The 56673-nt window shown below is 64.3% G+C and carries 52 protein-coding genes, 1 tRNA gene and 1 pseudogene (2 of these 54 cut by a window edge); 24 read left to right on the forward strand and 30 right to left on the reverse strand.

The window, feature by feature from the left end:
• The 4 genes from J5474_RS05855 to J5474_RS05870 form a co-directional block, all read left to right on the forward strand.
• Positions 1–603 carry the 3' end of an aminotransferase-like domain-containing protein gene (locus J5474_RS05855; RefSeq protein ID WP_209359858.1) on the forward strand. Its footprint begins 798 nt before the window's first position, so only the last 603 of its 1401 coding nucleotides appear in the window; the start codon falls outside the window, past its left edge; it ends in the stop codon at positions 601–603.
• Between the two features lie 204 nt (positions 604–807).
• Positions 808–1266, forward strand: coding sequence for a 50S ribosomal protein L13 (rplM, locus tag J5474_RS05860; RefSeq protein ID WP_209359859.1), 459 nt, complete (start codon positions 808–810; stop codon positions 1264–1266).
• A 2-nt stretch (positions 1267–1268) separates the two neighbouring features.
• On the forward strand, positions 1269–1763 hold the full coding sequence (gene rpsI / locus J5474_RS05865; protein WP_209359860.1) for a 30S ribosomal protein S9: 495 nt from the start codon (positions 1269–1271) through the stop codon (positions 1761–1763).
• A gap of 109 nt (positions 1764–1872) precedes the next feature.
• Complete coding sequence (locus J5474_RS05870) at positions 1873–2910, forward strand: glycosyltransferase family 2 protein (protein ID WP_209359861.1); 1038 nt, start codon at positions 1873–1875, stop codon at positions 2908–2910.
• Here J5474_RS05870 and J5474_RS05875 read toward each other — a convergent pair.
• The 3 genes from J5474_RS05875 to ppk2 all read right to left on the reverse strand — a co-directional run bounded on the left by J5474_RS05875 (position 2897) and on the right by ppk2 (position 5442).
• Positions 2897–3754, reverse strand: a complete 858-nt coding sequence (locus J5474_RS05875) for a sulfotransferase family protein (RefSeq protein ID WP_209359862.1) — start codon at positions 3752–3754, stop codon at positions 2897–2899. The genes J5474_RS05870 and J5474_RS05875 overlap by 14 nt on opposite strands.
• A 142-nt stretch (positions 3755–3896) precedes the next feature.
• Positions 3897–4514, reverse strand: coding sequence for a TetR/AcrR family transcriptional regulator (locus tag J5474_RS05880; protein ID WP_209359863.1), 618 nt, complete (start codon positions 4512–4514; stop codon positions 3897–3899).
• Between the two features lie 52 nt (positions 4515–4566).
• Positions 4567–5442: a polyphosphate kinase 2 gene (ppk2, locus tag J5474_RS05885; protein WP_209359864.1), complete on the reverse strand. Its 876-nt coding sequence runs from the start codon at positions 5440–5442 to the stop codon at positions 4567–4569.
• A gap of 226 nt (positions 5443–5668) precedes the next feature.
• Here ppk2 and J5474_RS05890 point away from each other — a divergent pair, with 226 nt between their 5' ends.
• The gene (locus J5474_RS05890) at positions 5669–6490 is read left to right on the forward strand and encodes a L,D-transpeptidase (protein WP_209359865.1); all 822 of its coding nucleotides are present in this window, start codon (positions 5669–5671) and stop codon (positions 6488–6490) included.
• Here J5474_RS05890 and J5474_RS05895 read toward each other — a convergent pair.
• Both J5474_RS05895 and J5474_RS05900 read right to left on the reverse strand, forming a co-directional pair.
• Complete coding sequence (locus J5474_RS05895) at positions 6476–7420, reverse strand: alpha/beta fold hydrolase (protein ID WP_209359866.1); 945 nt, start codon at positions 7418–7420, stop codon at positions 6476–6478. The genes J5474_RS05890 and J5474_RS05895 overlap by 15 nt on opposite strands.
• Before the next feature lie 10 nt (positions 7421–7430).
• Positions 7431–8357, reverse strand: coding sequence for a homoserine O-succinyltransferase (locus J5474_RS05900; protein WP_209359867.1), 927 nt, complete (start codon positions 8355–8357; stop codon positions 7431–7433).
• Between the two features lie 144 nt (positions 8358–8501).
• Between J5474_RS05900 and J5474_RS05905 the strand changes: the two genes are divergently transcribed.
• Positions 8502–9101 carry a hypothetical protein gene (locus J5474_RS05905; protein ID WP_209359868.1) on the forward strand — a complete coding sequence of 200 codons (600 nt, stop codon included), beginning with the start codon at positions 8502–8504 and terminating at the stop codon, positions 9099–9101.
• Between the two features lie 185 nt (positions 9102–9286).
• On the opposite strand, the gene J5474_RS05910 is transcribed toward J5474_RS05905, so the two are convergent.
• The 6 genes from J5474_RS05910 to J5474_RS05935 all read right to left on the reverse strand — a co-directional run bounded on the left by J5474_RS05910 (position 9287) and on the right by J5474_RS05935 (position 17720).
• Positions 9287–11617, reverse strand: coding sequence for an ATP-binding protein (locus J5474_RS05910; protein WP_209359869.1), 2331 nt, complete (start codon positions 11615–11617; stop codon positions 9287–9289).
• Between the two features lie 216 nt (positions 11618–11833).
• Complete coding sequence (locus J5474_RS05915) at positions 11834–12694, reverse strand: ATPase (RefSeq protein ID WP_209359870.1); 861 nt, start codon at positions 12692–12694, stop codon at positions 11834–11836.
• A gap of 126 nt (positions 12695–12820) precedes the next feature.
• Entirely contained in the window at positions 12821–14122 is a 1302-nt protein-coding gene (locus J5474_RS05920; protein WP_209359871.1) for an OmpP1/FadL family transporter, read from the reverse strand.
• Positions 14123–14301: 179 nt separating this feature from the next.
• Positions 14302–15174 carry a DMT family transporter gene (locus J5474_RS05925; protein ID WP_209359872.1) on the reverse strand — a complete coding sequence of 291 codons (873 nt, stop codon included), beginning with the start codon at positions 15172–15174 and terminating at the stop codon, positions 14302–14304.
• 127 nt (positions 15175–15301) lie between these two features.
• Positions 15302–17167, reverse strand: a complete 1866-nt coding sequence (locus tag J5474_RS05930) for a phosphatidylglycerol lysyltransferase domain-containing protein (protein ID WP_209359873.1) — start codon at positions 17165–17167, stop codon at positions 15302–15304.
• A gap of 235 nt (positions 17168–17402) precedes the next feature.
• A complete protein-coding gene (locus J5474_RS05935) occupies positions 17403–17720 on the reverse strand; it encodes a DUF1476 domain-containing protein (protein ID WP_209359874.1) in 318 nt (105 codons plus the stop codon).
• Between the two features lie 217 nt (positions 17721–17937).
• Between J5474_RS05935 and purC the strand changes: the two genes are divergently transcribed.
• Positions 17938–18699 (forward strand): phosphoribosylaminoimidazolesuccinocarboxamide synthase, encoded by a 762-nt coding sequence (gene purC / locus J5474_RS05940; protein ID WP_209359875.1) that lies wholly within the window; start codon positions 17938–17940, stop codon positions 18697–18699.
• Between the two features lie 162 nt (positions 18700–18861).
• On the opposite strand, the gene trpE is transcribed toward purC, so the two are convergent.
• The 5 genes from trpE to fabI all read right to left on the reverse strand — a co-directional run bounded on the left by trpE (position 18862) and on the right by fabI (position 25140).
• Positions 18862–20376, reverse strand: a complete 1515-nt coding sequence (trpE, locus tag J5474_RS05945) for an anthranilate synthase component I (protein WP_209359876.1) — start codon at positions 20374–20376, stop codon at positions 18862–18864.
• 9 nt (positions 20377–20385) lie between these two features.
• Positions 20386–22227, reverse strand: a complete 1842-nt coding sequence (locus tag J5474_RS05950) for a peptidyl-prolyl cis-trans isomerase (RefSeq protein WP_209359877.1) — start codon at positions 22225–22227, stop codon at positions 20386–20388.
• Between the two features lie 45 nt (positions 22228–22272).
• Entirely contained in the window at positions 22273–23457 is a 1185-nt protein-coding gene (locus tag J5474_RS05955) for an aminotransferase (RefSeq protein WP_209359878.1), read from the reverse strand.
• Between the two features lie 221 nt (positions 23458–23678).
• The gene (gene gpt, locus J5474_RS05960; protein WP_209359879.1) at positions 23679–24185 is read right to left on the reverse strand and encodes a xanthine phosphoribosyltransferase; all 507 of its coding nucleotides are present in this window, start codon (positions 24183–24185) and stop codon (positions 23679–23681) included.
• Between the two features lie 148 nt (positions 24186–24333).
• Positions 24334–25140, reverse strand: a complete 807-nt coding sequence (fabI, locus tag J5474_RS05965) for an enoyl-ACP reductase FabI (protein ID WP_209359880.1) — start codon at positions 25138–25140, stop codon at positions 24334–24336.
• A 164-nt stretch (positions 25141–25304) separates the two neighbouring features.
• On the opposite strand from fabI, the gene pdxH reads away from it, so the two are divergent.
• The 5 genes from pdxH (at position 25305) to J5474_RS05990 (ending at position 31777) form a co-directional block, all read left to right on the forward strand.
• Positions 25305–25916 carry a pyridoxamine 5'-phosphate oxidase gene (pdxH, locus tag J5474_RS05970; protein WP_209359881.1) on the forward strand — a complete coding sequence of 204 codons (612 nt, stop codon included), beginning with the start codon at positions 25305–25307 and terminating at the stop codon, positions 25914–25916.
• 171 nt (positions 25917–26087) lie between these two features.
• Positions 26088–26630 (forward strand): cold-shock protein, encoded by a 543-nt coding sequence (locus J5474_RS05975; RefSeq protein WP_209359882.1) that lies wholly within the window; start codon positions 26088–26090, stop codon positions 26628–26630.
• A 143-nt stretch (positions 26631–26773) separates the two neighbouring features.
• Positions 26774–27235 (forward strand): DUF192 domain-containing protein, encoded by a 462-nt coding sequence (locus tag J5474_RS05980; RefSeq protein WP_209359883.1) that lies wholly within the window; start codon positions 26774–26776, stop codon positions 27233–27235.
• 86 nt (positions 27236–27321) lie between these two features.
• Positions 27322–27398, forward strand: a tRNA-Pro gene (locus J5474_RS05985).
• Positions 27399–28093: 695 nt separating this feature from the next.
• Entirely contained in the window at positions 28094–31777 is a 3684-nt protein-coding gene (locus J5474_RS05990; protein ID WP_209359884.1) for a vitamin B12-dependent ribonucleotide reductase, read from the forward strand.
• 770 nt (positions 31778–32547) lie between these two features.
• On the opposite strand, the gene J5474_RS05995 is transcribed toward J5474_RS05990, so the two are convergent.
• A complete protein-coding gene (locus J5474_RS05995; RefSeq protein ID WP_209359885.1) occupies positions 32548–33174 on the reverse strand; it encodes a YitT family protein in 627 nt (208 codons plus the stop codon).
• A gap of 180 nt (positions 33175–33354) precedes the next feature.
• Between J5474_RS05995 and J5474_RS06000 the strand changes: the two genes are divergently transcribed.
• On the forward strand, positions 33355–34221 hold the full coding sequence (locus tag J5474_RS06000; RefSeq protein WP_209359886.1) for a glycosyltransferase family 2 protein: 867 nt from the start codon (positions 33355–33357) through the stop codon (positions 34219–34221).
• A gap of 314 nt (positions 34222–34535) precedes the next feature.
• Here J5474_RS06000 and J5474_RS06005 read toward each other — a convergent pair whose 3' ends face one another.
• The gene (locus J5474_RS06005) at positions 34536–35750 is read right to left on the reverse strand and encodes an NADP-dependent isocitrate dehydrogenase (protein WP_209359887.1); all 1215 of its coding nucleotides are present in this window, start codon (positions 35748–35750) and stop codon (positions 34536–34538) included.
• A 203-nt stretch (positions 35751–35953) separates the two neighbouring features.
• Between J5474_RS06005 and J5474_RS06010 the strand changes: the two genes are divergently transcribed.
• A complete protein-coding gene (locus tag J5474_RS06010) occupies positions 35954–36283 on the forward strand; it encodes a hypothetical protein (protein WP_209359888.1) in 330 nt (109 codons plus the stop codon).
• 4 nt (positions 36284–36287) lie between these two features.
• On the opposite strand, the gene J5474_RS06015 is transcribed toward J5474_RS06010, so the two are convergent.
• From J5474_RS06015 to J5474_RS06025, 3 genes are all read right to left on the reverse strand, one after another.
• Positions 36288–37553, reverse strand: a complete 1266-nt coding sequence (locus J5474_RS06015; RefSeq protein WP_209359889.1) for a multidrug effflux MFS transporter — start codon at positions 37551–37553, stop codon at positions 36288–36290.
• Between the two features lie 158 nt (positions 37554–37711).
• The gene (locus J5474_RS06020; protein ID WP_209359890.1) at positions 37712–38362 is read right to left on the reverse strand and encodes a DsbA family oxidoreductase; all 651 of its coding nucleotides are present in this window, start codon (positions 38360–38362) and stop codon (positions 37712–37714) included.
• Between the two features lie 159 nt (positions 38363–38521).
• Entirely contained in the window at positions 38522–40027 is a 1506-nt protein-coding gene (locus tag J5474_RS06025; RefSeq protein WP_209359891.1) for a class I adenylate-forming enzyme family protein, read from the reverse strand.
• A gap of 111 nt (positions 40028–40138) precedes the next feature.
• On the opposite strand from J5474_RS06025, the gene J5474_RS06030 reads away from it, so the two are divergent.
• The 4 genes and pseudogenes from J5474_RS06030 to J5474_RS23230 form a co-directional block, all read left to right on the forward strand.
• A complete protein-coding gene (locus tag J5474_RS06030; RefSeq protein ID WP_209359892.1) occupies positions 40139–40759 on the forward strand; it encodes a helix-turn-helix domain-containing protein in 621 nt (206 codons plus the stop codon).
• 98 nt (positions 40760–40857) lie between these two features.
• A complete protein-coding gene (locus tag J5474_RS06035; RefSeq protein WP_209359893.1) occupies positions 40858–41631 on the forward strand; it encodes a ZIP family metal transporter in 774 nt (257 codons plus the stop codon).
• Between the two features lie 161 nt (positions 41632–41792).
• On the forward strand, positions 41793–42668 hold the full coding sequence (locus J5474_RS06040) for a DMT family transporter (RefSeq protein ID WP_245216257.1): 876 nt from the start codon (positions 41793–41795) through the stop codon (positions 42666–42668).
• A gap of 204 nt (positions 42669–42872) precedes the next feature.
• Positions 42873–42987: pseudogene (locus J5474_RS23230) on the forward strand (IS3 family transposase); the annotation flags it as partial.
• 620 nt (positions 42988–43607) lie between these two features.
• Here J5474_RS23230 and J5474_RS06045 read toward each other — a convergent pair.
• The 8 genes from J5474_RS06045 to J5474_RS06080 form a co-directional block, all read right to left on the reverse strand.
• Entirely contained in the window at positions 43608–44900 is a 1293-nt protein-coding gene (locus tag J5474_RS06045) for a branched-chain amino acid ABC transporter permease (protein WP_209359894.1), read from the reverse strand.
• Positions 44897–45907: a branched-chain amino acid ABC transporter permease gene (locus J5474_RS06050; protein WP_209359895.1), complete on the reverse strand. Its 1011-nt coding sequence runs from the start codon at positions 45905–45907 to the stop codon at positions 44897–44899. Before J5474_RS06050 ends, J5474_RS06045 begins: the two co-directional genes overlap by 4 nt.
• Positions 45908–45971: 64 nt before the next feature.
• On the reverse strand, positions 45972–46448 hold the full coding sequence (locus tag J5474_RS06055) for a hypothetical protein (RefSeq protein ID WP_209359896.1): 477 nt from the start codon (positions 46446–46448) through the stop codon (positions 45972–45974).
• A gap of 4 nt (positions 46449–46452) precedes the next feature.
• Positions 46453–47283, reverse strand: coding sequence for an ABC transporter ATP-binding protein (locus J5474_RS06060; protein ID WP_209359897.1), 831 nt, complete (start codon positions 47281–47283; stop codon positions 46453–46455).
• 24 nt (positions 47284–47307) lie between these two features.
• A complete protein-coding gene (locus J5474_RS06065; RefSeq protein WP_209359898.1) occupies positions 47308–47556 on the reverse strand; it encodes a hypothetical protein in 249 nt (82 codons plus the stop codon).
• Positions 47553–48332 carry an ABC transporter ATP-binding protein gene (locus tag J5474_RS06070; RefSeq protein ID WP_209359899.1) on the reverse strand — a complete coding sequence of 260 codons (780 nt, stop codon included), beginning with the start codon at positions 48330–48332 and terminating at the stop codon, positions 47553–47555. The genes J5474_RS06065 and J5474_RS06070 overlap by 4 nt, the downstream gene beginning before the upstream one ends.
• A 102-nt stretch (positions 48333–48434) precedes the next feature.
• Complete coding sequence (locus tag J5474_RS06075) at positions 48435–49604, reverse strand: ABC transporter substrate-binding protein (RefSeq protein WP_209359900.1); 1170 nt, start codon at positions 49602–49604, stop codon at positions 48435–48437.
• Positions 49605–49865: 261 nt separating this feature from the next.
• Entirely contained in the window at positions 49866–50876 is a 1011-nt protein-coding gene (locus tag J5474_RS06080; protein ID WP_209359901.1) for a GlxA family transcriptional regulator, read from the reverse strand.
• A 197-nt stretch (positions 50877–51073) separates the two neighbouring features.
• On the opposite strand from J5474_RS06080, the gene J5474_RS06085 reads away from it, so the two are divergent.
• Positions 51074–52444 (forward strand): class II 3-deoxy-7-phosphoheptulonate synthase, encoded by a 1371-nt coding sequence (locus tag J5474_RS06085; RefSeq protein ID WP_209359902.1) that lies wholly within the window; start codon positions 51074–51076, stop codon positions 52442–52444.
• Positions 52445–52695: 251 nt separating this feature from the next.
• Positions 52696–52983 carry a hypothetical protein gene (locus J5474_RS06090; RefSeq protein ID WP_209359903.1) on the forward strand — a complete coding sequence of 96 codons (288 nt, stop codon included), beginning with the start codon at positions 52696–52698 and terminating at the stop codon, positions 52981–52983.
• A gap of 113 nt (positions 52984–53096) precedes the next feature.
• Here J5474_RS06090 and J5474_RS06095 read toward each other — a convergent pair whose 3' ends face one another.
• Positions 53097–53828, reverse strand: coding sequence for a PAS domain-containing protein (locus J5474_RS06095; protein WP_245216258.1), 732 nt, complete (start codon positions 53826–53828; stop codon positions 53097–53099).
• Between the two features lie 260 nt (positions 53829–54088).
• On the opposite strand from J5474_RS06095, the gene J5474_RS06100 reads away from it, so the two are divergent.
• From J5474_RS06100 to J5474_RS06115, 4 genes are all read left to right on the forward strand, one after another.
• Positions 54089–54979 (forward strand): YicC/YloC family endoribonuclease, encoded by an 891-nt coding sequence (locus tag J5474_RS06100; protein ID WP_245216260.1) that lies wholly within the window; start codon positions 54089–54091, stop codon positions 54977–54979.
• A gap of 4 nt (positions 54980–54983) precedes the next feature.
• Complete coding sequence (gene gmk, locus J5474_RS06105) at positions 54984–55637, forward strand: guanylate kinase (RefSeq protein WP_209359904.1); 654 nt, start codon at positions 54984–54986, stop codon at positions 55635–55637.
• Positions 55634–56155, forward strand: a complete 522-nt coding sequence (locus tag J5474_RS06110) for a gamma carbonic anhydrase family protein (RefSeq protein ID WP_209359905.1) — start codon at positions 55634–55636, stop codon at positions 56153–56155. Before gmk ends, J5474_RS06110 begins: the two co-directional genes overlap by 4 nt.
• Positions 56156–56327: 172 nt before the next feature.
• On the forward strand, positions 56328–56673 hold the 5' end (the start) of the coding sequence (locus tag J5474_RS06115) for a sensor histidine kinase (RefSeq protein WP_209359906.1). The gene runs 692 nt beyond the window's last position; 346 of the gene's 1038 nt are visible here — the first part of the coding sequence; it begins with the start codon at positions 56328–56330; its stop codon lies off the right edge, out of view.

Below are 56673 nucleotides of genomic sequence, written 5' to 3' on the forward strand. Positions count from 1 at the left end.
ATCGCAGCGCGGCGTGGGTTAGCGGTGCTGGAGGACGATTGCTACCGCCTTGCGCCATCGCGCGCGCCGACGTACCGCGCCTTGCTGCCCGAACTGGGCTGGTACGTCTCCTCGGTGTCGAAATCTCTCGCCCCATCGCTGCGCGTGGGTTTCGTGGTGGCGCCGCGCAGGCACGCGGCGGCGCTGCGCCGCACGGCGGAGCACGGGTTCTTTGGGCTCGCGGTGCCGCTCGCCTGGCTGATCGCTGACCTGCTGGCCCGTCCGGAGACCTGGGAGGCGGTAGACCGACTGCGGGCGGCGACCGCCCGATACGTCCGTGCGGCGGTCAACCTGCTTGGCGGTTACGACGTGACCTACAGCGAGGATGTGCCCTTTCTCTGGCTGCGCCTGCCGGAGGGCTGGCGCGTCGGGGCCTTTGTACAGGCGGCCGAGGCGGCCGGGATTACCCTGCGCGGTGCGGAGCATTTCGTGCCGCGCGACGGGATCGTGCCGCAGGCGGTGCGCATCTCGATCAACGCCCATATGGCGCTGGACGCCTTCGAGGCAGCGATCACCAAGTTGCGCGACCTGCTGGACGCGCCGCCAGAGCGGCTGGCGGTATAAAGCGGGCCTCGGCCACTGCGACTCAGGTTCTTACATGGGGTATTTTAATACCGTAATTTTAAGACATTGATTTTGCTGTAATAAATTGAACTTATGGCGCTTGACTGGCGCGAGGCCCCGTATATAACCCCGCCATCGGATTTCGGGCCGGGGGATACCTCGGCCCTTCTCTATCGAAACGGCCAAAGATACTGGACTGTACTCATGAAAACCTTCTCTGCTACACCGGCGGATATTGAGAAGAAGTGGATCGTGGTCGATGCTGAAGGCATCGTCCTGGGTCGCCTCGCCTCGATCATCGCCATGCGCCTGCGCGGCAAGCACAAGCCGTCCTTCACCCCCCACATGGACATGGGCGACAACGTGATCGTTGTGAACGCCGACAAGATCCAGCTGACGGGCAAGAAGCGCCAGGAAAACTTCTACTGGCACACCGGCCACCCGGGCGGCATCAAATCCCGCACGAAGGAACAGATCCTCGAGGGCGCACACCCCGAGCGCGTCGTGTTCCAGGCGGTCAAGCGCATGCTGCCGGGCAACAAGCTGTCCCGCCAGCAGCTGACCAACCTGCGCGTCTATGCAAGCGCAGAGCATCCGCACGAAGCCCAGAACCCCGAGGTTCTGGACGTCGCATCCAAGAACTCCAAGAACACGCGGGTGTAATCATGGCCGATCAGATCTCTTCGCTCGACGAACTTGCCCAGGCCGTGACCGACAACATCGGCGGCGTACAGGCAGAAGCAGACGAACCGCGCGAGCCGGTTCGTGACGACCTTGGCCGCTCCTACGCGACCGGCAAGCGGAAGGACGCGGTCGCCCGTGTCTGGATCAAGCCGGGCTCCGGCAAGGTCATCGTGAACGGCAAGGACCAGGACAAGTACTTTGCCCGTCCGGTTCTGCAGCTGATCCTGCGTCAGCCGATGCAGGTTGCCGGTGTCGAAGGCGAATTCGACGTAATGGCGACTGTCAAGGGCGGCGGCCTGACCGGTCAGGCGGGCGCAGTGAAGCACGGCATCTCCAAGGCCCTGCAGCTGTACAACCCGGAACTGCGCGCAGCCCTGAAGGCCGCCGGTTTCCTGACCCGCGACAGCCGCGTTGTGGAACGGAAGAAGTTCGGCAAGCGCAAGGCGCGCCGCTCCTTCCAGTTCTCGAAGCGCTAATGGTCGGTGGGTCGCAGGCCCACCTTACCGGACAAACGCAAAGGGCGGCCTCTTGGGTCGCCCTTTTTGCTGCTTTCAGCGGCCCGCTCTCTGCGGTAATGCGTCGGTCATGTTGCAGGTGACGATACAGGACGCTGGGCGCCTCGCCCGGATCGTGCACGGTACGGTCGATCCGTCCCGGCTGACGCTGTTTTCCACCATGAAGGACGAGATGAACTTCCTGCCAGCGTGGCTGGATCATCATCGGAGCATCGGTTTCGAACAGTTCCTGATCTGGGACGATCAGTCGGGGGACGGCAGTTACGACTACCTCTGCCGGCAGTCGGACGTGGTGGTGATGCGCTCCGAACTCTCCTTTGGCATGGAACTGCGCTACACCGATCCCGATGGGCAAGAGAGCGTGGAGCGCATGGGGACCTACATGAAGATCGCCCTGCCTCATTTGTTCTTTGACGGAGCTTATGTCGCCTACGTGGACGCGGATGAATTCCTGATCCTGCCGCCGGACATTGCATCGATGCAGGCGGTGGTGGACCGGCTTCGGGCCGAGGGCGCGCCCTCGGCTGTGGCTTCGGTGGTGGAGTTCTTTCCCCGCGATGTCGCGGGGCTGTCCGACGCGTTGCCGCAAAGCTTCGCAGGGTTGATCGCGGCCTATCCGTGGTTCCAGGACGAGCCCCTGGTGGATCTGGTCCCTGGCGCCCAGCCGCGCCTATTGGGCAAATCAAAGACCGCGCGGCTCTTCGCCCGCTACGGGGTGGAGCCAAAACTGGAACGGCGTGGCTGGCACCGGCTGTGGATGCCGTCCAGGGCGAAGAAGGCGCAGCGTTTCCAGAAGTCGCCGCGCCACAAGACGCCACTGGTGCTGCGCGACGCGCAGAGCCGCCTGACAGGATCGCATTACGCGAACTGCGCGCCGTCGGCGGAGGTGCTGCTGACGGTGGCTCATTTCGTTTTTACCGCGCAGTTCGCCGACAAGATCCGGCGCGCGACCGAATGGGGTGCGCACGCCAATGGCGCGTCCAAGTATCGTTATTATGCCGAATTGCTCGACCGCATGGCGGGCGTGCCGGACGGATTTCTAGACGAGGCCAGTATGCGTTACGAAGGCCCGGAAAGCCTCGCACGTGCGGGCCTCATGCGCTGGTAAGCACGTATTTTGCCGAAGGCCAGAGCGTTGTGACCTGCGGGAAACGCTCGGCCACGGCGCGGTAGACCGGGGCATAGTGAGTGGCGATCTCGGCCACGAGGTCCTCGGGAAGGCCGGAGCCTTTTTCCCGAGCGTTCACCATCACTGCGCCCGCGTCGGCATCGACCGGAACCTCGGCGAATTGCGCCAGCGCCACAATGCCCGTGGGACGAAAGAGGCTCTCGAACAGCGCGAGGTGCACGTCGGCTGGATCAAAGACAGCGTCCAGCGCCTGAAGGGTCCGGTCGTAGCGGGTGCGGGCTGTGGCCTCATCAGAGGCGTAGAAGGCACGCAGGGGAATGGCATTGTCATCTGACGGGGTGAGGCGGCCCTTCGCCATTTCCATCCGCATGTGGGATCGGATGCGGTCGACGGGGTCGCGCATGGAGAAGATCGCCCGCACCGCGATGCCGCGCGTCTCGAACCCCTGTTTTATCAGGGTCAGGGTCTCGGGTGGAAGGGCCGCGTACGACGGGGAGATGTCGCCGGTGCGCTCGATTTCCGGCTGCGCCAGCAGGTCCGCGAAATAGTCGAAATAGGCGTCCGGCGAGGATTGCAGCCGCCAACGCAGATGCTGGGCGGGCTCAGAGGCGCCGAAGGTACGCTTCGCCTCGGCCCGCAGGCGTTCGACCGGCGAGGGGGCGGGTACCTCGTACCGGGCAAAGACGCCGCCCAGCCTGTGTTCCCAGATCTGGTATTCGCCCAGGCGTCCGAAGTCGGAACCATGCTGGCGGTGCAGGTATTCGCGGATCCAGGTTGAGCCGCATTTCTGGCCGCCGAGGCCGAGGTAGAAGGTCTGGGTCATGGTGTCCGGTTGTTGCATCGGGGCGGGGTTTGACCGGGGGGCGTGACCCGGGGGGCCGGCCCCCGGACCCCCGGGAGTATTTGGACCAAGAAGAAGCAGGGGCGTTGTGACCGGTTCGGGGCTTGGGGTCAATCGGACCGGGTCAGGAGTCGGGAGGGATCAGGCCGAGGCCGCGAAGGTACACGCCGATGCCGGTTTCCAGCAGGTCTTCCGGCGGGAAGGGGGATTGCGTCCCCGGTGAATTCCTCGCGAAGAGTTCGACGACGCCGTGCGACATGGCCCAGATATGGGCGGAGAACATCGCGGCGGGCGGGCGCTGGCCTTCGGGAATGTGCTGGGACAGTTGGTTGGCGGCCTTTTCCAGCACGCCGCGCGCACGCGCGGAGGCCTGAGCCAGTTCCGGCGAGCGGTTCACCGACACGCCGCTTTCGAACATGGCGATGTAGTGGCCGGGATACTTGCGGGCAAAGGCGAGGTAGGCGCGCCCGGTTGCCTCGAAAGAGGCAAGCGCCGACGGCTGCCCCTTGTCATAGGCGTATTGCATGACATCGCCAAAGATCTCGTAACCCTGGCGCGCGGCTTCGGCGATCAGATCCTCGCGACCGTCAAAATGCCGGTAGACGGCGGCGGGGGTGACGCCAGCCTGCTTTGCGGCCTCCGAGAGGGTAAAGCCGGTCGGGCCCTTTTCCTCGATCAACTGCAAGGCGGCATCGACCAGCGCCTGGCGCAGGTTGCCGTGGTGATAGCCGCGTTTTGACATGGGGGCCTCCTTCCAGAGACTTAACCACTCGGGGTCGCGTCTGGAAGGGGGATCAGGCGCCCCAGATTTCCGGCCCGCCGGTAATGGCGGGGTCGGGGGCACCCACGGCCTCGCGGTCCTTGCGCGGGTAATCAAGATGGCTCAGCACGTGGCGAATGGCCGAGAGGCGGGCACGTTTCTTGTCGTCGGAGCGGATCACCGTCCAGGGCGCCATCGCGCTGTGCGATCGGGTCAGGGTCTCCTGAATGGCAGCGGAGTAGGCATCCCAGTGTTTCAGCCCCTCGACATCGATCCAGCTCAGTTTCCACTGTTTCAGCGGATCGGCCTCGCGTTTCAGAAAGCGCCGAAGCTGCTCGGCGCGACCAACGTTCAGCCAGAATTTGAAAAGGTGGATGCCTTCGTCCACCAGCATCCGCTCGAAGTCCGGCACCTGTGCAAAGAAATGTTCGCGTTGCTCGTTGCTGCAAAAGCCGAAGACCTGCTCCACCACGCCGCGATTGTACCACGAGCGGTCATAAAAGACGATTTCCCCTGCGGCGGGCAGGTGGTCGATGTAGCGCTGGAAGTACCACTGCGTGGCTTCGCGATCCGTGGGCTTGGGCAGGGCCACCACGCGGGCGCCGCGCGGGTTGAGGTTCATGCGGAATCGCGCGATTGTTCCACCCTTGCCGGCGGCGTCGCGGCCTTCGAAGACCATGGCGACGCGGTGGCCGCTTTCCCTGGCCCAGGCCTGCATCTTTACCAGTTCGATCTGTAGGGCTTTCATCTCGCGGTCGTAGGCCTTGCGCGACATCTGCTCGCGGTAGGGGTATCCGGGGTCGAGGATGTCGTCCTTCTCCACATGGGCGATGCTTTCGCGTACCTCCTGCGGGGCCTCGGTGCGGGCGTAGTCGGTTATGGCACCGTCGAACGGCAGATCCTGTGGCATGGGGGGTCCTCCTGGCGTCGGATGAGTATGGCGTCGGCACGGGGGCTTGGCAAACGGGCAAAGGTGTTATCCGGCTTGCGCGACGGGTTCGTCCGGGCAAGGGTGCCGTGGCGGAAGAATTCGCGGGAACAATCCCGCCGGATCAATCGTTTGCCCTGCGAAACGGCTGCGCGGGCAGGGCTTGTGTTCGTTGCAGCGCCGCTGACAGACATCCGGAAGGGCATTCATGACACGTACACCGCTTCTCGCGCTCGCCATGCTTGGCCTGCTCGCCGCCTGTGGAGAGCCGGTTTCCCCCGTCGGGCAGGCTCCCGCCGCGGCGCTGCTCGATTCCGAGGTCTCAGAAGCTTCGGTCGAGCGCAATGAGCAGGGCTATCTCGAAGAGGTGTACCACCTGCCGCCCGAGCCGCCGCGCAGCGAGCCGTTGAGGGCGTCGACGCTGGCAATGTATACTTCGACACAGGACGGCGATGTCACCGTCCCGGCCGTCCCGGAGCACCTTTTGAGCGAGGCGAAGAAGCGCAAGGAAGTGCCGTATTATGCGCCTTACAAGGCTGGCACCATCGTCGTCGATCCCGGCGCGCGCAAGCTGTATCATCTGCTGGGCGACGACCGCGCCATGTCCTACACCGTCGCTGTCGGCGCGGCGGGGAAGGCCTTTTCCGGTGAGGCGAAGATCGCGTTCAAGCGGGAGTGGCCGACATGGACCCCGACGCAAAACATGATCCGCCGCGAGCCAGAGGTTTACAAGCAGTTCGCGGGCGGCATGGACGGCGGACTGGACAATCCGCTGGGCGCGCGGGCGCTGTATCTTTATCGCAACGGCAAGGACACGCTCTATCGCATTCACGGGACCCGCAGTCCGGCCTCCATCGGACACGCGGTGTCCTCGGGCTGTATTCGGCTGTTCAATCAGGACATCATCGACCTCGCGGCGCAAGTGGAGAACGGCACACGCGTCGTGGTCCTGAACGAAAGCCAGTCGGGCCGCTACACGACGTCGCCCGCCACGATGGTCTCTGAGGCGGATATCTCAGACGCCGGATGACGCCCGAGCATGGGCGCGGTTGATCGCCTCGATGACCGCGCCCTGCCGAACGTGATGCGGCATGTGACCGATGCCCTCCAGCACCGTCAGATGCGCGTGGGGCAGGCGATCGGCCAGCCGTGCCGAGTGGATGTCGATGAAGACCGTGTCGTCCGCCGTGCCATGTACCATCTCGATCGGCATGGCTAGATCGGCATATCGCGGTTCCAGCTCCCGGATCTGATCCAGCAGACCCCACCGGTGCAGCGCATTGGCGCGCAGCGCCCTCCGACGGACGGTCAGAGCGGCGCCGATATGGTCGGCGTAACCGTCCGGCATCATCTGCGGGGCAAAGACGCTGGCCGTGGCCCGCCGTACAAAGGCCCGCGTCACCCAGGCCGCCTCGAACGGGATGGCCAGCGGGCCCCAAAGTGGGTGCGAATTGACCCGGTAAAGCCGCGACATGCCGCCGTCCCAAGGGTGCGAGGGGCTGGCCGTCAGCACGAGCGCAGACAACGTTTCCGGGAATGCCACGGCCCAGGCCAGCGCGACCGATCCGCCGTAGCTCTGGCCCATGACCACGGGTCGCTCCAGCCCCAGCCTGCGGGCGGCGGAAGACAGCAGGGCGGCCTGCTCCACCAGCGTTTCCCCCGCGTCGTGCAAGCGGTCGGTATAGCCCATGCCGGGCCGGTCGAAAGCGGTGACGCGGTAGCGTTCCGCCAGACGGTCGACGAACTGGAAAGTCATATCGCGCAGGTTGCCGGACATGCCGTGGATCAGCACCACATCCGGGCCGCTGCCGCGCTGCACGTAGTGCACGCGGCTGCCGCTCACAGTGACAAAATCGCCCTCCGGCGGAAAATCCCGCTCTGCCCGGCGTTCGCGCGCGGTGGCGACAAGATGGCTCAGCCCCCAGCCGAGGGCGGGAACCGCGAGGAGGGATTCCCACATGGCTTTGGCCTTACCCGGCGCTGCCGATGTCGGACAACGCATAGGGCGTCGTCTGATAAATCTGGTTCACCCAATTGCCATAAAGCAGGTGCGCGTGACTGCGCCAACGATTCTGCGGCGGCTTTGAGGGATCGTCATCCGGGTAGTAGTTCGCGGGGACGTTGATCGGCTTTCCCGCTTCCACGTCGCGATCGTACTCTTCCTTCAGGGTACCGCTGTCATACTCGAAATGGTTGAAGACATAGAGCGCGCGATGATCCGGATCCTCCACCAGACAGGGGCCGGTCAGATCGCTGTCGATCAGGATCGGCAGGCCGGCGGCGATAATCTCGTCGCGATGCATCTCTGTCCAGCGGGAGACCGGGATCACCATGTCGTCCGAAAACCCGCGCAAGTAGGGAGAGGCTGGCTGGAGGTTGCGATGCCGCACCGCGCCAAAGGCCTTGTGGTCGAGTATATGCTTCTTCACGCCGTGGAAGTGGTAGATCATCGCCATGCCGCCCCAGCACACCCCAAAGGTCGAATGTACATGGGTCTGCGTCCAGTCAAAGACCCGCCGCAGTTCGTCCCAGTAGGTGACCTCTTCGAAGGGCAGGTGTTCTATCGGGGCGCCGGTAATGAGCAGCCCGTCCAGTTTTTCGCCCGACGCTTCGACGTCTGAAAACGGCCGATAGAAGGCCTCCATATGCTCGGCGGCGGTGTTTTTCGTCTGGTGCTCGCTCATGCGGATCAGTTGAAAGTCGATCTGAAGCGGCGTCGCGCCGATGAGGCGGGCGAACTGGTTTTCTGTCTGGATTTTCTTCGGCATCAGGTTCAGGAGCCCGATCCGCAGCGGGCGGATATCCTGTCGCGAGGCCTGTTCATCGGACATGACCATGACGCCCTCGCGCGTGAGCACGTCGAAGGCGGGCAGGTCCGAAGGCAGGCGAATGGGCATGGTGTCAGTTCCTGAATGATTGCGCGCGAGAGATAGGCCAAGCACGCCCCCGGAACAAGGCCGCGTGGGCCGGGGACACGGAGGGTTGCGGCGACTCGGGGTCCGGGGCCATGCTTGACAGGTATTTGTTGCGAGGAATTGAACATGAAAGCCTTGGCGACCCTTGGCGCGGTGCTGGCCTCCTTCGCGGCTGGACCGGTGGCGGCGCAGACGAATTCCTGCACGGGGAATTGCATGGCCAGCGACGGACCGGCGGACAATCCGAATTTCCACGCCTGCCTCCGGCGGCTGTGTGATGCGGACCATATCCAGCCCTCGGAGCATATCCCGATGTGGAACTCGGGCGCGATCCAGGAGGGGACAATCGTCTGGGCCGGGATCGACACCCAGAACGGGCGGCATGGGCTGTATTATTTCTGTCAGGATGGCGGGATTTCCGATCTGATGATCCCGGGCGTGCCGCCGGGGGTGCAAAGGCTGGCGCTCACGGTGGATGGGCGGACCTTCGAGAAAACCTTCAATTCGATCGCGAACGGGGTGACTGCGCCGATCGTGCCGGAGGACCCCTTGATGCGGGCGATGCGGGGCGGAAAAGGCGTGGTGATCGAGAGCGTCTCGGGGGGGAGCCTGGTCTTTGCCTTCCCGCTGATCGGGGCCGAGGAGGCGCTGGAAGGGGCCATGGTCGGCTGCGGCTTCATGGCGGATGACGAGCGGCCCTTGGGGGCGGGAGCCCGGCAGGACTGAGGTCGCCCCGGAGCGGCCGTCCCACGATGGGACACCCTTCTGGATCGTTGAATATCAATTGGTTAGTCTGACAGCATTAGGGAATCCTTAAAAATTTTGGCCTCGATGCCACAAAAGACGGTTAATTGCGGATTTTGGCTCCAGCGAAGAAAGACGACGATCGGACCGTCGCTGCCGCCCTTCGGTCAGTCCTTGGTCTTCTTTTCGTTCTTGAGCATGGCACCGACCGCGCTCAGCAGGGCCTCGCGGGTGACCGGCTTCATCAACCGCACGTCGTTCGATTGCGCTACTGACGAGTTTACCGGATCTTCGTCGGCGTTCCCGGACATGAAGACAACGGGTAGGTCCGGACGCAGTTCCCGCAGTGCCGCGGCGAGAGCGTCGCCCTGCAAATCCCCCGGCATCACGATATCCGTCAGCAGGAGATCCATATCCGGATGCTGTTCGTAGGCCCGGAAGGCATCGTCCCCGGACGTCGATTCAATCACCTGATAGCCGTGTTTCTCCAACGTTCTGCGGATGGCGAAAAGGACGTCGACGTTGTCTTCGGCCAGAAGGATCTTCGGTTTTCCGGCAGTGACGGTTTTTGATGGACCCTCCGGCGCGGCGGGTCTGGCCGTCAGGAGTACATCCGACGCGCGGAAGAAAAGTCTGAAGGTCGTTCCGACGCCGACCTGCGATGTAACCCGTACAACGCCGCCGGATTGCTGCATGAAACCGTCGACCATAGACAGCCCCAAACCGGACCCCTTGCCGACGCCCTTGGTGGTATAGAAGGGATCGAAGATGTTTTTCATCTTTTCAGGCGAAATGCCTTCGCCCGTATCGGAGACTGTCAGGACAACGTATCGTCCGGGCGTGATGTCCAGATCGCGCGCTTCGTCTGAGTTCTCGGCAATGATTGCATTGGCCGTCGTAATGGTCAGCTTTCCGCCCTTTTGCATCGCGTCGCGCGCATTCAAGGTGAGATTGAGCAAACTGCTTTCGGTCGAGGCTGCATCTATTTCGATGGGCCACAGATCCGGGGCAAGCGCGGTCTCCACCTCGATGGTTGATGGCAAGGTCCGGCTGACCCAGTTTCCGGAATCGCGCACGATCTGGTTGAGGTTGACGACCGTGGTCTCGAGCCGGGCCTTGCGCGCAAAGCTGAGCATGTTCCGGGTGAGTTCGGCCCCGCGTTTTGTGGAGTTCAGGCAGTTCTGAATCAGGGATTTCTGCTCTGGGTCCGTCAGTTCGTCGTCCAGCAGTTCCAGATTGCCCATGGTCACGGCCAGAAGATTGTTGAAATCATGGGCAATACCGCCGGTCAGCTTGCCGATGGCATCCATTTTCTGAGCCTGAAACAGCCTTTCCTGAAGTTGCCGGGTCTCGGTAACGTCCTGACCGACAACTTCGTACAGGGTGCTTGTTTTCCATTCCGGATCAAAGGGAGAAAAAATCTTGCGCAGTGATCGCACCTCGCCACCTGGCAGGACATGGCGCAATTCTCCCGTAACGGTTTCCCCGTTCTTCAACCTTTCCCGCAGGGCTGTGGCTTTTTCCCGGTCGTCGTCAAGAACCAGAATCCCGATCATGTCACGGTCTATATCAAGCCCGTCAATGTCTTTCGCTGACATGCCGTGCATGTTCGCATATGCATCGTCGCTCTCGACAATCCTGCCGGTGGCGATGTCGGCAATGGCATACCCGAGCCCGGCGAGTTGCGCGGAATGGGCAAGTCTGGATTGGGATTTTGTCAAGAGTGCATCCTTGTCTTCGAGATCGCGAATGATTTCACTGCTCGATGACAAAAGCATGCGCCAGGTAAATACGTTGTCTTTCAAATACGCGGAAAAACGTGCAGGGAATATCGCCATGAACGCCAGAATTGCCAGGCTGTAGGATGTAGCCGTCAGAAATTTCCCGGTAAAGCCGCCAAACACAATGGCGATCACTTCGGGCGCTGTGCCGAAGGCGATCAGGGGGAAGGCAATCCCGTCGAAACACAAGATCGCCACGAATGTAGTCAGGTATGCAGCGCCGACCACAGTCTGGGATAGTGAGAACCGCTTAATCCATTCGAAAAGGATCAGCATGACGGAAAGTTCGAGGATGATCAGAACGCCGCCCAACAGGATAAGAGAAATAGAACTTTCAAAAAGCGCGGCCGGAGTCCCATGCGGATTTATTATTCCTGGCGTGCCGATAGATCTGGTGACAAGACTCGAAAGAAGGATATTGAAGGCATCGACCGCGGCGACGAGGACGATCACGCGACGAATTATGAAAACGTCGCGCTCTACCAGAACGAACAGGATCGATGTCAACATGAATGCGCCATAGACGATATTGCCGCCACTCACGGTGACATCATCCGTAATCGGCAGGGAATATGCATTTCCCAGAAAGCCGCCAATAATCAGGATTACCGACAGATACGCATAAAGGCTGACTGCCCGACTTGGTCTTGGCAGGATCGTCAGGGCCAGCGCGATGCCGGAAAAGAACAATACATGTAATATGAATACCGCTATCATCGCCGCTCCTTGCCCGCTCGCACTGCATTCCGGGAGAATGCGGCAGTGGTGTTCACCTTGAACGTGTCGAGCATCCCCGCCGTCACGCGGTAATGCAAGTGATTTGCACGCTCGGGGCGGGGCAATCAGCGGCCAACGGTTTTTCTGACGTGTCTCCTGTCAGGCAGTCGAACCGGCGTCTCGCAAGGCCAGCTTTCAGCGGTAAGGCGTCCGCTTTCAGGTCTTTGGCAACACGTTCGCGATTACCGATTCAAAATCCTGTACCGTCTTCACGCGGGCCATGTCGGAGGCATCGACGATGACGCCCCAGTTGTCGGCCATGGCCTGATAAAGGGGCTGGCGGTGCGCCAGCGCCTGGGCATAGGTCCAGCGAATGAAGGCGTCGGGGTCGACCTGGGCTTCGGTCAGGCCGGTTTCCGTGAGGTAGCGTTCCCAGGCGGAAGCGAGGAAGTCGGCGCGGTAGGCCATGGGCTTGGGCGCGCGGTCGAAGCGGCGGATGAGTTCGGCCGTGTGGGCGTCGGAGCCGCGAATCCAGACCATGAGCGCGACCTTTGACAGGGCGGTGAGGATCGGATCGCGGGGATCTTCGGGGTCGACCCATTCGCAGATCGACCCGCCGGTGTCGCAGATGAAATGCGGGTAGCCGTACAGTGCCTGCGCGCGGTCGATGAAATATTCGGTATCAAGCAGGGCGGCACGTTCGGCGCGGTCGAACTGGGCCTGGCGACGCACGTATTCCTCCATCGGGAGACCGCCCTTATCGGGATTGCCGGGTTTGCCGAGGTAGGTGGAGACCGGCGTGAGATTATCGAAGGTGATGTTGGAGCCGATGTAGATCGAGTCAGACATCAGCAGGTCGCGCAGGAAGGGAACCTTCATTGCTTCGCGCTTGGCGTTGTCGGCGATGTATTCGCCCATATACCGGGTGCCGATCCGGTAGTCGATGGAGTAGTGGAACCACTGGCCGCTGTCGCGAAGGAGATTGGACACGTGGGTCTTGCCCAGGCCCGACATGGCGAAGAGGACGACGCGCTTTTGCGGTGCGTTCAGCCAGTCGGCGGCGGTGGGGTAGAGCATGGGGCGCGTCCTCTGGCAGCGGGTCGGGCGATGTTTAGGGGCGGCGGGCGTCGGCGTCAAATGGCACAGGAAAAGGGCCGCCCCGAGGGCGGCCCATGTGGCGCTGTGGCGCCGTGGCGGCGGGGCTCAGAACTTCATGTCAACCTTGAAACCGACGCCGACGGCGTGGTTGTCGGTGAAGTTGGCCTGCGCGTTGCCGCCGACCTCCGGCTTGGCGTCGCCCAGCCAGGAGTAGTTGACGCCGCCGGAGATGTTGAGCGGGCCATCGGTCCAGCGGCCACCCAGCGACAGACCCACAAGGCCGTTGGTCGGGCCGAGGGGGGAGACGAGTTCATCGCCCTCGGGTTCGTAGGAGACCGTGGTCGAGAGGGCGAGCTTGTCCGAGAACTGCCGTGCGAGGCCCAGCGTATAACGGTTCGAGTCGTCGAGGTTCACGAGATCACGACCGAGGCGGTCGGGCACGAGGTCAACGGCGGAGAATTCGGTCCAGCGCCAGGACGCGGTGAGCAGGGTGCCCTTGGCGATGCCGGTCTGGGCTTCGAGATTGAAGCTTTGCGGCGTGACGAATTCCACTGTGCCGTTGGTGGTGGCGCCGAGGACGTTCTCGACCGTCTTGGCCGTGTGCCGGGTCTCGAAGTGGTAGGTGCCCGCAACGCGCAGGGCGATGGCGGGGATCTCGTAGGCGGCGCCGATCAGATAGTGCGGTTCGGTCGTCTGGTTCATGCGGAAGCGGTAGCCGCCGGTCAGGGCAAAGCCGGCGAGGCCAGCTGCGGCTTGACCGATCACAGTGGCAGAGTTGCCGCCGGTTGCGCCGTCGATGGCAGCGGCGGCGAGGGGCTGGGCGGGCGAGCAGGCAATGCCGGCGGCGGCGGCCTGCGGCGTGCAGGACACGGCCGCGCCAACGGTCTGCGCGTCGATGCCGGGGATGCCGGCGGCGACACCGCCCAACACGATACCCTGCTGATAGGCAAAGCCGTTCAGGTTCACGGTGGAATCGAGCCGCTGAGCCGAAACACCGCCGAAGACGCTGATCCGGTCGGTGACCTTGTAGCGTGCGACGGCGGTCAGCGCGAGGCTGTTGAAGTCCGCGCCGGTGCCGCCAAGACGGCTGGCGGTCGGGGCCGTTGCGTAGTTGATATCGGCACCGTATGGCTGGTCGATGATCAGCGCGAAGTTGGCGCTGTCGTTGATCTGGTGTGTATGCGCGATGCTGCCCTGACCGTAGGTTTCGCCAACGTTTTCGTAGGACCCGCCAGCGCCGATGTCGCGGCCTGTAACCTGCGGCATGACCACGCCGTAGCTGAGCGTGGTGGTGCCGCTCGGGGCGAAGATGGCGGACACGCTCTGACCCGAACGGTCGAGGCCGGCCGCCATAGCGGTGGTGCTGCTCAGGGCCAGCAGGGCTGCCCCGGTCGTAAATTTCTTCATGGTATGTCCCTCTTCCCCGGTGCGGGGTGTCTCCGCCGTCGACGCTACGGCGGTGGGGGGGATCAGATCAATTTTGACGGAACGTCACGCAGCCGTGATCGGGGTTCCCGTAACGTTTATGTAACAGTCCTAAGGGTCTGCGCCGGGCCGGGCCGCGGTGCCCGACGATGCGGCGGGGGTTACGTCAACGCCCGGTCAGGGCGTGTTTCATAGCGGATGTTCGCGTAATTGGCGGCAAAAATCACTGCGGCCCCTGCAAGCACCCACGGATCAAGGGGTTCCGCGTAAAGCAGCATTCCGACGATGGCGATGACCGGAAGGCGGGCGAAATCGATCGGCATGACCACGGTGGCAGGCGCGAGGCTGAGCGCCTTTGTCAGGCAGAAATGCGCGACGAGACCCGCAAGGGCGATCAGCGCCACCCATGGCCAGCTGGCAGTGGAGGGCAGGGCGATGTCGCCGTCCAGCCCGGCGCAGATCAGACCAAAGATCGCCTGCATCACCGTCAGCCAGAACAGGATGCAGGTGATCGTCTCTGTCCGGGTCAGAAGCCGGGTAAAGACCGCCGACCCGGCAAAGCCCACCGCTGCCATGGCCGCAGTGGCCTGCCCGAACTCCAGCGTTTCTGGCGAGGGGCGCGTGACGATCAGGATGCCGACGAAACCCACCACGGCGGCGGCGATTCGGTTCCGCGTCAGTCGTTCGCCGAGGATCAGAGGGCTCATCAGCATGACCCAGAACGGCAGGGTGAATTCGAGCGCAAAGACCTGCGCGAGCGGAATTACAGTTATTGAATAGAACCACAGGTTCTGGCCGGAGAAGTGGAACAGGTTGCGTACGAAGTGCAGGTGCATCGACCGCGTGGTGATCTGGCGGCGCGTCCGCGCAAGGCTGGAGGCCGCGAGCACGAGGACGATCCCGATCAGCGACCGCCAGAGCATGATTTCGAAGGTGTCGAGGTCGAGACTGACCGCGCGGCCAGCGACGGCCATGGTCGAGAAACAGGCAATCGCCCCCGTCATCCAGAGGCAGCCGCGCAGGGTATCGGTCATGGGGTCTCCGTCCGTATCGGCCAGAGGCCGCATTTTTGCGGCATCTGGTCAGATCGGCTGCAGAATGTCCATGCTCCGGGCACGGGCTATTACTCTCGGGCGATTTGGGAGCGCGCCTTTGGGCGGCTCAGCCCGCATGGCGGATAGGGATGCCCTCTACCACGGGGGGCGTTTCCTCCAGCGGGGAAATGAGCGAATCGAGCTGCCACATCTCCTGCGTGGTGCGGCTGAGCGGCGCGGGCCGGAGGATGCCCAGCCGGATGTCGGCCGCGCAGATCGCCAGCGCCAGCGGGTTGCCCGCACCGATATATAACGGTCGCCACTGCGGGGCGAAGCTGGTCTTGAACCGGGCGAGGCCGGCGCAATCGGCGATGCGGCCGGGGAGCGAGGGATGCGGAAGGGCGGCGAGGCTGACGTTTGTCAGGCCGTTGGTGCGGGCGTGCCCGATGACCGTCTGGATCAGCCCGTGCATGCAGCCCTGCGGCAGGTCTGCCTCGTGGCGCATGACGTCGAGCGAGAGCGTTCCCGGCGCCTCCAGCCAGCTGGTGTAGGCAACGAGGCGTCCATCGAGCCATGCCCCAAAGAGCGGCTTGTCACGGAGGTAGAGCGGGCAGAAGCGTCCCATGGTCAGCCCGCGTTCGGTGCCGTGGCTGTCCTCCCATGCGCAATGGATTTCGGTCATGCGCTCCCAGTCGGGGGCGGTGATGGGGCCAAAGGAGAGGCCCGCGTTTTCTGCCTTGCGCAGGAAACGGCGCAACTGGCGGTGGCCGGGGCCTGTGAGGTCGTGGCGTCGGGGATCGATGACCGCCTCCACGGCGAAGGGGGCAACGTGCCAGCCTTGGGCGCGGGCGACGACCGCGTCACGGTCTGTCAGTTTGTAGAGGCAGGCATAGCGATTTTCCTCGCGGGCGGCACGTTCGAGGGCCGGGAGCAGGGCGGCAAGATGCCCTTCGGCGGCACCGAGAAAGAGAGTCAGCGTCTGTGGCGTGCGCAGGGCGACGCCTTCGGCGGAGAAGGTCACCAGCGCGCGGTGGTCATTCTGCGCGGCGATGCCCAGTTCGGCACGGCGCCCCTGCAGGGTGGCGGTCAGCGGCGGCAACCGGCGGTGTTGTGCGGGCGGGGTCAGCAGCGCCCAGGCGGCGCCGATCACGCAGGGCAGGGCGTAGTAGACCATGCGGAAGGCGATGAGCGACGCGGCGAGTTCGGGCGTGGCGGTGCCGGGCAGCAGGGCGACCAGGGTGAGTTCGAACGGGCCGACGCCGCCGGGCGTGCCGCCCGCCATCCCCGCGCCCAGCGACAGCGCGAAGGCGGCGATCAGGATCGGCAGCGCGGGGGCCAGCCCTTCGGGCAGCAGGAGCCACAGGGCGAGCCCGGCAAAGAGGAGGTCCACGGCGGCGAGCGCAGTCATGGTGAGGAAGGCAGAGATGGAAGGAAGCTCCATCGCGCGGCCCCCGTGCGTCAGGCGCGGGTGCCGCAAAAGCGCGAATGCCATTGCGGCGAGGGCAAGGGGGAGCAGGAGCAGCGCCAGCCAGCCCACCCCCGCCAGTAGCGGCAGGGCCACGGTGGCGGCCAGCAGCCCCCAGGCAGCGAAGAAGCCCAGCGTGACGAAGGTGGTGATGCGCAGGACCATGCCATGACCGAGCGCGGGCATCACCCGCCAGCGCAGCGCGGCGCCAACGGCGGGTCCGAAGCCGGTTGTCTGTCCCACGGCGATGGCGGCGGCGCCCGCGTTGCGGGTCGTGCGCGGCGCGTAGCCGGTGCGGAAATGGCGGTGTGCGATGACGTCGTATTGCGCCACGGCCCAGAAGCTGACTGCCGTGGCGAGCACCGCCAGCGCCCAGGTCAGCGGCGCGATGGCGGTCAAGGCATGACCGACGGCCTCCCAGTCGAGGTCGCGCGCCTTGTGCCAGAGCAGCGCCAGCAGCGCGGTGCCGAGGGTGATGGGAAGATAGCGCCGCGCCGACACCGACACCCGCATGAAGACCTGATTCAATACACCCGCTCCGCTGACCCCTGGGACCTAGACTGCTCCAAGGGTCTAGGCGTCCGGCGTTAACGGCGCGCTATGGGTTGGGATCGGTTTCGCCCTTCCCGTCAGCGCGGTTAACGCAGGGGTCGGACTCGTGACGGTGGGTGGCGGCGCCCAGGCAAACGTTCCTTGCTGCATTGAAACGAAAAAGGCGCCGCCCGAAGGCCGCGCCCCTTTGTCACTCCGGCGAGCCCGTGGCTCACTTCGTTTCGGACATGATCTGGCCCTTGGCGACCGGCACCAGTTCCGCGCGCTTGGCGCGGATCTCGTCGGCGGTGGCCTTGTCGCCCAGATCGGCGACCAGCTTGCGCACCACGTCCTCGTGGCCGGCCTCCTCGAAATCGGCCTTCACCACTTCGATGGCATACTGGTTCGCCGCGTCGCCGGTCCGGCCCAGCAGGTCGGCCGCCCAGAGGCCGAGCAGCTTGTTGGTACGGGCCTCGGCCTTGAACTGCATTTCCTGATCGTGCGCGTATTTGTTCTCGAACGCGTTTTCGCGGTCGTCAAAGCTGGTCATGGGTCTCGCTCCCCTCGGGTGGTTCGTGGTTGTTGATCGGTATGCCTTCGCACGCGCCCCCGCGCAAGAGCGCACTGCCGTTTGCGGCAATCCTGCCCGGGCGCCTGCGGCAATCCCGCCGGGGCACTCGCGGCTCTTGCGGCGTACGGGGATAGAGCATAGAAGGAGCGCGACACCGCGCTTCCCAGCGCGGTTTTCCCGTTTCGAAAGGGGCCCCATGGCACGCCGCAAGAAGATTTACGAAGGCAAGGCAAAGATCCTTTACGAAGGCCCGGAGCCGGGCACCATCGTTCAGTACTTCAAGGACGACGCCACCGCCTTCAACGCGCAGAAGAAGGACGTGATCGAAGGCAAGGGCGTGCTGAACAACCGCCTCTCCGAATTCTTCATGACTGGCCTGAACACGATCGGCGTGCCGACGCATTTCATCAAGCGGCTGAACATGCGCGAGCAACTGGTCCGCGCGGCAGAGATCATCCCGCTGGAAATCATCGTGCGCAACTTCGCCGCCGGTTCGCTGTCAAAGCGGCTCGGCATCGAGGAGGGCACGCCGCTGCCGCGTCCGATCGTGGAATACTGCTACAAGGACGACAAGCTGGGCGACCCGCTGGTGACCGAAGAGCATATCGCCGCCTTCGGCTGGGCCAGCCAGCAGGACATGGACGACATCGTGGCGCTGGCGCTGCGGGTCAACGATTACCTCTCGGGCCTGATGTACGGCGTGGGCATCCGCCTCGTCGACTTCAAGATCGAGATCGGCCGCGTCTACGACGGCGACTTCCAGCGCCTGATCGTGGCGGACGAGATCAGCCCAGACTCCATGCGCCTGTGGGACATGGAAAGCGGTCAGAAACTGGACAAGGACGTTTTCCGTCAGGACCTTGGCAACCTGACCGACGCCTATACCGAAGTGGCCCGCCGCCTCGGCGTCATGCCGAAGACCGCGACCCACGCGCCCAAGCCCAAGCTCATCAACTGAGCCTGCAATACCGGACCATGCCGCCGCCCGGGCATGATCCCACATCGAAAGCAAAGCCGGTCCGGGATACCCCGCGACCGGCTTTCTTCTTGGTCCAAATACCTCCGGGGTGAATGCTCGGCAGGAGAAGAGAGGCAGCGCCCCTGCATCTGCGGGCGGGCGTCAGCCGTTTCCGCCGCCGGTAAATCGCGCCGCGTCCGCCGCCGCGCGACGGATGGCGTTGGATTTGTGCACGGTTTCCATGTACTCAGCTTCGGGATCGCTGTCGTAGACCACGCCGCCGCCGGCCTGGATGTAGAGCTTTGCATCCTTGACGATGGCGGTGCGCAGGGCGATGCACATGTCCATGTCGCCACCCGCGCTGAAGTAGCCGACGCCGCCTCCGTAGACACCGCGCTTTTCGGGCTCGAGCTCGTCGATGATCTCCATCGCGCGGACCTTTGGCGCACCCGATACCGTGCCCGCAGGCAGCCCCGCCAGCAGGGCCGACAGCGCGTCATGCTCCGGCGACAGCTCGCCCACCACGTTGGACACGATGTGCATGACGTGGCTGTAACGCTCGATGATGAACTTCTCGGTCGGGCGCACGGTGCCGATCTTCGACACGCGGCCCGTGTCGTTACGGCCAAGATCCAGCAGCATCAGGTGTTCGGCCAGTTCCTTCTGATCCGACAGCAGGTCTTCCTCCAGCGCCTTGTCCTCCTCGGGCGTGGCACCACGCGGTCGGGTGCCTGCGATGGGGCGGATCGTCACCGTGTTGCCGAAGACCCGCACGAGGATCTCCGGGCTGGCGCCGATCACCTGGAAGCCGCCGAAATTGAAGTAGAACATGAAGGGCGAGGGGTTCGTCCGCCGCAGGGACCGATAAAGCGCGAAGGGCGGTAGCGGGAAATCCTGCGTCCAGCGCTGCGAGGGCACCACCTGAAAGATGTCGCCCGCCTTGATGTATTCCTTCGCCGTGTTCACCGCGGCCTTGTAGCCGTCGCGGGTGAAGTTCGATACCGGCTCTCCCAGTTCGGCGGCGTCGCCGAGGTCGCGGCTGGCCTGCGGCATGGCGCGTTCCAGATCGCGCACCGCGTCCATCACGCGTTCGGCGGCCTGCGCGTAGGCGGCCCTGGCCGAAACTCCATCCTGCACCCACGCGGGGGAGACGACCGTCACCTCACCCTTCACCCCGTCGAGGACGGCGATGACCGAGGGGCGCATCAGAACCGCGTCGGGCAGGCCGAGCGGGTCCGGGTTCACATCGGGCAGGTGTTCCACCAGCCGGATCATGTCGTATCCCAAGTAACCGAAAAGCCCCGCCGCCGCCTGCGGCAGGTCCTCCGGCAGGTCGATCCTGGATTCCGCCAGCAGCGCGCGGAGCGCGGTGAGGGGATCTTCGGCGCAGGGTTCAAAAGCATCGGCGTCAAAGCGCGCCATGCGATTCAGGCTGGCCTGGGGCCCGTGGCATTTCCAGATCAGGTCCGGCTTCATGCCGATGATGGAATACCGCCCGCGCACCTCCCCGCCGGTCACCGATTCCAGCACAAAGGCATCCTTCGCCGCGCCGGTCAGCTTCAACATAAGCGAAACCGGTGTGTCGAGGTCGGCGGCCAGACGGGTGTAGACCACCTGGTTCTCGCCGCGCCCGTAGGCTGTGTCGAAGGCGTCGAAGGCGGGGGTCAGGGCGGACATGGGCGGACCTTACTGGAAGTTGGCTTGCACGGCGTTCACCGCCTGTTGGTCGATTGTCACACCGGCGCGCTGCTGGACGTCGATGGCCAGCGCGCGGTAGAGGTCCTGCGCCACGTCCTGATCCGCCTGCGCGGCAAAGATCTGACGCAGCTGACCCGCCACGTCGTTTTCAAGGTCGGCGGGCAGGATCTCGTCCAGACGCAGGAGCCATGCGGTGCCTGCACCCTTCAGCACGGCGACCTGGCCCCGTTCGAGGTCGAAGACCTCCGCTATGGCGCCCGGCGGCAGGCCCTCGGCGCGGGCGTTGCGGGTCAGGCCACTTTGGGTTTTTGGGCTGAGGCCGTGATCTTCGAAACTTTCGCCGTTGGCCAGCGCGGTCTTCATGTCCTCCGCTTGCGCGGCACGGGCATCGGCGCGGGCCGTCACCTCCCAGTCGGCGGTGACGCGGTCGCGGACCTCGTCAAAGGGGATCGGCGCGGGGGGCTGGACCGAGTCCACGCGCAGGGCAAAGAGCCCGCCGTCGCCCAGTTCGGCCATCTCCGGGTAGTCCTCCGGGGTGGTGCCGGCGGCCTTCGCCTTGAAGGCATCGTAGCCCGCGATGTCGTCCGCGTTGCTGCCGGTCCATGCGATGGTGCCAAGCTGAAGGTCGGTGGTTTCGGCCAATTCCTCCAGCGTGACACCGGCGGCCAGTTCCTCGTCCAGTGCATTGATCTGCCCGTCTATGACGCGCCGCGCCTTGTCCAGCGCCAGCGTGCCGCGCAGATCGGGGATCGCGTCCTCGAAGGCGGTGGCGGTGGCGGGCAGCACGCCGTTGACACGGAACAGCGCGGGGCCAAGGTTGGACGGCGCCATGACGACTTCGCCCACGTCGGTGCCGAAGACGGCTTCGCCCGCCGCGCCGAGATCGTCCTGGTTGACGTCGCCAAGGTCGGTATCCGCGAGGTTCAGGCCGCGCGAGGCGACGACCTCGGCAAAGCTCTGGGTGCCGGCGGCGATCTTCTCGGCGGCATCGCGGGCCTCGGCCTCGTTCGGCATGACCAGCCGTTCGACCAGCCGCCGCTCGGGCATGTTGAACTCGGCCTGACGCTCCTCGTAGGCCTTGCGCAGGGCGGCCTCGTCGACCTCGACGCTGTCGATGATCATCTCGGGCGTCACCCAGGCATAGGTGATCTGCCGCGTCTCGGGGCGGGTGTAGCGGTCGATGCCGGCCTCGTAAAAGGCGCGCAATTCGTCTTCGGTCGGGGTGGGCAGGCCGCTGTCCAGCCCGGTATCTACCTCCGCCCAGGTAAAGGCGCGGCGCTCGCCGGTATAGGCGATGAGCGTGTCGACATAGGCCGAGGGCAGGGTCACACCGCCCTGAACGGCGGTCTGCAACAGTTGAGCGGCGCTCTCGCCACGCAGGCTTTCTTCGAACTCGCGTTCTGAATAGCCGGCGTTCTCCAGTGCCATCCGGTAGTTTTCACGGCTGAAGCGCCCGTCGATGCCCTGAAAGGCCTGCACGGCACGCACGTCCTGCGCCACCTGGGTGTCGCCGACCGAAAGCCCCATGGCCTTCGCCTCATGCTCCAGCGCGGCGGTGGTCAGCACACGGGCCAGCACCGCGTCCGTGACGCCCTCGGCGCGGGCCTGGGCCAGCGTCAGCGGCTGGCCGGTCTGTGCCTGCCGGGCGTTGATCTCGGACCGCAGGGCGCGGAAGTAGTCCTGCGCTGGGATGTCGGTGTCGCCAACCGTGCCGATAGCGGTGGTGCGGCCACCGAAATTCGTGGCGCCGAAGCCGCCGAGGCCGAGCAGCAACATGCCCAGAAGGATATAGCCCGCCGTCTTGCCGACACCGCCAGATTTCTTGCTCATCACTGCCTCCCCGCGCTGGTTCGGGACTGTCTATGCCGCGACCCCTCAGGGTGCAAGGGGCGGCAGGTCCACGGCGGCCAGACGCTCTGCAAAGAGCCGCAGCCGCGCCGCGTCCGCATTGGCAAAGGCCACGCGCAGGCACCGTTCGCCGCTGGCATCGCCCTGTGGCATGAACATGGTTGCGGGCAGAACAAGCGCCTGCGCCTCGCGCACCAGCAAAGGCGCCAGCGCGGAGGCACCCATGGCGAAGGGATGCTCCACATAGGCGAAATAGGCGCCCAGACCGCGCAGCCGCCAGCCCCGCGCCTCCAGCGGCCCGAAGGCATCGGCCAGCGCGGCGCGGCGGGCGAGGATCTCGTCGCGTTGACCGGCCTTCCAGCGCGCGAGGTTCTCCAGCCCCCAGAGCGCGGCTTTCTGCCCGAAGGAGGGCGCGCAGATCGCCACGGTATCCTGGAACTTCTCTACCTCGTGCAACAGGGTTTCGGCGGCGATGATCGCGCCGATGCGGTGGCCGGTCAGCCGGTAGGCCTTGGAAAAACTGTAAAGCTGGATCAGAACGTCGGCCCGGTCGGGATCGGACAACAGGTCGTGCGGCGCGCCTGGACGGGAATCGAAATCGCGGTAGGTCTCGTCCACCACCAGCTTCACCCCGGTATCGCGGCAAAGGTCATAGAGGGCGCGCAGGGTCTGCGCCGGGTATTCCGCCCCGGTGGGGTTGTTGGGCGTCACGAGCACGATGGCCTTCGTGCGTCCGCCGATCAGGCGCCGCGCGGCCTCCATGTCGGGGATGAGGCGATCGTCGCAGGGCAGGGGCACCGCTTTCACGCCAGCCATGTCCAGCCACATCTTGTGATTGAAGTACCACGGCACAGGCAGCAGCACCTCGTCGCCTTCGGTGGTCAGCGCCGACATGACGGCGGCAAAGGCCTGGTTGCACCCTGCGGTGATGCCGACCTCGGCGGCACCGACGGACCCTGCGTAATGACCCGACCACTCCTGTGCCAGTGCGTCGCGCAGTCCGGGCAGACCCAGCACCGGCCCGTAAAGATGGCTCTCGGGCTCGCCCAGCATTTCCGCCATGGCCGCCAGCATCGGCGCGGGCGGCGGATCGGCCGGGGCGGCCTGCGCAAGGTTGATCAGCGGCCGGTCGGGTGAAAACTCGATGCCCTGCAGCCAGCGCTGCGCCTCCGGGATCGGGGGAAAGAAGGTGGCCTTTGTCCGTGTCGTCATCATCCTGCCTCGCGCGTTTGCCGGCAGGCTGGCAGAGCCCGCCCCGGGGTTCAAGCCCACGCCGCCAAGCGCCCGTGCGACCGTCGGAAATCAGGCTGCGCAGCCGGGACGCGAGAGGCACCGTCGCGCTTCTTCTTGGTACAAATACTCCGGGGACACAGTCAGCGTGACTCTGTCCGGTCAGCGCGACCCGGATGAATGGGGATCGCGCCGGATCGGGATCAGTCGTCCGTGCCGTGGTAAGGTTTGACGTATTGCAGCGCCATGTCCCAGGGAAAGAAGATCCACGTGTCCTGGCTCACTTCGGTGATGTAGCTGTTCACCTGTGGCTTGCCCATGGGCTTGGCGTAGACGGTGGCCACATGCGCCTTGGGCATGTGGCTGCGCACCACTTCCAGCGTGCGTCCGGTGTCCACGAGATCGTCGACCACCAGCACCCCGGTGCCGTCGCCCACGACGTCCATGTCGGGCGACTTGATGACCCGCGGTTCGGCCTGCGTCTGGTGGTTGTAACTCTTGACGCTGATCGTGTCGACCATGCGGATATCCAGTTCGCGCGCGACGATCATCGCGGGCGCCATGCCGCCGCGGGTGATTGCGACAACCGCACGCCACGCGCCATTGTCGGGACCCAGGCCCTGCAGTCTCCAGGCGAGCGCCCGCGCGTCGCGGTGCAACTGGTCCCAGCTGACGTGAAAACCCTTTTCATGCGGCAGACGGTTGTCCATGGCGATATCCTCGTATCTCGAATTGCCAGCGATTTAGGACGGGGCAGGCAAGGGAGGCAAGCCTGTCCTCGCCGCGCGCCGTTACGGAAACCTCGACGTTTCCATTGCGAAGCCCCGTTCCGGACCTCGCCCCGTCGCAGGCCTTAAGTCAGCCCTTCTGGATGTCGGGGGCGTCGACGGCCTTCATTCCGACGATATGGTAGCCGCTGTCGACGTGGTGCGTCTCGCCGGTGACACCGTTCGACAGGTCCGACAGCAGGTAGAGCGCGGAACCGCCCACGTCGTCGATCGACACATTGCGGCGCAGCGGCGAATTGTACTCGTTCCACTTCATGATGTAGCGGAAATCGCCGATGCCGGAGGCGGCGAGCGTCTTGATCGGGCCTGCGGAGATCGCGTTGACCCGGATGCCGTCCTTGCCAAGATCCTCGGCCATGTAGCGCACGGAGGCCTCGAGTGCGGCCTTTGCCACGCCCATCACGTTGTAATGCGGCATGATGCGTTCAGCGCCGTAGTAGGTCAGCGTGATGGCCGAGCCACCGTTCTGCATCAGCTTCTCGGCGCGCTGCATGACGGCGGTGAAGCTGTAGACGGAAATGTCCATGGTCATCTGGAAATTGCCGCGCGTGGTATCCACGTAGCGGCCGCGCAGTTCGGTCTTGTCCGAGAACCCGATGGCGTGCACCACGAAATCGAGTCCGTCCCATTCCTGACCCAGCGTGTCGAAGAGCATGTCGATGGAGCCCTCGTCACCGACGTCGCAGGGCAGAACGATCTTCGATCCCAGCTGCTCCGCCAGCGGCACGACCCGCTTCTTCAGCGCCTCGCCCTGATAGGAAAACGCCAGTTCCGCGCCCGCGTCGCTGAGTGCCTTCGCGATGCCCCAGGCAATCGACTTGTCGTTCGCCAGCCCCATGATGAGCCCGCGCTTACCCGCCATCAACCCGTTTGACATGACCGCCCTTTCCGCCAGATCGTTCGTACAGGCCCGTTTAGGGTATCGCTATCGGCGCCACAAGGCGCAATGCCTGCAAACCCGGCGGCGGGGGGGCGGGTGTGTCATGGCGGCATGAAGCAAGCCTACCTCGGGCGCGGCCCGAAGGAACACGAGGACAGACAATGAGTGACAGAGACGGCATTTTTGCGGGCGACGATCCCTTTGCCATCGCCCGGGCATGGCTGGCGGAGGCGGAAAAGACCGAGGCGAACGATCCCAACGCCATCGCGCTTGCCACGGTCGACGCCAACGGCTTGCCAAACGTGCGCATGGTCCTGTTGAAGGAAATCGAGCCGGCGGCCTTCGTTTTCTACACCAATTACGGCAGCGCGAAGGCGCAGGAGATCGAGAAGGATGCCGAGGGCAAGGCCGCCTTCGTCATGCACTGGAAGAGCCTGCGCCGCCAGATCCGCGTGCGCGGGACCGTGACCCGCGAGGAGGGACCGCAAGCGGATTCCTATTACGCCTCGCGCTCGCTGAAATCGCGGGTGGGGGCCTGGGCGTCGCGTCAAAGTCAGCCGCTGTCTTCCCGCGGGGCGCTCATGGCGGAAGTGGCGAAGGTGACCGCGACTCATGGTCCGAACCCCTCGCGGCCACCCTTCTGGGGCGGATTCCGTATCGATCCGGTAGAAATCGAATTCTGGGCAGACGGACCCTTTCGGCTACATGACAGGTACCGTTGGGTTAGGGGCGAAGGAAAAAACGGTTGGCAGGTCATCCGTCTTAACCCCTGATAAACTATTGTTTGCCAAGAAACATTTCACGTCACTTGAAATGGCAAACCGTGCTATCGTTAATTTATCGTTAGCTACCCTGACACAAATCAGGTCGACGGACGCCTTGCGGAGGCTTCCGGGTTTGATCCACAAGTTGGGTCGGGGGAACAGGATTGCGTTGGGAAGACAGTGGAAAATCAGCCGAATGGTGCTCATATCGTCGCCGGTAAAGTGAAGTGGTTCGATCCCGTCAAAGGCTTCGGCTTTGTCGTGGCGGACGAGGGGGGGCCGGACATTCTTCTGCACGCGAACGTGCTGCGAAACTTTGGTCAGAGTTCCGTGGCCGATGGCGCGCAGATCGAGATCGAGGTGCAGAAGACCGATCGCGGCGTGCAGGCGGTGCAGGTGCTCAAGATCGAGCCGCCGGAGGCGCCGGAGGGCGCCCCGCTGGCCGATTTCGATCATCTCGATCCAGAGGTGCTGCTTTCGGCGGAACTGGAACCGGCTCGGGTGAAGTGGTTCGACAAGGCCAAGGGCTTTGGCTTTGCAAATGTCTTCGGAAAGGCCGAAGATGTGTTCATACATATCGAGGTCCTGCGCCGGTCGGGTCTCTCGGATCTGCAACCGGGCGAAGCGCTCGCGATCCGGGTGGTCGATGGTCGGCGGGGACGCATGGCGATGGAAGTGAACGCATGGGAAGCGGCTCTGAGCCGGCGGGACGCCGGCGATTGAACACATACTCCTGGGTGACGTATGAGACGGCACCGCAGAGAACGGCCGGACAGGAAGGCAAAAGAAAGACGCTGAAGACCGACCGCCAGACAGTAAGCCAGACCATAAGTCAGACAGGGCGTCGAACGGGTGCTCGCGCGGTCATGCTGGCGCTTGCCGGTCTCTTGTTGGCCTGCCTGCTGCCCGTCGTGGCGGTGGCCGAAGCTTGCGCCCCCGACACGGTGCAGTTGCGTGGCGAAAGCGGCGAATCGCGCTTTACCGTCGATCTGGCCGTGACACCCGAAGAGCGCAATCGCGGACTGATGTTCGTGGAGAAGATGGCAACCTCCAAGGGGATGCTCTTTGTCTACGAGACGCCGCAGCCGGTGGCCTTCTGGATGAAGAATACGCTGATCCCGCTCGACATGATCTTTGCCGACGAACATGGCGTGGTGCAGAACGTGCACGCCAGCGCGGTGCCGGGCGACCTGACGCCGATTCCGGGCAAGGGGCGGATCAAATACGTGTTGGAGATCAACGGCGGTCTCGCCGCGATGCTGCATATCGCCCCCGGCACGGTGTTGCGTCACCCCCTGATCGAGAACCCGGCCTGGCCCTGCGAATGACCGGCGGGCGGGACACACGGCTTCTGCCGGGTAGCGCCACTTTCGGGCTTTTCATCGGCGCGCGGCCCCGCTAAAGGGGGCGTCGTCGGGGCGTGGCGCAGCCTGGTAGCGCGTCTGTTTTGGGTACAGAAGGTCGTGAGTTCGAATCTCGCCGCCCCGACCACTTTCTCCCGCTGCTATCCGGTCTCCACCCTCGCCAAATCTGGCGCGAGAGATCGGCGTGACCCACCCAGTCGTTTGGTCGGGCGCGAGAGCAATACAGGCCAGGAAGCGGATCCCGATACCATCGAAGCGTGGCTTCGCAAGCGGGCCACGCAACATCTGGACAGGGGTCGTCGGCACGGCTGCCCGAATTTCAAACTTGTGGATAGATCAACCGTAGAAGATCCGCCTTTTGGGTTTGCGAGTCACAGGATTACCACAGCTATCCGCTTAATTTACGTTAACAATTCTTAAATTCCGGTAGCCCACGGACTTTGCGCGATGCGCCAATTTCTGTGGATAAGCATGTGCAAATCCAAGTGGAATCGCTGCTTACCGCCGTTCGGAAAGATTAACAGGTTGTGTATGAATCGCGGGCAGCCCACTGGCCCTAGTGGGTGGGTGCCCGGTCAACACCAAATATATGGGGGTAACGGGAAAAAAGCCGTTGACGACTCTGGACGCTCCTGAGCATTTTGTGGGAGCCGGACGAAAGCGCTACAACATATAGTAGCCCGCCGCGCAGGCACAAATCGCCAGCCTCATGGTCGGAGGGGACACTCCGCAGCCGCACCCTCGGGTGCGGGGCCGGGTTTTTGCGTCTTGCGGGCCTCGTCCGGCACGAGTTGGACGAACCATGCGACGGGGCAGAGCGCGATGAAAATCGAAAGACGGTACACCAAGGCAGGCAAGGACGCATACGCGGATGTGGCATTCGTCACCACCGCGTCGGAGATCCGCAACCCGGACGGCAAGTCCGTCTTTTCGCTGGACAATGTCGAGGTCCCGGCGAAATGGAGCCAGGTGGCCAGCGATGTCATCGCGCAGAAATACTTTCGCAAGGCGGGCGTCCCGGTCGAGCTGAAGCGCGTGCCGGAAGAGGGCGTGCCGGAGTTCCTGTGGCGCTCGGAACCCAAGACGCGTGACACACAGAAGGTCGGTGAAACCTCGGCACGGCAGGTGTTCGACCGTCTGGCGGGTGCGTGGGCCTACTGGGGTTGGAAGGGTGGCATGTTCACCACCGAGGACGACGCCCGCGCCTATTACGACGAAATGCGCTACATGCTGGCGACGCAGGTCGCGGCGCCCAACAGCCCGCAGTGGTTCAACACGGGCCTGCACTGGGCCTATGGCATCGACGGTCCCGGACAGGGCCATCACTACGTCGATCACAAGACCGGCAAGCTGACGAAATCGAAATCCGCCTACGAGCACCCGCAGCCCCACGCCTGCTTTATCCAGTCTGTGTCTGACGATCTGGTGAAGGAAGGCGGGATCATGGATCTCTGGGTGCGCGAGGCGCGCCTGTTCAAGTACGGCTCCGGCACCGGCACCAACTTCTCCAGCCTTCGGGCCGAGGGCGAGCCGCTGTCGGGCGGCGGCAAGTCGTCAGGTCTGATGGGGTTCCTCAAGATCGGCGACCGCGCGGCGGGCGCGATCAAGTCCGGCGGCACCACGCGCCGCGCCGCCAAGATGGTCATCTGCGACGCCGACCACCCGGATATCGAGGAATTCATCAACTGGAAGGTCAAGGAAGAGCAGAAGGTCGCCTCCATCGTGGCCGGGTCCAAGATGCACGAAAAGATGCTGAACGGCATCTTCGACGCGATCCGCGGATGGGACGGCCTTGAGGCGGACGCCTACGACCCGGCGCGGAACGACACGCTGAAGAAGGCGATCCGGACCGCCAAGCAGGTCATGATCCCCGAGACATATATCAAGCGCGTGCTGGATTACGCGCGGCAGGGCTATGCGTCTATCGAGTTCCCGACCTACGACACCGACTGGGACTCGGAGGCCTATGCATCCGTTTCGGGCCAGAACTCCAACAATTCCATCCGCGTAACGGACGCCTTCCTGAAGGCGGTGAAGGAAGACAAGCCCTGGGAGCTCGTCCGCCGTACCGATGGCACGGTGGCCAAGACCATCTCCGCCAAGGCGCTGTGGGAGCAGATCGGCCACGCCGCCTGGGCCTGCGCAGATCCGGGCATCCAGTTCCACGACACCGTGAATGCCTGGCATACCTGCCCGGCGGATGGCGAGATCCGGGGCTCGAATCCCTGCTCGGAATACATGTTCCTCGACGACACGGCCTGCAACCTCGCCAGCATGAACCTGCTGACCTTCCTGAAGGACGGCCAGTTCGACGCCGAGATGTACATGCACGCCACGCGTCTGTGGACCGTGACGCTGGAAATCGCGGTGCTGATGGCGCAGTTCCCGTCAAAGGAGATCGCGCAGCGGTCCTATGACTTCCGAACGCTGGGTCTGGGCTATGCCAACATCGGCGGTCTGTTGATGAACATGGGTTTCGGATACGACAGCCGCGAGGGACGCGCGCTCTGCGGTGCGCTGACCGCGATCATGACCGGCACCGCCTATGCAACCTCGGCCGAGATGGCCGGCGAGGTGGGTGCCTTCACCCGCTATGCCGCAAACCGTGACCACATGCTGCGGGTCATCCGCAACCACCGCACCGCTGCCTACGGCAAGGGGGACGGCTACGAGGGACTGGACGTGAAGCCGGTGCCGCTGGATCACACGGGCTGCCCGGATGCGACACTGGTCGATCTCGCCATGGCGTCCTGGGACGAGGCGCTGCGGCTGGGCGAGATGCACGGCTACCGCAATGCGCAGGTGTCGGTGATCGCGCCGACCGGGACCATCGGGCTGGTAATGGACTGCGACACCACGGGCATCGAGCCGGACTTTGCGCTGGTGAAGTTCAAGAAGCTCGCCGGGGGTGGCTACTTCAAGATCATCAACCGCTCGGTCCCTCTCGCGCTGGAGAAGCTGGGCTATGGCTCCGCCCAGATCGAGGAGATCATCGGTTACGCGGTTGGGCACCAGACGCTGGGCAACGCGCCGGGCATCAACCACACCTCGCTGATCGGCCATGGCTTTGGCCCGGCACAGATCGAAAAGGTCGAGGCCGCGCTGGCCACCGCTTTCGATATCCGGTTCGTGTTCAACCAGTGGACGCTGGGCGAGGTCTTCTGCAAGGACGTCCTCGGTATCCCGGCGGCCAAGCTGAACGACCCCTCCTTCGACATGCTGCGCCACCTTGGCTATGGAAAGGCGGACATCGACGCGGCCAACGACCACGTCTGCGGGACCATGACGCTGGAAGGCGCGCCGCACCTGCGCGCGGAGCATCTGCCGGTCTTCGACTGCGCCAACGCCTGTGGCAAGCGCGGCAAGCGTTACCTGTCGGTAGAGGCGCACATCCGCATGATGGCGGCGGCGCAAAGCTTCATCTCCGGCGCGATCTCCAAGACGATCAACATGGCCAACACCGCGACCATCGAGGACTGTCAGGACGCCTACGAACTGTCATGGAGCCTCGGCGTGAAGGCCAACGCCCTGTACCGCGACGGTTCCAAACTGTCCCAGCCGCTGGCCTCCGCGCTGGTGGAGGACGACGACGAGGCCGCCGAAATCCTGGAAACGGGGACCCCGCAGGAAAAGGCGCAGGTTATCGCCGAGAAGATCGTCGAGAAAGTCGTGGTCAAGGAGATCATCCGCTCCGAGCGCACGAAGATGCCGGAACGCCGCAAGGGCTACACCCAGAAGGCTGTCGTCGGCGGGCACAAGGTCTACCTGCGCACCGGCGAATACCAGGATGGTTCCCTGGGCGAGATATTCATCGACATGCACAAGGAAGGTGCGGGCTTCCGCGCGATGATGAACAACTTCGCCATCGCGGTGTCGGTCGGGCTGCAATACGGCGTGCCGCTGGAGGAATTCGTCGACGCCTTCACCTTCACCAAGTTCGAACCGGCGGGGATGGTGCAGGGCAACGACTCGATCAAGAACGCGACCTCGATCCTCGACTATATCTTCCGTGAGCTGGCGGTCAGTTACCTCGACCGCACCGACCTCGCGCATGTGAAGCCCGAGGGCGCGTCCTTTGACGATCTCGGTCGCGGCGCGGAGGAAGGCGTGGCCAACGTCAAGGAGCTGTCCGAGAGCGCTGCCACCCGTTCGCTGGAGGTGCTGAAGCAGATTTCTTCCACCGGCTACCTGCGCAAGCGCCTGCCACAGGAACTGGTCGTGCTGCAGGGCGGTGTCGCGACAGGCACCGACACGGTGTCCGCACTGAACACGCTGGTACCGCAGACATCCGGCGGTGCGGGGAGCGCAACGGGCCGCATTTCCGGGGCAGTGGCGACCTCCACCGTGGCGGTGGCTTCGGCCACGATGTCGATGGATGAACGCACCAAGGCGCGAATGCAGGGCTACGAAGGTGAGGCCTGCGGCGACTGCGGCAACTACACGCTGGTCCGCAACGGCACCTGCATGAAGTGCAACACCTGCGGCGCGACGAGCGGCTGCAGCTGAGAGATTGTAGGGTTGGGGCGCGGAACTCGTCCTTCCGCGCCCCGGCTAGCACCCCGTCTAACCAGTGCGGGCGAGGTGCCGAACCAATCGGTGAATATGCCGATAGGAAAGGAGTTGATAGGATTCGGCTAGGTTTGCAATGACGCGCTGCCAACCCACAGGAAATACATGATATTTCCACTTATGCCTGTGGATAATTAGGAGGCGACGAAATGTCTCGACGCAAGAATTCGGAAGTGACAAGTGCCCGCGCGGCTTCGGCCGCGGCTAAGGTTCTGCGAAATCCGAAGTCTTCAAAAGCTGCCAAGACGGCAGCGGCGTCGGCGCTAACGCAGCGACCGAACCGTAGAAAATAAGGATACCCGGGCAGCCTGCGGGTCGCCCGGCAATACCTCCGAGGGTGGGGTGTGGTGCCTGGGGATCGTGTCCCCGGGCTTCGGGCGCCCGGTGTGGATGGACCTTCAAGCCATCCGGATCCGGGGTCGGTGCGCTGACCCTTAACGCGGACAGGGTCGCAGGCCAAAAATACGGGCAGTAATCATTGAACCCTGTCTGCGAAACTCGCAAGGGCCTCCTCCGGGAGGTCTTTTTAATTTTTGAAATTCAGTAAGTATAATGCATTTCAATTGCTTGCAGGAAATTGGTGACGTTTCGCGTTAACGACTTAATGCGTCGCATTAACCTGTCGACAGGCGTTGCAGCTGTGCCTGTTCCCCGCGTGAGGCGACAAGTCTTTTGTCTTCGGGGCTATTGGCCTGACGCAGGCGGCTTTAACCGGAACGGCCGATGTAGCGGTCGCCACGATGGTTCACGGTAATCATCAGGTTCAGGATTACCGAGCCCGCCAGCGAGGTCAGCACCACCGGCCATGGCAGCATTGCGAAGGCCAACGCAAAGACGCCCGCGTCGAAGGCCAACTGGGTGTTGCCCGCCGGAATGCCGCGTTTGTCCTGCAGCCAGAGTGCGACGATCCCGACACCGCCCAGCGTCGCGCCATGACGAAAGAGCACGATCAGCGCCAGCCCGGCCAGCACGCCGAACAGCAGCGCCGCGAGCACAGGGTGCAGCACCTCGATCGACAGCCCGAGGGGCAATACTTCGGTAAAGCCCGAAAGGAGCGCCACGGCGGCAAAGGTCTTTATCGTGAATTTCACGCCCATACGGCGCAGGGCCAGCAGGTAAAACGGCAGGTTCAGAACAAAGAAGACCGCGCCGAAGGACCAGCCGGAGGCGTAGCTGAGCAGCAACGACAGTCCGGCGATCTGCCCGGTGATGAGCCCGCCGGCCTTCAGTACCATGACAGCCAGCGCCATGAGCAGCGTGCCCACGAGGAGGCCCACCACGTCCTCCCAAAAGGTGTGGCGGTCGGCGGGCGGGAGATGAAGGAGCGTCGTCATGCCCGAGCCTCTGCCGTAGCGGCGCGTGAAGGGCAAGAGGCGACGTGCGCCGCGCCTCCGACGGAGTGTGACCCCACCGCCAGTGCGTTCACCCTTTTGGTGCAGCCGGTGAATTCTCCGGCGACAGAATCTGCGCGCTCACGCTATCGTGAGCAGCATAACGAACGGACGACCCGAGCCATGAAGATCGCAGCGATGACAATGGTCTATCGCCATTACTGGGCGTTGTCGCGCTGGTATGCGCATCATGCGGCGCAATTGGGGGCCGAGAACCTTTTTGTCCTGAGCCACGGTCCGGACCCCGAAATCGGCCGGATCTGTCCCGGTGCGCGGATCAGCGTCGTGCCGCGCGACGGTTTTGACTATTTCGACCGGATGCGGGCGGAGCTGATGGACCGGGTGCACGCGGATCTGGCCCGCGACTACGACTGGGTCCTCCGCTCGGACGCGGATGAACTGGTGTGCTTTGATCCGGAGATCTGGCCGTCGCTGCCGGCGGCGCTGGAGGCACAGCGGGTGCCGGTGGTGACCGCCCTCGGCTTTGACCTCGTCGAGCAGCCGGGCGATGCGGCGCTTGGGGCGGGGACGGTCTTTTCCCAGCGCCGGGCGGTCGGGTTTTCCGGGCACTATTCCAAAGCGGTGGCGGCGCGGCGCGCGATTCCTTTTCACCTGCACGGGGTTCGGGTGGCGCGGCGACGTCTGGCGGGGTTTCCGTTTCACATGCCGCGCGGGCTTTACCTTGCGCATCTGAAGTACGCCAACACGGAAACACTGGGCCGTGGCAATGCCATCCGCATGGCCGTGGCGCGGGGGCCCGGCGTGGGGCTTCCCGGCGCGGGCTGGGCCGAGGCGGACGCGGACGCGGACGCGTTTTATCGGCGGTTTGCGGAAAAGGAGGACTTGTCGTGGGAGGAGGCCGAGGCCCACGCCTGGCGGACGCTGTCGATCAAACCCAAGCGCAACGAACGGTTTTCCGTGGTCAAGACGCGGGCATTGAAGTTGCCGTATCGGACGTCGTTGCCAGCGCGGTTTTCCTGGCAGGGGTAGTTTCGGACCGCTGCGCGATCCGACCGGCGCGCGGGCCGCGCCCACGCGCCGCCGGGGCTTTGCCCCGGACTCCCGAATATTTTACCCAAGAAGAAGCAGCGGGCCAGTGCGGACGGGCGAGGGCCTGGCCCATCCGGACTCACAGGTTTGGCGCGGGCGGGGAAGAACCGGGGCCGTGCGTTTTGGGCCCGGTGCCCTCAAACCGGGAGCCGGAATACCGACCGGCTTGGACCGAGCGCGGCTTTGCCCGGCGGACGGCCTGTCGCTCCCAGGTTCGGGGCAGAAAGAGCATAAACGCGTATTCGGGGTGTATCTTAGCCCACTAGCGCCTTGTTCAGATTCTCGTCGATCTTTTCGAGGAAGCCCATGGTCGTCAGCCAGCCCTGATCGGGTCCCACCAACAGCGCGAGGTCCTTGGTCATATTACCCGATTCCACCGTCTCGACGATCACCCGCTCCAGCGTTTCGGCAAAGGCGCGCAGGGCCACGTTTCCGTCCAGCTTCGCGCGATGCTTCAGCCCGCCGGTCCAAGCGTAGACCGAGGCGATGGAGTTGGTCGAGGTCGCCTCTCCCTTCTGGTGCTGGCGGTAGTGCCGGGTGACCGTACCGTGCGCGGCCTCTGCTTCCACGACGCTGCCGTCGGGCGTCATCAGGACGCTGGCCATCATCCCCAAACTGCCGAAGCCCTGCGCCACGGTGTCCGACTGCACGTCGCCATCGTAGTTCTTGCAGGCCCAGACGAATTTCCCGTTCCATTTCAGGGCGCAGGCCACCATGTCATCGATCAGCCGGTGTTCGTACCAGATTTTGGCCGCCGTGAATTTATCCGCGAATTCAGCGTCGAAGATCTCCTGGAAGAGGTCCTTGAATCGTCCGTCGTAGGCCTTGAGGATCGTGTTCTTCGTCGAGAGGTAGACCGGCCAGCCGATGTTCAGTCCGTAGTTGAACGATGCGCGCGCGAAGTCGCGGATGGATTCGTCCTGATTATACATCCCCATGTAGACCCCGGCGCCGGGGGCATTGTAGACATCGCGTTCGATCACCTCGCCGTTGGTGCCTTCCCATTTCATCGTCAGCTTGCCCGCCGAGGGGAAATGGAAATCCGTCGCCTTGTACTGATCGCCAAAGGCATGGCGGCCGACCACAATGGGATTCGTCCAGCCCGGCACGAGGCGCGGCACGTTGCGGCAGATGATCGGCTGGCGAAAGACCACGCCGCCGAGGATGTTGCGGATCGTGCCGTTGGGGCTGCGCCACATCTTCTTGAGACCGAATTCCTCGACGCGGGCCTCGTCCGGGGTGATCGTGGCGCATTTCACCGCGACGCCGATTTCCTTGGTTTTTTCAGCGGCATCGATAGTGATTTGATCGTCCGTACGATCGCGTTCCTCGATGCCGAGGTCGTAGTAAAGCAGGTCGATGTCGAGATAGGGCAGGATCAGTTTTTCCTTGATGAAGGCCCACATTATGCGGGTCATCTCGTCGCCGTCCATTTCGACGATCGGGTTCTCGACCTTGATCCGCGTCATGCTCTTTCCCTCCATCGGTGAATCACTTGTGGCCGCTTCTAGCGCAGAAACCCTTAAGTCTGAACGTGGCATACGGCAGTATACCGTAAATTTCGCGCGGTTTCAGTGGGGGTCTGCCAGTTTGCCGGGCATTTTTCATTGGTGTTCCATGCGGGGGACGGGCCTTTAATGGGCTCGTAAGGCGGCTACGCTAGATGGGTGTCATGGGTCGATGGGATCACACCTTCGGCGCGGCCGGATTGGTGGCGCTGACCGTCGTCACGGCGGTGGGCATCACGCTGGCGATGACGTTTCAGTCGATGCCGCCGCGCGCAGGCATGCCGGTGGTCGTCTTTGCCGCGCCCTGGCAGGGCGGAGCGGAGGCGCTGGTTGTGGCCTCCGGCGGGGCACTTATCGCACCCTGGGCGTCGGGCCGGCTGGCGGCATTGGCCAGCTACGAGGGGGAAATTCCGGTCGATACTTTGGGGCGCCTCGGCGCATGGGCGGTGACGGACGGGGAGGCGATCGCCGCGATCTGTGGCGCTCCGAACTGAGACCTCAGGCCTCCTCTTGTCCCAGCCGCAGCATGCCCAGCAAAGCCAGTGCGGAGAAGGCGAAGCAGCCCAGAACGAGCGGCAGCGGACCGCCGTCGAAGGTCAGACCGACGGGCACCGCCAACACCACGCCCAGCACCGTCGATACCGCGCTGATGAGGGAGGCCGCCGTGCCCGCCACATGGCCCATGGGTTCCATCGCGATGGCGGTCAGGTTGCCCAGCGTCATGCCCACCATGAAGAATTGCACAACCTGCCAGAACAGCACGAGGCCCAGTCGGCCGACGGGGCCCACCCCGGGCGCGATCAGCAACATAACCAGCACCAGAAGGCTGGTGCAGAGGTGGACGCCGAGCATGGTCCTCACCAAGCGGCGCATCCCCAGCCGCACCACCAGCCGCGCATTGAGGTAGCTGGCCGACGCGGCAACGAGAGCCGTCGCGCCGAACCATAGCGGGAACTCCGCGCTGCGCCCCAGCCAGTCGTCGTAGACTGGCTGGATGGTGGAGATCGTCGCCACCAGCCCGGCAAAGCACAGTGCCTGCACCAGCACCGCCAGGCGCACGTCGGGGCGGGCCAGCATCTCGGAGAGGGTGGCGCGGATCAGGGCCGGGCGGAACGGGCGGCGGCGCGCTTTCGGCAGGGTTTCGTCCAGGCGCAGCAGGTACCACGCGGTGCCTGCCATCCCGAAGAGAGCGAAGCTCCAGAACACTGCGCGCCATTCGAAGGCGTCGATGATCTGTGCGCCCATCAAGGGTGCCAGGGCCGGGACCAGCGAAAACACCATCATGATGAAGGAGGTGATCTGTGCCATGCCGCGCCCGGCGTGCAGGTCGCGCACGACCGCCATGACGGTTACCCTTGGCCCCGCCGCGCCGAGGCCCTGCGCAAAGCGCGCCAGGAGCAGCGCCTCCATCGTGGCGGACATGACTGCCGCGACTGCCGCCACGATATAAAGCGCGACGCCCGCCACGATCACGGACCGCCGTCCGAACTGATCGGACAGCGGGCCGGCCACCAGCGTACCCAGCCCCATGCCCAGCACGAAGCTGGTGATGACCAGTTGCGCCGTGTTCGGGGCGTCAGGCGACAGTTCAGACGCGATGCGGGGCAGCGCGGGCATGATGGAATCGATGGAGAAGGCAACCAGCGCCATGAGCATGGCCATCATAGCCACGAACTCCACGCGACCCGGGCGCGTGGTTGCCTCCGGTGCGGGGGGGATCGGGGAAGAACCGATGGGGCTCTGCGTTACCTCGGGGGTGGTCATGGTGCTGTCCTTGGTGGTTCCGGCGTAGAGGGTGCCGGGGCGCTGGCCTGCCCCTTCAAAAGGGCGGTGCCGCACCGGGCCGTACGGGGGCTGGGTCGTTCCTGCGAGGGGGGGCGGGGCGCCAAACGGCGATCGGTTCGTTGCGCCGGGTCGGGTCCCTACCCGGAGCGGCCCGGGTCGACGCCGCTGCGTAGTTCCGCGATCACGCGCGCCCATAGTTCCGGCGGCTGTGCGCCGGGGACCGCATGCTGGCCCGCGACGATGAAGGTCGGCACGGAGGTCACCCCCATGCCGCGCGCCGCCGCATCGCGTTCCACGATCTCGCGGCGGTCCGAGTCGCTCTCCAGCAGTCGCAGGACCACGCTGGCGTCCATCCCGTTGCTGTCGGCCACATCCGCCAGAACCTCTGCCTGGCCGATGTCGCGGCCCTCGATGAAATAGGCCCGGAACAGGGCTGAGACGATGGGCGTTTGACACCCTTCCAGTTCGGCCCAGTGGATCAGGCGGTGCGCGTCAATGGTGTTGGGCGTTCTCGCAATCTGGTCCAGGTTCAGCGTCAGCCCGGCTTTTTCGGCGTGCTCCACGACGGGGGCATAGGCCTCGACCGCGCCCGCCTTGCCGCCGAACTTGTCCTCCAGATAGGCACGCCGGTCCATGCCGCCCGCAGGCATGGCCGGGTTCAGCATGAAGGGCAGCCAGCGGATCTGGAAGGGATGGTCCGGGTTCGCCTGCAACGCACGGTCAAGGTAGGCTTTGCCGATGTAGCACCACGGGCAGATCGGGTCCGAAAAGATGTCGAGTCGTGTCATGCGGGCTCCTTGAATGCCCCGGCCTTAGCACCTTGGCGCGGCAAAGGCGACCGGGCCGCTCTGTGCAATTTCGCGCAGAGGCGGGACCAGAGGGTTCGGAGCGCGGGAAAACCGGAGCGGTGGCACCGCCACGCGATGGGCCTGACGAAGTCTGGAATGCTAGATCGCGTGGTCGCGCAGCACCTTGCGGATCAGTTTGCCGTTGGGGTTGCGGGGCAGGGCGTCGACGCGGACCCATGCCTTTGGACACTTGTAGGCGGCGAGGCGCGCGCTGGCCTCCGCCTTCAGGGCTGGTTCGTCCAGTTCGGCTTCGGCGGTGCAGAAGGCCACAATGATGCGCACGTCGGGTTTGATCTGCACGTCCGTCACGGCCAGTTCCGTCACCCCCGGAAGGACCGCCAGTGCGGCCTCCACCTCCAGGGGAGAGACGCGGTAGCCGCCCGCATTCATCATGTCGTCGTCGCGGCCGAGGTAGGTGATCTGACCCTCCGCATCCATCGCGCCCATGTCGCCGGTCAGGAACCAGTCGCCCGCGAATTTCCGCTTCGTCGCCTCCGGCGCCCCGATGTAGCCAAGCATCAGGCCGGGGTCGCGACGGTCGATGGCGATCACGCCGGGGGTGTCGAGGTCGACCGGCGCCCCGTCCGCGACAATCGCCACCCGGCGCCCGACCTGCGGCCGCCCCAGCGTACCGGGGGCCGAGGGGCGCGCGGGCCCGTTCGACACGAAGGTGGAGCATTCCGACATGCCGTAGGCTTCGAAGATCTCCGTTCCGGTGGCGATGCGCCAGCTTTCGCGGATGGTCTCCGACAGTTTCTCTCCGGCGGCGAGGCCGTGGCGGAGCTTTGGCATCGCCGGGATGGGGTACTTCAGGACATTACGGTAAACGCCCGGCGCGGCTGCGAAAATCGTCACGTCGTTGCGCTTCATCAGCAGTGCCAGCTGCGCCGGGTCAGTGCCGGCGGCGGGGATCAACGCCGTGGCACCCATGGTCCAGGGGTCCATCAAGCCGGTGCCCAGCGTGTAGGTCCAGTTGAAAGCGCCAGCGTGCAGAAGCCGGTCCTCCGCCGTCAGGCCATACCAGCCGTCGACCATCATTTGGCGTGCCCAGATCGCCCGGTGCGCATGGCCGACCGCGCGCGGGCTGCCGGAGGTGCCGGAGGTGTAGACGATATAGGCCAGGCGTTCGGGGTCGCCCATGGCGTAATCGGCAGGCGGCAGATCGTGCCAGCCCTCGTAGATCTCCGGCCCCCAAACCGGTATGTCTGTCTGCGGGCAGGCCACCCCGTCGGCGCGCAGGATCGCCGCCGGGTCCAGATCTGCGACAATCTTTGCCACTTCGCGTTCGGTCAGCTGAGACGACGACGGCACCGGAACCACGCCCGCCGCGATGGCGCCGAGATAGGCGATGGGAAAATCCACCGTGTTTCCCAGCCGCATCAGCAGGATATCACCGGGCCGCAGCCCCGACTGCAACAGCCCCGCCGCAGTGCCGCGCACCGCCGCCGTCAGCCGGGCGTAGGACCAGCGCTGCGCCCCGGTGGGCTTCACCACCGAGAGCGCTATCTTGTCGGGAACCCGTTCCCCCGCCGCCAGCACATGAGCGGCAAGGTTGAAGGGCGCGGGGCAGGGCGCAAAGGCGCCTTCGTCGAAGATCGCTTTCATGGAGGCAGGCTTATGCCGTCCTGCGATGATTTGAAACGGTTTTTACTGAGGTCGCTTGCCCCTCGCGGGACCGCTGGACAGCCCTGCGGGTGCAGCCTATAGAAATCCGCCATGACCCAGGATCCCAAGAACCTTATCCGTCTCGCACGCGAAAGCGGCGAGGACACGCCCGCCGAACCACTCGACCTCGGGCTTCGGGTGCGCGAGTTGCGCAAGGAAAAGGACTGGACCCTCGAACAGGCGGCCAGGAAGGCGGGGCTGGCGCGCTCCACGCTCTCGAAGATCGAGAACGGACAGATGTCGCCCACCTATGACGCGCTGAAGAAGCTGGCGATCGGGCTGGAAATCTCTGTCCCGCAGCTGTTCACGCCCCCGGCGGAACGTCAGGTCAACGGCCGCATGGCTGTGACCCGGATGGGAGAGGGCAAACCACAGGCCACCACGACCTATGAACACGACCTGCTGGCCGAAACCCTGACCCGCAAGAAGATGCTGCCTTATCGTGCGCGGGTGCGGGCGCGGTCGGTGGAGGAATTCGACGGCTGGGTGCGCCACGACGGGGAAGAATTCCTTTATGTCCTCACCGGGGTCATAAAGCTCTATACCGAGTTCTACGAACCCATCGAAATGAAGCGCGGCGACAGCGCCTATTACGACGCGGCCATGGGGCACAACGTCGTCTCAGTCTCGCCCGAAGACGCCACGATCCTCTGGGTGACGTCGCTGCTCTGACGGGTCCGCGCCGGTTCATGGGTTGACCTTGGCGTAAAAACGTCAATCTTGTTGCCCCGAATGCCCGCAGGCGCCGCCGCGGGCCAAGGGGAGCTTTCATGTCACCACTCGTCATCGCCATTCTGGGCGGCACCGTCGCAGCCATCGCCACCACCGCAGGGGCCATCCCGGCCGTGGTCGGCAAGCGTATGAGCCGTGGCACATCGGACATGATGCTGGGCTTTGCGGCTGGGGTGATGCTGTCAGCGGCGTATTTTTCGCTGATCCTGCCGGGTATCGAACGGGCGGAGGAGCAGACCGGATCGGTCTGGATCGCCGCTGCCATCGCTTCTGCCGGGGTATGCCTCGGTGCGGGCTTTGTCTGGCTGCTGAATGCGAAGATCCCGCATGAACACTTCAAGTCCGGCCCCGAAGGCGGCGCTGATCAGGCCGCCATCGCGCGCATCTGGCTCTTTATCATCGCCATCGCGATCCATAACTTCCCCGAGGGTTTGTCGATCGGTGTGGCTTTCGGCGTCGATCAGGCAAAGGGCCTGTCGGTGATGACCGGCATTTCGCTGCAGGACATCCCCGAGGGGCTGGCGGTGGCCGTGGCGCTCATGGGGCTGGGCTATTCAAAGTGGAACGCGCTGGCGGTCACGGCGATGACCGGCGCGGTGGAGATCCTCGGGGCTTTCGTTGGCGCGGCGGCTGTCTCCGTTTCCGGCGCGCTGCTGCCATGGGGCCTGACCTTTGCGGCGGGCGCCATGCTTTTCATAATCAGCCACGAAATCGTCCCCGAAACTCACCGCAACGGCCACCAGAACCGGGCCACACTGGGCTTCGTCATCGGGCTGGTGCTGATGATGTTTCTCGACGTGACGCTGGGCTGACAGAGCCCGGCGCAGGGCGACCGGGAGGCCAGGGGCTTCCCGGTGCGTGCAAAGCGCATGAAACGGGTATCAGGCGCGGGCGGGGCGTGGCACTCAGGCATCGCGTCAATACAGGAAGACCCGTGACCCCATCGCGTACCATGACAGGCCCGGAATGGGCCATGCTTCTCCTCCTGTCACTCGTCTGGGGCGGCTCCTTTTTCTTCAACCGCGTGGCGCTCGACGGACTGCCCGTGCTCACGGTGGTTGCCTCTCGCGTGACGCTGGCGGCGCTGGTGCTGGCCGCCGTGCTGCGCGTCACCAGCCAGCGGATCCCGCGCGAGGGGCGCGTGCTACGCGCCTTCCTCGTGATGGGGGCCTTCAACAACGCGCTGCCATTCGCGCTGATCGTCTGGGGGCAGAGCCACATCGCCTCCGGCGTGGCGTCGATCCTCAACGCCTCCACACCGTTCTGGACGGTGATCTTCGCACACCTCCTGACCCAGGACGAAAAACTGACGCCGCTGAAGTTCGGCGGCGTCCTGGTGGGTCTTTCAGGCGTGGCGGTGATGATCGGCGGCGGTGCGGTGGCCGGGTTCGGCACGCATGTGACGGCCATGCTGGCCTGCCTCTCGGCCGCGATCTGCTATGCTTTGGCGGGCATCTACGGCAAACGCTTTGCCGCGATGAAGGTGCCGCCCATGGTGACGGCCACCGGGCAGATAACCGCCTCTGCTCTGATCCTTGCGCCGCTGGCGTTGGTCATGGACCGGCCATGGACGCTCCCTGTGCCGTCTTTGGCGGTCGTCAGCGCGGTGCTGGGGGTGGCGGTGCTGTCAACGGCGCTGGCCTACGTGCTCTACTTCCGCATCCTGTCCACGGCGGGGGCGACGAATATCGCGCTGGTGACCTTTCTCGTGCCGGTCTCCGCAATCCTGCTGGGCACGCTGATCCTGAACGAAGTCCTCCTGCCACGCCACCTGGGCGGTATGGCGCTGATCGCGCTTGGGTTGTCGGGCATTGATGGGCGGCTATGGCGGCGTTGGCGACCGACATGATGCGGCGGGTAGGAGAAAGGCCCCTGCGATCCGGGAGGCATTTCGGGTTACAGGGCACGAGCGGCGAGTTTTCCGTCGCTCGTTTCGATGGCGCGCTATCGGCCTTGCAGCGCGCCGCACATCGCAGGGCCGTGAAATAGCCAAGGCCGATAGAGGATCCTCGGAGGGATTTGGGACACGCGGTCGATCGTGCCGGCCTTGGACCTGTCGGGAGAGGATCTGAGCCTCGCCCAAGAGAATGACCGGATTCGTCGTGCCAGCCGCATTCTCAAGGAGGAGAGTGACATCCGCAAAAGGCCAAGGTGTCCTATGCGCGCCGGCGATCTGGGTATCCAACAACGGCTTTTACGATTCGCCTACACTCGGCGTCAGGCTGCAAAGGCCCTGTCGCCTCGAACGAAAGGTGGCTCAAACGTGCACTTGGAACGGCATGAAAATGCGGCAGGTCCAGCCATCGCGGCACGTAGGCGTCTCTCCTGCGCTCCCCAGCCGACAAAGGAGTGTTTTGCGGGCTCTGGCTCAATGCCATAGTTGGCCATAGTTGCCGCAGTCTGGGTCGCAGCAGCAGTTGAGATTCGTGTCGCCTGACGGAGGTATATCTGCGTGGGTGTAAAGGTATTGAGGCTCTCCCTCTGGTGCGGTCCCTTCGTCCGGTTGGTCAACAACTCCCGCGCCTCCTGAAATGGCCTTGTCGGATAATCCCGAAATAATTTGCGCCGATGGAAGTGCGCCGCGCGGGAAATTCGAATTTCCCGGCAATTGCTCCTCGGAACACGGGTTTTGGCCGAAACCGGGCCGTACGTACAAAAGCCTGCCGACCTCTCGGTCGCCAGGCTTCAGGACGTGTACGCGATTGTTCGGAATGGCACCCGATCTTGAGGGGCCCCTTATTTGTTCCCGGTGCCGCGATGGTTTACCGCTCGGTCGGCAACCCTCGGGTCATCTTTCGGGCAAAAGCCCCCGGGGAGAGAACCGCAAGACCAGAAGCAGGATAACGCCCATGGTCAGCAGCCGCATGTGCTGCACGGAACCCAGCAGATGATCCTTCAGCCACGACCCGTCGGACATGCCGGAGGTCGCCACCTGCATCACGGCTTGACCCAGCGGTTCCACCTGGACCCAGAAGAACCAGATCAGCATCCCGCCGAGGATCGCGCCGAGGTTGTTGCCGGAGCCGCCGACGATCACCATGACCCAGATCAGGAAAGTGTAGCGCAGCGGCTGATAGGTCGTCGGCACCAACTGGCCGTCGAGCGTGGTCATCATCGCCCCGGCAATGCCGCAGATTGCAGAGCCCAGCACGAAGACCTGAAGATGGCGGAAGGTCACGTCCTTGCCCATCGCCCGCGCCGCCGTTTCATTATCACGGATGGCCCGCATCATGCGGCCCCACGGCGATTTAAGCGCGAGTTGCGCCAGAACCAGCAGAACCACGAGCACCACGGCGAACATCAGAGAATAGCCGATCTTGACGTAAAGCGTCGAGGCCGTCGCCGGATCGAGACCCCAGTGCGCGGCCGAGGTCACGAAATCGGTATCGGCCTGCAGGTCGGTCTCATAGGGCATCGGCCGAGGCAGGCCGTTGACGTTCTTGACGCCCCGCGACAGCCACTCCTCGTTCTTCAATACGGCGATGACGATTTCCGAGATCCCCAGCGTCGCGATGGCGAGATAGTCCGAGCGCAGCCCCAGAGCCGTCTTGCCGATCACCCAGGCCGCACCCGCAGCCAGCAGGCCGCCCACGGGCCAGGCCAGCACCACCGGCAGGCCCAATCCGCCAAGAAAGCCCGTCACTGCCGGGTTCACCGCTTCGATGGCGTTCACGGCGTCGTCGCGGACCCAGCGGTACAGGATGAAACCAGCGATCAACAGCAGCGCCATGGCCCAGCCCATCCGCGTCTTTTTCCAAACCAGGGCAGAGACGGCGATGATCGCAGCCCCCAGCACCAGCGCGAACAACGCGCGCGGGCCACCGGCGGCCCAGGCTTCCGGTACGGGGGCGACGGAGGTCAGCACCACTGCCAGTCCGCCCAGCGCGACAAAGCCCATGACGCCGACGTTGAACAACCCGGCTATGCCCCATTGCAGGTTCACCCCCAGCGCCATCACGGCACTGACCAGCCCCATGTTCAGGATCACCAGTGCGGTGTTCCAGCTTTGCAGCAGGCCGGTGCCCACGATCAGCACCGCCACCAGCGCGAACAGCGCGTAAGTCTTCAGCGTCTGGTTCATACCGATTTCCCCTTGAACAGACCCGTGGGCTTGAACAGCAGCACGATGACGAGGATCATGAAGCTGACGGCGAACTTGTATTCCGTCGCCAGAAGCTGAACGAGGCTGTCGGGCGCCAGGGCGTCGGGCAGCAGATAGCCCAGCACTTTTTTCCAGGCATAGGTGATCCCGACCTCGGAAAACGCGATGACGAAACCGCCCGCGATTGCCCCCAGCGGATTGCCCAGGCCACCAACGATGGCGGCGGCAAAGATCGGCAGAAGCAGCTGGAAGTAGGTGAAGGGCTTGTAGGACTTGTCGAGCCCGTAAAGCACGCCCGCGATAGTGATCAGCCCCGCCACGATGATCCAGGTCACCACGACCACGCGTTCGGGGCTGATGCCCGACAGCAGCGCCAGATCCTCGTTGTCCGAGTAGGCGCGCATCGACTTGCCCGTGCGCGTATGATTGAGAAAGCGGAACAGCGCCACGACCACGATCACCGCAGTCACCACGGTCAGCACCTCGGTCGTTTTGAGGCCAAGCCCCTCGCTGAGGCCGGTGGCACGCTTGAAGTCACCCGCCGAGATGATGAAGCGTTCGCCGTCGGCAAAGCGGATGTCATCGGTGCCGAGCACGAAGCGCGTCAGCCCGTTGTAAATGAACATCACGCCGATGGAGACCATGACGAAGATGATCGGCTTGGCCTTCTGGCCCCGGTAGAAACGGTAGACGGCGCGATCGGTGAACAGTACCAGCGCCGCCGTGCCCGCGATGCCGAAGGGCACCGCCAGCAGCGCCGTCGGCAACGGTCCGAGGCTGACGCCCCACGACTGAAGCAGCCAGGTGACGAGGATCGTCACCATGGTGCCGAAGGCCATCGTATCGCCATGCGCAAAGTTCGAGAACCGCAGGATGCCATAGATCATGGTCACCCCCAGCGCCCCGAGCGCCAGCTGGCTGCCATAGGTCATGGCCGGGATCAGCACGAAGTTGGCCAGCGCCACGATCGCATTGAGAAAATCCATCACAGGTCTCCCCCGTTCACGTCAGTCAGTCCGGTCACTCCCGGCACGGGTCGGGTCGCGCGGTTCATTCGTCCGCCTCGCAGCGCCCGAGGTAGCTGACCATCATCGGCCCCTCGGCGTAATGCACCGTGTAGCGCGCGTCGCCTTCCGCGCTGACCGTCAGCAGGTGCCGCGCCTCGAAATCCCCGCCCGAAAGCGACAGCCGCCCGTGATCGCGCGCCCCCACCAGGAAGGTCGTCCCGTCCTCGGCCACGAGGTTGGCCTCCACCATCAGCACCTCCGGATCGAGCCCGCCCGCATGCGCATCCAGCATCGCGGGAAAACCGCTGTCCGAACAGGCCTCGTCCTCCAGGCACTCCCGGTCGAACTGGCATCCCAGGGAGATGTCCGCCTGCACCGGCGCGGTGGTGACGGTCAGCATCTGCGCGTCTTCCCCGACGTGCTCTCCGTCCGCGTGCTCCGCGGTCTGGCCATGGGCGGGCAGGGCGATCATCGCCGCCAGAACCACAACTCCCAGCTTCTCTGCTTCGAAAATACTCAAATCCTCACCCCCCGAGGAAACTGCGCCGCACCTGCGGGTCGGCGAGCAGTTCCTTGCCGGTGCCGGTATGCGCATTCGCCCCCTGCACCAGAACGTATCCCTTGTCCGCGATCTCCAGCGCCTGGCGGGCGTTCTGCTCCACCATGAGGATGGAGATTCCCCTGCGCGCCACCTCGATGATGCGGTCAAAGAGCTCGTCCATCACGATGGGGCTGACCCCTGCCGTGGGCTCGTCCAGCATCAGCACCTTGGGCTGGGTCATCAGCGCGCGGCCGACGGCCACCTGCTGGCGTTGCCCGCCCGAAAGCTCCCCCGCCGGTTGCCGCCGCTTCTCTCCCAGGATCGGGAACAGATCGTAGACCTGTTCGATCGTGCCACGATAATCGTCCTCGCGGATGAAGGCGCCCATCTCCAGGTTTTCCTCCACCGTCATGGAGGTAAAGATGTTATGCGTCTGGGGGACAAACCCCATGCCCATGCGCACCCGGTCCTGCGGCGTGAGCCGGGTGATGTCGCGGCCGTCCAGCCGCACCGAGCCGGTGCGCACGTCCAGCATGCCAAAGACCGCCTTCATCGCTGTCGACTTGCCCGCGCCGTTGGGGCCGACAATCACCGCGATCTCTCCCTTTTCAACCGCGATGGTGCAGTCGTGCAGAATGTCCGGCCCCTTGCCGTAGCCGCCCGTCATCCGGTCGCCGATCAGGAAGGGTCCACCGGCACCTTCGACCACCGGCCCGGAGACGCGCGTCGGGTCGATGGAACTCTCGCCCCCCTGCCGCGTCACCGAGGCATCGTGGTTGCCGTGGTCATCCTGGTACGGATTGTCACCGCTCATGCTGTTCCCCATGTTTCTGCCCGGTCATGCGCCGCCGCGCAGCCATTTCAGCGCGCCCTCGGCCATGCCCTTGAATTTCGGATCGTCCGCCAGCGGCGCCACGCACAGGGCGGTGTCCTCCGGCAGCTGATGCTTGATCGCGTGATACAGCCGCGACAGCGTGCGTTGCGTTCTCACCATCAGCATCTGGTCACTCAGCGGATGCGACGGGTCGCCGATCTCCAGCCGCGCTCCAGGCGCGCCGTGCCAGACGAGGAACAGCGCCGGGCTCATCCCACCTGGTCCTTGTTCTTCAGGCCGGTGCCGAGGTAAGCCTCGATCACCTGCTCATTGGCCTTGATCTCGTCCAACGAACCCTCGGCCAGCTTGCGGCCCTCGGCCATGACGATGACCGGGTCGCAGATCCGGCCAATGAAATCCATGTCGTGCTCGATCACGCAGAAGGTATAGCCGCGCTCCTTGTTCAGGGCGACGATGGTATCCGCGATGGTCATCAAGAGCGTGCGGTTCACGCCCGCGCCGACCTCGTCGAGGAACACGATCTTGGCGTCGACCATCATGGTGCGGCCGAGTTCGAGCAGTTTTTTCTGCCCGCCGGATATGGCGCCCGCGGGGTGATCGGCCAGGTGGCTGATCGTCAGGAACTCCAGCACCTCGTCGGCCTTCGCCTTCATCGCGCGCTCTTCATCCGCGATCCGCTTGCGTCCGAACCAGGTGTTCCAGAGCTGCTCGCCCGACTGACCACCCGGAACCATCATCAGGTTCTCGCGGCAGGACATGCTTCCGAACTCGTGCGCAATCTGGAAAGTGCGGAGCAGCCCCTTGTGGAACAACGCGTGCGGCGGCAGGCCGGTAATGTCCTCACCGTCCATGAAAACGCGGCCCGAAGTCGGTTCCAGCGCGCCGGCGATCACGTTGAACAGCGTCGTCTTGCCTGCGCCGTTCGGACCCACAAGCCCCGTAATGGAGCCTTTGGCAATCTCCAGCGAGGCCCCGTCGACGGCCCGGAAGGCACCGAAATGACGGTGCAGGTTCTCTACCTTGATCAAGGCATCTCTCCCTTTCGGACCCGGCAAAGGCGAGTGCCGGGACCCGGAAATACAAAGGGCGGCCCGCGACAATTGCCCGGGCCGCCCCTCGGTCAGCTCATGTCACTTGAAGGTGACGGTTTCGGCCTTGCCGCCCTTCACATCATAGTACCGGTAGGAACCGGCGGCCTCGCCCGGTCCGATCAGTTCCACGCCGGAGGCGCCCACGTAATCCACGTCGCCGCCCGAGGCAAGGATCTCCAGCGCCTTGCCCAATTCGCCCGGCAGGATGGGCTCTCCGGGCGCGTTGGCCACGTCGAGCAGGTTGGCCGCCACCGCTTCGGAGGTCGCAGCACCCCCCTTCATCATCGCCAGCGCAATCAGGGCCGCCGCGTCATAGCTCTCGCGGGTGTAGGAGGAGGATGAGTCGAAGCCCGCGCCCTCGGTGATCTTGCCGAACGCGTCGGCGCCTTCACCCTCGGCCCAGGCGATCGTGCCGATGGCACCTTCGAGGGCGTCGGACAGTTCGCTGAACAGGGCGTCGGAGTACATGCCGTCGCCCATTACGTACATGTCGAATGCGCCGGTGTCGTAGGACGCCTGGATCATGCCCTTGCCACCCTGATCGGAGTAGCCCAGCACCAGGAGCGCGTCACCGCCAGCAGAGGCCAGCGCGCCGATCTCGGCCGAGTAGTCGGCCTTGCCGTCGTCATGCGGCGACGACAGGGTGATCTCGCCGTCGAAATTGGCGGCGAATGCATCGGCAAAGCCCTTGCCGTAGTCGTTGTTGGTGTAGGTCACTGCGACGGAGGAGATACCTTTTTCCTTCAGGATCTCGGCTAGAACGGCCCCCTGACGTGCATCGGACGGTGCCGTGCGGAAAAACAGGTCCTTGTCGTCGGCAGTGGTCAGGCCGGGCGAGGTGGCGGAGGGCGACACCATCGGGACACCGTTCGGTACGGCGACGTTCGACAGGATCGCGCCAGTCACGCCGGAGCAGTCCGCGCCCATGATCGCCACGACACCCTCGGAGGTCACCAGGCGCTCGGCGGCGGCCGTAGCGGCGGCGGCGTCGACGCAGGTCGAGTCTGCGCGGACCGGGGCCAGCGTCACACCTTCGAGGAACTTGCCGGAATCGTTGACTTCCTTGATCGCCAGCTCGGCCGAGTCGCCCATCATCGGGGTGATGGATTCGATCGGGCCGGTAAAGCCCAGGATGACGCCGATCTTGGCGTCTTCGGCCTGGGCGGCGCCCGCGACAAGCGCGGAGGCGGCAAGAAGCAGTTTTTTCATGTTTTCAACTCCCGTGTTGGAAACACACCCATCGGTGCGGTTCGGCGGCGAGCCTATGTCTCGGGCAGGGAAAAGAAAAGCCCCGCCCCAAGGTCATAAGCCCGTAAAAGAGGCGTTAAACGACCTGTTTCGTGCACCTTGCGCCCTAACACTCGGCATCAAGGGCTCAGGAACAGGCGCGGGGCAGGGCGCAGGGCGCGGGCCTGGGCCGCTCTGATTCTGTTCCTGGGACTGGCGCATCCCGGGACCTGTGAAGCGCGCTCAGACCGACAGCCGTGCCCCATGTGTGCCACGTTCGCGGTAGGGCGTGGTTTCGTAATGCGCGCGGTAACACTTGGAGAAATGCGAGGGCGAAGCGAACCCGCAGGCCAGCGCCACGTTGATGACGCTCATATCGGTCTGCATCAGCAGGTTGCGCGCCTTCTGCAGGCGCAACTCCATGTAATACCGCTTTGGCGAACGGGACAGGTAGCGGCGGAACAGCCGCTCCAGCTGGCGGGTCGACATACCGACTTCCTTGGCGAGGATCGCCGGGCTGATCGGGTCCTCGATATTGCTTTCCATCATCTGGATGACCTGGGACAGCTTTGGATGGCGCACGCCGATCCGTGTCGGCACCGACAGGCGCTGCGTGTCCTGATCGGTGCGGATGGAGGAATAGATCTGCTGGTCCGCCACGGCAGAGGCCAGTTCCTCACCGTGATCGCGCGCGATCACCTGCAGGAACAGGTCGATCGAGGATGTTCCTCCCGCCGTGGTCATCCGGTTGCCATCGATGGCGAAAACGGACTTGGTCAGAAAGACCTCCTCGAACTCCTCCGCGAAACTGTCCTGGTTCTCCCAGTGGATGGTGGCCTTGCGCCCGTCGAGCAGCCCGGCCTTTGCCAGCGTGTAGCCGGCGGTACAGAGCCCGCCGATAACCAGCCCCTTGCGCGCCTCCCGACGCAGCCAGTTCAGCAGCCGTTTCGTGGTTGCCTTCTGCACGTCCATGCCGCCGCACAGGATGATGGCATCGTCGCGGTGCAGCTCTTCCAGATCGGCGTCGAGCTTGAACACCGTCCCCGTGGAACAGCGCATGGTATCGCCGCCTTCGCCCACCACCTGCCACTCGTAAAGCCGCTTGTTCGACATGCGGTTCGCCAGCCGCAGGCAATCCATGGCGGCGGCGAAGGACAAGAGGGTAAAGTCCTCCAGAAGCACGAAAACGAACCGCTTCGGCTTGGCGGGAACCGTGTCCAGTTCGACAATCTGGCGCTGGCTGGGAGGCAGCATTCGTCCCTCGCTCGGAAATATGTGAAACCGTCGCGGCGGGCCTAGGTTCACCCCGCGCAGCGACGATGGGTTCACAAGGTCAGAGTGTGCGTTTCGCGTCAAGCGATGTCGTAAAAAACACGGGTTTTCAGGCGGCCGTGCCTCGCGTATAAGCCCCGGACCGTTACCGCTGACGTTGCTGGACTGGGAGAGGACAAATGACCGAGTGGCAGAAATCGAACTGGCGCGACCTTCCGCGGGTTCAGATGCCGGAGTATACGGACGCTGACGCCCTGCACGCCGTCGAGGCCCAGCTGTCGAAGTATCCGCCGCTGGTCTTTGCGGGCGAGGCGCGCAAGTTGAAGTCCCACCTGGCCGCCGCTGGCCGCGGCGAGGCCTTCCTGCTGCAAGGCGGGGACTGTGCCGAGAGCTTTGACCAGTTCAGCGCCAATGCCATCCGCGACACCTTCAAGGTGATGTTGCAGATGGCCATGGTCCTGACCTTCGGCGCCAAGGTGCCCGTGGTGAAGGTCGGTCGCATGGCGGGCCAGTTCGCCAAGCCGCGTTCGGCCCCGACCGAAACCGTGAACGGCGTCGAGCTGCCCAGCTACCGCGGCGACATCATCAACGAACTCGCCTTCACGCCGGAATCCCGCATTCCCGACCCGCGCAAGATGCTGCAGGCCTATACGCAGGCGGCTGCCACGCTGAACCTGCTGCGCGCCTTCTCGACCGGCGGCTATGCCGACGTCCACCAGGTGCACCAGTGGACGCTTGGCTTCACCGAAAGCGACAACGCCGCGAAGTACCGCGACATGGCGGGGCGCATCACCGACACGCTGGACTTCATCCGCGCGGCGGGCGTCTCCAACGAGCAGGCGCACACGCTCCAGACGGTCGATTTCTACACCTCGCACGAGGCGCTCCTGCTGGAATACGAGGAGGCGCTGACACGTCTCGATTCCACCTCCGGCAAGTGGCTGGCGGGCTCCGGCCACATGGTCTGGATCGGCGACCGCACACGGCAGCCGGACGGCGCGCATGTGGAGTTCTGCCGTGGTATCCTGAACCCCGTCGGGCTGAAGTGCGGCCCGACCACCACCGCCGAGGACCTCAAGGTCCTGATGGGGAAGCTGAACCCGACTAACGAAGAGGGCAAGCTGACGCTCATCGCACGCTTCGGCGCGGGCAAGGTGGCGGAACACCTGCCGCGCCTGATCAAGGCCGTGCAGGAAGTCGGCGCCAACGTGACCTGGGTTTGCGACCCGATGCACGGCAACACGATCAAGTCTGCCTCCGGCTACAAGACGCGTCCCTTCGACAGCGTTCTGCGCGAAGTGCGCGAGTTCTTCGCCGTGCACGAGGCGGAGGGGACAATCCCCGGTGGTGTTCACTTCGAGATGACCGGCCTCGACGTGACCGAATGCACCGGCGGCGTGCGCGAAGTGACCGACGAGGATCTTAGCGACCGCTACCACACCGCTTGCGATCCGCGCCTGAATGCGTCGCAGTCGCTTGAACTGGCCTTCCTCGTGGCAGAGGAACTGACCGCGCGGCGCCAGAACGCTGCTGCGGTGGCGAACGGCTGATCTCCGGGGACGGAACCCCCAAGGTAGAATTCGAAACGGGCGACGGGATGACCGTCGCCCGTTTCGTGTTCTGCGAGGGCACTGTGGCCTTGTCGCCAAGGCGCGCGGGAGTTCGCGTCGGACCCTGAAAAGACTCACTTGAGTTTTGCAATGGCTCGTGCAATTTCCCGTTATCCGGGCGCGAGGCTCCGCCCGGCGGCTGCAGGCGCGAAGACGCGCCGAGAGCGCCATCCTCCTTTTGGCTAACTCCAATGCGTATCACGCTTTTCGCGGCCCTGGCCGCACTCTTCGCGGGTCCGGTCCTTGCCGATCAGTCCTCCGCCACCGTCCAGTCCTGGAACCCCGCCAACCGCACGCTTGTCTTCACTGACAAATCGATGCTGATCCTGCCGGTTGGCTTCGTCCTGCCAGAGAACCTCGCGGCAGGTGAGCGCGTCGACATTACTTACCAGTGGAAGGGCGAGGACGGCTTTGGCGAAATCTATTCCGTCGCTCGCTCGGCCACTGTCGCGCCGCTGGCTGCCAAGAGCGGACTCTGAAATCGTTGCGGGCGCACATCAGCGTCGGCGCGCAATTTTATGAAAATTATAGGAAAAAGGGCCGCGCTCCCGCGCGGCCCTCGTCTTTTGTCATCTTTCCCTGTCGGACCGGCTTAGCCGTTGTCCACCACCAGCGTCAGGTGGCCACGCTCGGGGGTCCTGTGGTCGTCCGCCACATCTTTGACCCGCGACCGGAATACGGCGGGCGGCTCTGTCGGGGCCAGCAGCGGACCCGTTTCGCTCAGGTTGATCTTTTCGGGCGGGACGGAACCAACACTGTGGTCGGCACCGGTGGAGGTCTCCAGTGCTGGCTGGATGTGCAGCTGCTCCACCTTGAAACGGCGGGGAGTGCGGCCAATGCGGCCATGCGACACCAGCGCGCCGAGGCCGCGCGTCATGTCACCGAAATCCGACCGCAGCGGCAGCAGGATCAGGCTTGCGGTCATCTCGGGCTTGCCGAAACCGCCTTCTGCCTTCAGTTCCATGCGCACGATCGCCGGATCGGCAAAGACCGCAGTGATGCCCTGTCCGAACCGTTCCCGATCGGTGGGCGCGATGAGCGAGCTTAGCGGCATGCCAGCCACCTGCATGCCCATCAGGTCATTCAGATGCGACCCCGCGACACGGATCTTGGCCATGGAGGGCGCGATGCGCTCCATGAGAAAGGCGTTCTCCAGGGCGCGTTCCATGCCGCGCGGATCGATCTGGCTGCGCAGGGGAACAGCGGTGGCATCGCACAGCCCGCGCCAGTAGGCTTCGACCTGGCGCAGAGGCGCTTCGCGGCGGGTCTTTTCGTGCGCTGTCATCGAAACGATGTCCTGACCATTGCCATTCTTGCCGAACATGATTTCCGCTCCTTGTCTTGTCGGATGCGGCGTGACGGGCCCCCGACCACCATGCCATCGTAATCTTCATTGTGAAATCATTACTACAGTAAGCCCGTCCCAATTTCGCCCCAATTCTGGCGCAAGGGTTAACGCCGGGTTTGAAATCAGGTAAAAATCCGCGCATTTCTGCGGCAGTTTGCTCCATCCGTCCGAGTCCCGCAACGCTTGCCTACGGCGGCTCCAGCCGCTACCGGGATGGCGACACGAAGGAGATCGGGATGCGCCAATCGATGACCGGGTTCGGAGCCGCGCAGGGGGCCGGGCTGGGACTCAGCTGGACATGGGAGCTGCGCGGGGTGAACGGCAAGGGGCTGGACCTGCGGCTGCGCCTGCCCGACTGGGTCGAGGGGCTGGAGGCACAAGTTCGCTCCGAAACCGCCAAAGCCTTGACGCGCGGGAATATTCAAGTCGGACTCAAGGTAGTCTCGGAGCAGTCCGAGGGCGCGCTTCGTCTGGACGAGGGGCAGTTGTCTGCGGTTCTGGACGCCATGGCCCGGATCGAAGCGCAGGCGATGGAGCAGGGGCTGTCGCTGGCGCCCTCCACTGCCGCCGAAATCGTCGGCCTGCGCGGCGTGATGACGGCGGAGGCGGCAGAGGTCGACATCGTCGCCCTGCGCGCGCTTCTGCTGGCCGATTATGCAAGGGCGCTGTCGGTCTTTGTTGGAATGCGGCAGTCAGAAGGCGCCGCGCTGCAGCAAATTCTCGAACGTCAATTGGGCGAAATAGAGGCGCTGGTTGCCGAGTCGGAGAGTGCCGCCGAGGCGCGTTCCGAGGCGCAAACTGTCCGGCTCGGGGCGCAGCTGGCACGGGTCATGGATAACGCCGAAGGCGCCGACCCGGACCGCGTGGCACAGGAACTGGCATTGATCGCCGTGAAGTCCGACGTGACCGAAGAAATCGACCGGTTGCGGTCGCATGTGGCCGCCGCACGCGCGTTGCTCGCGGAGCAGGCACCGGTGGGGCGCAAGCTCGATTTCCTATGCCAGGAATTCAACCGGGAGGCCAACACGCTGTGTTCGAAATCCGGCGACCCGGAGCTGACCCGCGCAGGCCTTGCCCTGAAGACGCTGATCGACCAGATGCGCGAACAGGTCCAGAACGTGGAGTGATGACATGAGCCTTTCCCCCGACCGCCGCGGTCTGCTGATCATCCTGTCCTCGCCGTCTGGTGCGGGCAAATCCACGCTGGCAAAACGCCTGCGCGCCTGGGACCCTTCGGTGATCTTTTCCGTTTCAGCCACCACGCGCCCTCCTAGGCCCGGCGAGGTGGATGGCGAGGACTATCACTTCATGACGGATACGGCCTTCAAGAAGGCGGTGGCCAACGGCGAGATGCTGGAACACGCGCATGTCTTTGGCAATTTCTATGGCTCGCCCAAGGGGCCGGTGCGCGATGCGATCATCTCGGGCAAGGACGTGCTGTTCGACATCGACTGGCAGGGCGCACAGCAGATGACGAATTCGGAACTGGCGTTGAATACACTCTCGATCTTCCTGCTGCCGCCGTCGATCGCCGAACTCAAGCGCCGGCTTGAAAGCCGTGGGCAGGACGGGCCGGAGGTCATCGCGCGACGGATGCAGAAGAGCTGGGACGAGATCAGCCACTGGGGCGCCTACGATTTCGTGCTGGTGAACGAGGACCTCGATGAAACCGAGGCCCGGCTGAAGAGCATCATCACGGCCACGCGTTTGCGTCGGACGCAGCAGCCGGGGCTGCTGGAGCATGTGCGCAGTCTGCAGGCAGAATTCGGGGAGGCGGAAATATGACACGATACGCTCTGGACGGGGTGGAACCGGAGATCCACGACAGCGCATGGGTGGCGCCGGATGCCAATATCATCGGGCGGGTGGTGCTTGAGGAAGCGTCGTCGGTCTGGTTCGGCTGCACGCTGCGCGGCGACAACGAAGAGATCCGTGTGGGTCGTGGTTCCAACGTGCAGGAGAACGTGGTCTGCCACACCGACATGGGCTTTCCGCTGGTGATCGGGCCGGGGGTGACAGTGGGCCACAAGGCTATGCTGCACGGCTGTATGATCGGGGAAAATTCGCTGATCGGCATGGGCGCCACAGTGCTGAACGGCGCGAAGATCGGAGCGGGGTGCCTGATCGGCGCGGGGGCGCTGATCCCGGAGGGCAAGGTAATCCCGGACGGTTCGCTGGTCATGGGGGTGCCGGGCAAGGTGGTGCGGGAGCTTTCGCCCGAGGCCATTGAGGGACTGAAGCGGTCCGCGCTGGGGTATCAACGCAACGCTGCGCGATTCCGGGAGGGATTGCGCACGTTGTGACGCTGGCTCGGGCCGGAGGCGGCATATGCAGTGGTTTCGGGGAACACTGAAAGCGACATCGGGGGAAGCTCTGCTTCCCCCGAGCCCCCAACGCGGTATTTACGAACCAAAGAAGCAGTTGTGCCGAGTGGAATACCGGCAGATCGACCGCAGATAGGCAGGAGCGCGCGAGATGCGGGGCGAAGTTGAAGGGTTTCTGGCGGCTCTGCCGCTTGCCGCGCTGGTGATCCGGCGCGACGAACGCATCGAGGCGGCGAACTCGGGCGCGATGGCACTGCTGGGACCGGGGATCGCCGGGCGGCATTTCATCACTGCCCTGCGGCAACCGTCATTGCTGGATGCGATCGAAAGTTGTCTGCGCGATGGCGCGGCGCGGCGGGCGGAGTATCTGACCCGCGAGAACGGCCATGACGCCACTTACCGGGTGCAGGTCGGTTCGGTGGTGCTGGATTCGGGGCCGGGGGTTCTGGTCAGTTTCGAGGATGTCACCCCGTTGGAGCGCGTTGGGCAGATGCGGC

It is taken from the genome of Sagittula salina, from assembly GCF_017813235.1.
GTDB classification, from domain to species: domain Bacteria; phylum Pseudomonadota; class Alphaproteobacteria; order Rhodobacterales; family Rhodobacteraceae; genus Sagittula; species Sagittula salina.

Coding starts and splice junctions, on each gene's coding strand:
- J5474_RS05980 (WP_209359883.1), top strand. CDS start 26,774: ATGCTGGCGCTTGCCGGTCTCTTGTTGGCCTGCCTGCTGCCCGTCGTG.
- J5474_RS06020 (WP_209359890.1), bottom strand. CDS start 38,362: ATGACACGACTCGACATCTTTTCGGACCCGATCTGCCCGTGGTGCTAC.
- J5474_RS05895 (WP_209359866.1), bottom strand. CDS start 7,420: ATGTGGGAATCCCTCCTCGCGGTTCCCGCCCTCGGCTGGGGGCTGAGC.
- pdxH (WP_209359881.1), top strand. CDS start 25,305: ATGAGTGACAGAGACGGCATTTTTGCGGGCGACGATCCCTTTGCCATC.
- ppk2 (WP_209359864.1), bottom strand. CDS start 5,442: ATGCCACAGGATCTGCCGTTCGACGGTGCCATAACCGACTACGCCCGC.
- J5474_RS06005 (WP_209359887.1), bottom strand. CDS start 35,750: ATGACGCGGATCAAGGTCGAGAACCCGATCGTCGAAATGGACGGCGAC.
- J5474_RS05905 (WP_209359868.1), top strand. CDS start 8,502: ATGAAAGCCTTGGCGACCCTTGGCGCGGTGCTGGCCTCCTTCGCGGCT.
- J5474_RS06035 (WP_209359893.1), top strand. CDS start 40,858: ATGTCACCACTCGTCATCGCCATTCTGGGCGGCACCGTCGCAGCCATC.
- J5474_RS05900 (WP_209359867.1), bottom strand. CDS start 8,357: ATGCCCATTCGCCTGCCTTCGGACCTGCCCGCCTTCGACGTGCTCACG.
- gmk (WP_209359904.1), top strand. CDS start 54,984: ATGAGCCTTTCCCCCGACCGCCGCGGTCTGCTGATCATCCTGTCCTCG.
- J5474_RS05915 (WP_209359870.1), bottom strand. CDS start 12,694: ATGCTCTACCCCACCGCCGCCGACTGGCTGAACGCACCGCAAAAGCGC.
- J5474_RS06100 (WP_245216260.1), top strand. CDS start 54,089: ATGCGCCAATCGATGACCGGGTTCGGAGCCGCGCAGGGGGCCGGGCTG.
- J5474_RS05910 (WP_209359869.1), bottom strand. CDS start 11,617: ATGATAGCGGTATTCATATTACATGTATTGTTCTTTTCCGGCATCGCG.
- J5474_RS05870 (WP_209359861.1), top strand. CDS start 1,873: ATGTTGCAGGTGACGATACAGGACGCTGGGCGCCTCGCCCGGATCGTG.
- J5474_RS06065 (WP_209359898.1), bottom strand. CDS start 47,556: ATGAGCCCGGCGCTGTTCCTCGTCTGGCACGGCGCGCCTGGAGCGCGG.
- J5474_RS06060 (WP_209359897.1), bottom strand. CDS start 47,283: ATGAGCGGTGACAATCCGTACCAGGATGACCACGGCAACCACGATGCC.
- fabI (WP_209359880.1), bottom strand. CDS start 25,140: ATGTCAAACGGGTTGATGGCGGGTAAGCGCGGGCTCATCATGGGGCTG.
- J5474_RS06090 (WP_209359903.1), top strand. CDS start 52,696: ATGCGTATCACGCTTTTCGCGGCCCTGGCCGCACTCTTCGCGGGTCCG.
- J5474_RS05990 (WP_209359884.1), top strand. CDS start 28,094: ATGAAAATCGAAAGACGGTACACCAAGGCAGGCAAGGACGCATACGCG.
- J5474_RS05920 (WP_209359871.1), bottom strand. CDS start 14,122: ATGAAGAAATTTACGACCGGGGCAGCCCTGCTGGCCCTGAGCAGCACC.
- J5474_RS06110 (WP_209359905.1), top strand. CDS start 55,634: ATGACACGATACGCTCTGGACGGGGTGGAACCGGAGATCCACGACAGC.
- J5474_RS06045 (WP_209359894.1), bottom strand. CDS start 44,900: ATGAACCAGACGCTGAAGACTTACGCGCTGTTCGCGCTGGTGGCGGTG.
- J5474_RS06080 (WP_209359901.1), bottom strand. CDS start 50,876: ATGCTGCCTCCCAGCCAGCGCCAGATTGTCGAACTGGACACGGTTCCC.
- J5474_RS05955 (WP_209359878.1), bottom strand. CDS start 23,457: ATGACGACACGGACAAAGGCCACCTTCTTTCCCCCGATCCCGGAGGCG.
- J5474_RS05890 (WP_209359865.1), top strand. CDS start 5,669: ATGACACGTACACCGCTTCTCGCGCTCGCCATGCTTGGCCTGCTCGCC.
- J5474_RS06015 (WP_209359889.1), bottom strand. CDS start 37,553: ATGACCACCCCCGAGGTAACGCAGAGCCCCATCGGTTCTTCCCCGATC.
- J5474_RS05950 (WP_209359877.1), bottom strand. CDS start 22,227: ATGAGCAAGAAATCTGGCGGTGTCGGCAAGACGGCGGGCTATATCCTT.
- J5474_RS06000 (WP_209359886.1), top strand. CDS start 33,355: ATGAAGATCGCAGCGATGACAATGGTCTATCGCCATTACTGGGCGTTG.
- J5474_RS05925 (WP_209359872.1), bottom strand. CDS start 15,174: ATGACCGATACCCTGCGCGGCTGCCTCTGGATGACGGGGGCGATTGCC.
- purC (WP_209359875.1), top strand. CDS start 17,938: ATGGCACGCCGCAAGAAGATTTACGAAGGCAAGGCAAAGATCCTTTAC.
- J5474_RS06030 (WP_209359892.1), top strand. CDS start 40,139: ATGACCCAGGATCCCAAGAACCTTATCCGTCTCGCACGCGAAAGCGGC.
- J5474_RS06095 (WP_245216258.1), bottom strand. CDS start 53,828: ATGTTCGGCAAGAATGGCAATGGTCAGGACATCGTTTCGATGACAGCG.
- rpsI (WP_209359860.1), top strand. CDS start 1,269: ATGGCCGATCAGATCTCTTCGCTCGACGAACTTGCCCAGGCCGTGACC.
- J5474_RS06085 (WP_209359902.1), top strand. CDS start 51,074: ATGACCGAGTGGCAGAAATCGAACTGGCGCGACCTTCCGCGGGTTCAG.
- J5474_RS05995 (WP_209359885.1), bottom strand. CDS start 33,174: ATGACGACGCTCCTTCATCTCCCGCCCGCCGACCGCCACACCTTTTGG.
- J5474_RS06075 (WP_209359900.1), bottom strand. CDS start 49,604: ATGAAAAAACTGCTTCTTGCCGCCTCCGCGCTTGTCGCGGGCGCCGCC.
- gpt (WP_209359879.1), bottom strand. CDS start 24,185: ATGGACAACCGTCTGCCGCATGAAAAGGGTTTTCACGTCAGCTGGGAC.
- J5474_RS06010 (WP_209359888.1), top strand. CDS start 35,954: ATGGGTCGATGGGATCACACCTTCGGCGCGGCCGGATTGGTGGCGCTG.
- J5474_RS06025 (WP_209359891.1), bottom strand. CDS start 40,027: ATGAAAGCGATCTTCGACGAAGGCGCCTTTGCGCCCTGCCCCGCGCCC.
- J5474_RS05880 (WP_209359863.1), bottom strand. CDS start 4,514: ATGTCAAAACGCGGCTATCACCACGGCAACCTGCGCCAGGCGCTGGTC.
- rplM (WP_209359859.1), top strand. CDS start 808: ATGAAAACCTTCTCTGCTACACCGGCGGATATTGAGAAGAAGTGGATC.
- trpE (WP_209359876.1), bottom strand. CDS start 20,376: ATGTCCGCCCTGACCCCCGCCTTCGACGCCTTCGACACAGCCTACGGG.
- J5474_RS06050 (WP_209359895.1), bottom strand. CDS start 45,907: ATGGATTTTCTCAATGCGATCGTGGCGCTGGCCAACTTCGTGCTGATC.
- J5474_RS05875 (WP_209359862.1), bottom strand. CDS start 3,754: ATGACCCAGACCTTCTACCTCGGCCTCGGCGGCCAGAAATGCGGCTCA.
- J5474_RS06040 (WP_245216257.1), top strand. CDS start 41,793: ATGCTTCTCCTCCTGTCACTCGTCTGGGGCGGCTCCTTTTTCTTCAAC.
- J5474_RS05935 (WP_209359874.1), bottom strand. CDS start 17,720: ATGACCAGCTTTGACGACCGCGAAAACGCGTTCGAGAACAAATACGCG.